This window comes from Janthinobacterium darwini (assembly GCF_051380905.1).
Taxonomy (GTDB): domain Bacteria; phylum Pseudomonadota; class Gammaproteobacteria; order Burkholderiales; family Burkholderiaceae_D; genus Janthinobacterium.
Genome location: NZ_JBNYXX010000001.1, coordinates 2700974 through 2754425, shown reverse-complemented (window position 1 = coordinate 2754425; position 53452 = coordinate 2700974). Strand labels below are relative to the sequence as shown.

Below are 53452 nucleotides of genomic sequence, written 5' to 3'. Positions count from 1 at the left end.
CGCAATTGCTGCTGGAGGCCAACGTTGACCTGGCGAAATTGCAAGGCCATGCCTCCGACACGGTGCGGGGCTGGGCCTGCTTTGCCATCGCCGCCCAGGCGCAATGGTCCTTGCCGCAACAACTGGCGGCCATGCGGCCGCTGGCCGACGATGGCCACTTCGGCGTGCGTGAATGGGCCTGGCTGGCGCTGCGGCCCCATCTGGCGGCGAGTCTTGATGACGCCATTGGCCAGCTGGCGCCCTGGACGGCGGACCCGTCGGAAAGAGTGCGCCGTTTTGCCTGCGAAGCGCTGCGCCCGCGCGGCGTGTGGTGTGCGCATATTGCACAGCTAAAAGAAGAGCCGCAGCTTGCCTTGCCCCTGTTGCTGCCCCTGCGCGCCGACCCGGCCGTCTACGTGCAGGATTCCGTGGCCAACTGGCTCAACGATGCGGCCAAGAGCCAGCCGGAATGGGTGCGCAGCCTGTGCGCGCAATGGTTGCAGGAAAGTCCCGACGCCGCCACGCAACGCATCTGCAAGCGGGCCCAGCGCTCGCTGGCTTGACAATTGATTACCCAAGGAGAAAGCATGCATTATTTGTTAGAGCTGTACAGCCCGAAACCCGCCTGGCTGGTCCTCGATGGCGCCGCGCGCCAGGCGTATTTCGACACGGTGGGCGCCGGCATGGCGGCCTTGTCCGGCACTGGCGCCGAAGCGCTCGCCATGGGCGCCATCGACGGCGGCAAGCTGCATGCCGCTGCCCAGCAATTTTATGCCGTCTGGCGCTTCCCGGACGAGGCGGCGCTGGACGCTTTGCTGGCCGGCATCGCCGCCACGGGCTGGCATGATTATTTCGACACCGTCAATGCGGCTGGCCCGGCCGTGGATTTTCCTGGCCACCTGGCGCAGCTGGCCGCCTAAGCGTCCGACGTTTTTCTTGCCGCTGCGGTAAAGTTGGCATTTCCATCCGACCATCGACGTTGATGCCAACCAAACTGCTCTCCCTTCTGCTTCTTGCGCTGGCGCCCATGCTGGCCTCGGCAGCCCCTGCTGCCACCCCGCAAGCCCTCGTCGCCGCTGCCCGCAGCCAGGTGGGCGTGACCCTGCAGTACGACCCGCGCTACGAACGTCTCGCCTACCCGGGCGGCGACGTGCCGCTCGAGCGGGGCGTATGCACGGATGTGATCGTGCGCGCCTACCGCAAGCTGGGCCAGGATTTGCAGGTGCTGGTGCATGAGGACATGCGCAAGGCCTGGCAGGTGTACCAGCAGCAGGGGCGCTGGCAGATGAAGGGGCCGGACCGCAATATTGACCACCGCCGCGTGCCGAACCTGGGCACGTTCCTTACGCGCCACGGCACCAGCCTGCGTCCAGCCAAGGAAGCGAACGCTTACCGCGCGGGCGACATCGTCACATGGCGCCTGCCGCGCAACCTCACGCATATCGGCATCGTCAGCGACAAGCAGTCATGGAGTGGCGTGCCGCTCATCATCCACAACATCGGCGAGGGCGCGCGCGAGGAAAATATCTTGTTCAGTTATCCCATCACGGGGCATTATCGTTGGCAACCCGGCTTGCAAGCCCGCTGAGGGGCAGCGGTGCCATCTCTTGCAGGATCGCCAGCACCTTGGCCAGCGCCGTGTCGATATCGAGCCTGTCGATGGCGCCATAGCCGAGGAACAGGCCTTCATGGCGGGCGGGGCCATCGTAAAAGCCGGATAGCGCATACAAGCTGATGTCGGCCAGGCGCGCGCGGCGCAGCAATTCGGCGATATCGAGCGGCGCCTGCGCCAGCGCCGCCACATGGAAGCCGGCGCTGGCCGGCACCAGGCGGAACCATGGCGACAACGGACCGTTGAACCAGTGCTGCAGCCGTTCGCGCCGCCCTGCATAAATGTCGTGGCAGCGGCGTATGTGGCGCAGCAAATGGCCGTCCAGGATGAACTTGGCCAGCGCATGCTGGCCCAGGCTGGCAGTATGGCAGTCGCTCAGGTACTTCACTGTCTGCATGGCAGCCACGATGGCTTGCGGCAGCACCACATAGCCCAGGCGCAATTCCGGCAGCATGATCTTGGAAAAGCTGCCTACATGCGCGACGACGCCGTAGCGGTCCATGCTTTGCAGGGAATCCTCGGGCCGGCCTTCATAGCGGAAGGCGCTGTCGTAATCGTCCTCGATGATGATGGCCCCCAACTGCCGGGCACGCTCGAGCAAGGCATGGCGGCGCGCCATGCTCATCGGCATGCCGAGTGGAAATTGATGCGCGGGTGTGACATAGATCAAGCGCGTGCCGTCCGGGATTTGCGCGACGATGAGGCCATCCTCGTCCACGTCGACGCCCACCACGCGCGCGCCCTGGCTGGCGAACACGGTGCGCGCCACGGGGTAGCCGGGTTCTTCCACGACAACCGTGTCGCCCGCCTCCAGCAGAGTTTGCGCCAGCAGCTGCAAAGCCTGCTGCGCGCCGCTGGTGACGAGTACCTGTTCCTCGGTGCAATGGATGCCGCGGCTGAAGGCGGCATGGCCGGCAATCGCCGTGCGCAAGGCGGGCAAGCCTTCCACTGGACCGTAGCGGCCGCGCGCCTGTCCATCCTGGCGCAGCGCGTGCAGCATGCAGGCGCGCCATTCATCTTGCGGGAAGTGCGCGGGCGTGGCGCGCCCGCCGATGAAGGCGTAGCGGGCGGGCGTTTCCTGGCTGGCGTGGCGCAAGGGTGTGGGCGTCGCTTCCCAGTGGGCGATGCGCTGCGCGCTGGCCAGCGGCGTGCTGGCGTGGCGGCGCTGCGGCGAGGCACGCGGCGTCTGCACGAAGCTGCCCACGCCCACTTTTCCTATGAGCAGCTTCTCATAGCCCAGCTTTTCATACACGTCGGACACCGTCTTGCGGGACAGTCCCAGCTGGCTTGCCAGCAGGCGCGAAGGCGGCAATTGCTGGCCGTCGGCCAGGCGGCCCGAGCGGATGGCTTCGCTGAGCTGGCGATACAGCTGGCCGCCCAGGTCGCGCGTGCCGTCGATCAGGATATGTAATTCCATGGGGTATCTGTGGGTGGTCTGCCGTTTTTCGGCAGGATTGGCCTGCCGCGCGCTGTTGGTGCGCTTCTACAATGGCGCATCTTTCATTATCAAGGAATGCATCATGACACAGCAACGACTCGATTTTACACAAGCTTCGCCAGACGCCGTCAAGGCCATGTACGCGCTGGAAGCGGCGATTGCCAAGCTGGGCGTGGAACACTCGCTGGTCGAGCTGATCCGCCTGCGCGCCTCGCAAATCAATGGCTGCGCCTTTTGTGTGGACATGCACACGAGCGACGCGCGCAAGGCGGGCGAAACGGAGCGCCGCCTGTATGCCGTGTCCGTCTGGCGCGAAACGCCGTTCTTCACGCCGCGCGAGCGTGCCGTGCTGGCCTGGACGGAAGCGCTGACCTTGCTGCCGCAGAATCATGCGTCGGACGAAGACTATGCGGCGCTGGCGGAGCAATTGACGCCGGCGGAAATGGTCAACGTCACCCTGGCCATCGGCGCCATCAATACCTGGAACCGCCTGGCCGTGGGTTTCCGCAAGATGCCCGAATAACTCTGTGTTCGTTCGCGAACAGACGCCTGGCATGTCTTTGCGTAGTCTGGCAAGATGATTGATCAGCCAGGGAGCAGCCATGCAGGTACATATCGGAGAAGGCGTCGAGAAGACGCCGGGGCAGCAGGAAGTAGCACTGGAAGAGGTGCGCCGTGAATTCATTACTGAACTATGGCGGCGCTTTGAAACTTTGCAGGAATGGGCCGTCAGCCACTGGCCGGACCAGCAACATCCTTTGAGTTCCGCCGATTTCGTCGAATCGCGCAAGGAAATCTTGAGTTTGCGTTCGCCGGCCGGGCCGTTGAACCAGCCGGCCGCGCGCGATGCGGCCGAGCCGGCCCCGGAGCAGGGCGGGGCGCAATATCTGGATGTGACGCCAGCACCGTGGCCGTAGGTTGGATTAGGACCGAAGGGCCGTAATCCGACAACGTGGTTGGCGGGTGATGTCGGATTACGCGCTTGCGCTAATCCGACCTACGCTTCAGCCTTACCCTGCGCAAAGACCCAGCACAGCAAACTCACCAGCAGTCCCGCCATCACGCCATACGCCAGATTGAGCGCGCTGTCGAACAGCAGCGGCGCCACCAGGCCCGAGACCAGCGCAAACAGCAGCATCTGGATGAACGACTGCATCGACGACGCCAGGCCGCTATTGTTGGGGAAGTGGTTCAGGGCCATCAGTGTCATCGGCGGCATGGCGATGGACAGGGCGAACGAGTAGAAGAACAGGGGCAGCACGGCCCATGGTACTTCGGCGGCAAAGAAGTAGTTGTAGCCGATGTTGGCCAGTGCGGCCACCAGCATCAATATGAAGCCGGCCCAGATCATCTGGCGCTGGCTGTAGCGGTGGGCGATTTTCGCCGACAGGGCCGAGCCGAACACCATGCCGCTGATCAGGGGAATGAACAGCCAGGCGAATGCCGTTTCCGGCAGGTGCAGGATGTTGATGATGAAGTAGGCGGCCGAGCCGATGTACAGGGCGAAGCCGCCAAAGGCGGCGCCGATGGCCGTGGACAGCAGCAGGAACTGGCGGTGGCACAGCACTTTCCAGTAATTGACGGCGATGTCGCCCAGATGGAAGGCGTGGCGCTGCTCCTTCGGCAGGCTTTCCGGCAGCGCGCGCCAGACGACGACGAACATCAGCACGCCGAAGGCCGTGAGGAACCAGAAGATCCAGCGCCAGCCCAGGCCCACCTGCAGCCAGCCGCCCAGCACGGGGGCGATGGCCGGTGCCAGCGCGAACACCATCATGATGTGCGAGAGGATTTTTTGCGCGGCGGCGCCCGAATAGCGGTCTTGCACGATGGCGCGGCCGATGACGGAACCGGCGCCTGCGGACAGGCCCTGCAGCACGCGCCAGGCCAGCAGCCAGCCCAGCGACGGCGCCAGCGCGGCGCCCACGGAGGCGATCACATACAGCACCAGCGACACGAGGATCACGGGACGGCGGCCGAACGAATCGGACAGCGTACCGTAAAACAGCATCATGAAGGCGAACGTGAACAGGAAAAAGCTCAGGGTTTGCTGCACCAGCAGGGGGCTGGCATTGAAATCGTGCACGATGGCGGGGAACGACGGCAGATAGGTGTCAATTGCAAGCGGTCCGACCATCGCCAGGCCCGCCAAAATCCATGTTAATAATTTAGTCATGTTAAAGAGTGTTTTTGTTAGCCCGACATTTTACGCTAGTGGCAACAATCGGGTTTGGCGCCGCCGCTGTTTGCCATCCTTATGCGTTTTTCGCATATGGAATCTTGAAATTCTTCGTTTGAATCGTGATGCCTGGCCGCTAAGCTTGGGCGACCCGGCTTGTTTGCCGTTTTCTGGAAGTGATACGCCATGCACAGTATTTATCCCGCAGCGCCCGCTGACGACACGGCCCAGTGGAATCTGGGGCCCGTGATCCAGGCGCTGCGCACCTCGCGCGAAGACAAGCACAAGATCCGCCATAACGGCAGGGTGCGCGAACTGCCGTCGCGTGAAGCTTTGACCACCATCGTCAACGGCCTGTCGGCGGCCCTGTTCCCCACGCATTACGGGCGGCCCAACCTGACGGATGAAAGCATCGACTATTTTGTCGGCGACACGCTCAACACCACCCTGAACCGCCTCAGCGAACAGGTGCGGCGCGGCCTGCTGTTCTCCGTCCCGGCTGGCGATGAAGAGGGTGGTGCCAGCGACGATGCGGCGCTGGCGCAGCAGGCGCGCGACATCACACGCGCCTTTGCCGCCAGCCTGCCCGATATCCGCGCCCTGCTGGTGTCGGACGTGCAGGCCGCTTACGCGGGCGACCCGGCCGCCACCTCGGTAGCTGAAATCATGCTGTGCTATCCGGGCACTATCGCCATCCTGTACCACCGCCTCGCGCACCGCCTGCACGCCCTGGGTGCGCCGTTCCTGGCACGCCTGATCGCCGACATCGCGCACACTTTGACGGGCATCGACATCCATCCGGGCGCGCACATCGGCGCGTCCTTCTTCATTGACCATGGCACGGGCGTGGTGATCGGCGAGACGGCCATCATCGGCCAGCGCGTGCGTCTGTACCAGGCCGTCACCCTGGGCGCCAAGCGTTTTCCTGCGGATGCCAGCGGTGCGCTGATCAAGGGTACGCCGCGCCACCCCATCGTCGAGGACGACGTGGTCATTTACGCGGGCGCGACCGTGCTGGGGCGCATCACCATCGGCGCGGGATCGACCATCGGGGGGAATGTGTGGCTGACGCAAAGCGTACCGCCTGAGAGTAACGTATCGCAGGCGCAGATGCGCAACGACTAGGTACTGCGGACCGGAAAAAGCCCATAGTCAAGGCTGGGGTCAGACCCGGCGGGTCTGACCCCACAGTTTTACTTCACCGTCAGCGCTTCATAGCGTGCCACGGCCGCGCCATCCTTCAGCAGCAGCAGTTCCTGGTCGGCGTAGCGGTAGCCATTGACTTCGCCCAGGGTGGTCAAGAGCAGGCGCTCGAGGTCCATGTCCTGCGGCTGGCACATCATCATGGTGCCGGCCAGCTGCGAGAAGGCCAGGGTGCTGACGCCATCGCTGGTGTAGCCGCCCATCATCTGGTTGCAGCCGCTGTGGCCACTGGCGCGGCCTTCGGCCAGCTGCAGGGTCACCTCGCGCTGCTCGGGCGCCTTGCGGACCACTTGCTTGCCCTTCAATTCCTTCAGCTTCCATTGCGTGCCCGTCAGCTTCGGTGCCGGCTTGGCAGGCGAGGTGGCGCCTGGCGCGGCGGCGGCAGCGTCGCTGCGCACGGGCGTTTGCGCGCAGCCGGCGGTGATGGCGACGATGGCGGCGAGGGGGATCAGTCTGGCGAGTTTGAACATGGCATTTCCTTCTTGATGTGAATGGCGCCAGCGTAGCAGATTGGCGGCACGCCAGCGTGCACGGTTGACAAGTTCAATGGCAAGCTTACTGCTGTTTTTCCTGGTCCAGACGAGAGTCGAGCAAGGTGCGCGCCGCCGCCACGTAGGCGCGGCAGGCCTGCGGATCGACGAAGGCATCACTGCCGCCCGTGGCGCTCGCTTCCAGTCGTTCCCACAATTGCGACGCCTCCGGATGCGCCGAAATGAGCACGTCGCAGGGCAGTTTTCCCAGGGTCTCGAAGCTGTGGCGCAAGTCCGCCAGGGCGTTCGGATACTCACTGCTGGCGCTGAACTTGAAACCGGGGCGCGAGACGGCGTTGATGCTGTCCGCGTAGACCATGTTCAGGCAGCGGGGGCCGTCGCACGATTGCCACGTCCAGCTCAGGCCACCGGGCGTGTGCCCTGGCGTGGCATGCGCCGTCAGGTAGACGGGGCCGACATTGAACTGGCTGCCGTCGCGCGCCAGGCGCATGTCCTTGACGGGCGGATATTTGGGCAGCGCATGGTATTGCGGGTCGTCCGGGCCCACTTCGCCCGACGCCAGGTCCAGCGCGGCCGACGGGCTGGCCGCCACCAGCGCATTGCTGCGCCGCTGCAGTTCGGCCAGGCCGCCCGCATGGTCGATATGGCCGTGCGAATTGAGGATCAGCTTGACGTCCTCTATGCGAAAGCCCAGCGCGCCGATATTGGCGATGATCTTGGGCGCCGATTCCGGCAAGCCGCCATCGATCAGCACATGGCCCTGCGGCGACGTCACCAGCACGGAACTGAGGCCTTTCACGCCCACGTAATAGGTATTGCCGAAGAGGCGGAACGGTGCCTGGTCGGCATTCCAGGTGGCGCAGACTTCGCAGCCCGGCGTTGGCGGCGTGGCTGGAGCCGGTGTTTGCGCCTGGGTGCCGGGGCTGGCCAGCAGCAGGGCCAGGACCAGCGCGCGTGGTGGTGTGAGGGACATTGCGATCCTTATCCGTATTGCCAAGGTGGCCTATGCTGACATGGAACGGGGCTGGACGCAAACGCTCACGGGGAGGCTGGCGGGGTGCCGGCGGCATCCTGCTGGTAGACCAGTTCGATCAGGGTATCGTCCGCATAGCGGGTGTCGCCGATGGGAGCGAGAAAGGAGCGCCCCTCTTTTTCCACCTTCAGGGCGATGCGTTGCTCGCCAGCGAGCAGGGTGGCGCTGGCGAGCGGCGCATCGCTGCGGGTGCCCATCTTGAGCTGTTCGGCGGAGCACCAGTCGGTGGTGCGCAGCAAGGTGCCGACCAGGGTGCGTACCCAGAACGGGATCTCTTTCTTGGCGATGGCGATCATCACCTGGCATTGCAGTCGCAGGTCGCCCAGGCGGCGCATGCCGGCCGGCACGCCGTCGCTCTGGATGGCTGGCTGCCAGCGATACTGTCCCTTTTTCTTGTTGGTGATCAGGTCCGCGTCCTCGCTGTCGGCCTGCGCGCTGCGCGGCAAGGTAAAGCTGCCGTCGGCTGACAGGGGCACTGCAATCGAGGTTTCGTTGCCGGCGATGCGCAAGGCCAGGTCCCGCATGGCGTCGGCCGGGGCGCGGCTGCCCGCGACCAGCTTGAAGCGCACTTCGCGCGCTGTCGGCGCCAGCGCATGGTGTTCGTCGAAGGCATCGAGGCCAGCCGCCATCACGCGGTACGATTTCAGCTCCGGATTGCGGATGCTGTTGATGTGGATGGACTGGCTGGTGTCGGCCGGCGCTTCGGCTGGGGTATCCGCCTGCGTGTCGGCGTGCGCCGCGATGTGACTGGCCGCCAGGATGGCGAGGATGGGAAGGAAAGGAAGGTGCACGTAGTCGCCTGTTTGTTTATAACATGGCAAGCTAACATGAATGACAAGGCTTGTCACTGGCGGCGGTGCGCAAGCTTCAGATCGCATGCGCGGCGTGCAGTTCGCCGAGGATGGCTTCCTTCAATGGGGCTTGCGCCGCCGGCGTGCGCAGGCGCGGCCGTGGCGCGGCCACGTCGTAACGGGCGCGTGGCGGTCCGGCGTGGGTGTCGAGCATGACGATGCGGTCGCTCAGGTACAGCGCTTCATCGATATCGTGCGTCACCAGCAGCACGCTCAAACCATGGCGCGCTGCGACGGTGGCCAGCAGGTCTTGCAGCTTCATGCGGGTAAATGCGTCGACGGCGGAAAACGGTTCGTCCAGCAGCAGGATGCGGGGTTGGCCAAACAGGCCGCGGGCAATCGCCGCCCGCTGCGCCTGGCCGCCCGACAGCTGCTTGGGCAGGCAGTGTGCGTGGCCTTGCAAGCCCACTTCCTCCAGCAATTGCGCGACCCTGGGATCGTGTTCGCCACCAGCACTGAGGCCGAAGGCGATGTTTTGCGCCACTGTCAGCCAGGGAAACAATCGCGGTTCCTGGAAGATCAGGCCGATGTCAGCTTGAACCCCCGCCAGCAGCTTGCCGTCGAGGCGCAGGGCGCCGTGATAGTCCGTATCGAGACCGGCTACGATCGATAGCAGGCTGCTCTTGCCGCAGCCGCTGGCGCCGATCAGGCTGACGATTTCGCCCTGGCGCAGCTGCAATTGCAGATTGTGCAGCACGCGCCGCGCGCCATAGGATTTGTCACGGATGGCAATGTCAAGCAGGGCAGTCATGCGTGGGTGCTTTCGTCAGGGAGTGGCATAGCTGTCGCGCCACGCGAGCAAGCGGGTTTCCAGGCGCTGCATCAGGCTGTCGCTGGACTTGCCCAGCACGGCCAGCAGCACGATGGCAGCAAGCACGATGTCGGCACGGCTCGTTTCGCGCCCGTCGCTGAGCAGGTAGCCGAGGCCCTGGCTGGCGGCGATCAGTTCGGCCGCCACCATGAACATCCAGGCCAGGCTCAAACCGTTGCGCAGCCCCGTGAAGATGGCTGGCAGCGCGGCCGGCAGCAGCACGCGCCACGCCAGCGCAGGGCGGCTCAAACGGTACATGCGGGCCGCGTCGATCAGCTTGCGGTCCACGTCGCGTATCCCCGACGCCACGCCCATGTAGACGGGGAAGAAGGCGCCGACGCCGATCAGCACCAGTTTCGGCGCTTCATCGATGCCTAGCCACAGCAGCAGCAAGGGCACCCAGGCCAGCGAAGGAATGGCACGCAGGGCCTGGAAAGTGGGGTCCAGCAGCGCCTCCATTGTGCGGTTCAGGCCCACGGCCGCACCAATGACAATGGCCAGCAGCGCGCCGCCGGCAAAGCCGATTGCCACGCGTACGGTACTGGCCAGCACGTGGCCGGCCAGGCCCTGGCGCACCAGCTCGGCGATGGTGGCGGCGATGTCGCTCGGCGCCGGCAGCAGGTTGGCAGGGATGGCGCCCGTGCGTACGCCCACTTCCGCCGCCAGCAGTGCCAGCGCGGGCAGCAGCAGGCCAAGCGCCGTGCGCGGCAAGGGCTGGCGAAAGAGCCTGCGCCGGACGCCGGTGTCGTGGGCCGATGCTGGAGCGGCGAGCGTGTTTCTGGCCATGATCGCTTACGCCTTGCGGATGAACGGCTGGGCAAAGCGCGTGTCGACCAGCTCTGCGATGGCGCGGTTCAAGTCGGCACCTGGCTTGATCAGCGCTTCGTCGACGAGGATGGGCGCGGCCACCAGCAGGGCCTTGACGTGTTCGTTCGATGGCTGCGGATTGCTGAAGTCACTGCGCAGTTTTACCTGCAGCAGCGCCACCGGAAGGCTGACCTTGGCTTCTTCCGACAGGATTTTCGCCGCTTCGGCCGGATTTTCGCGTATCCAGGCGCGGGCCCGTTCGTAGGCCTGTATCACCTTGCCGACTTCGGCGGGACGGCTGGCCAGGAAGTCCTCCCGCACGTTCAGGAAACCGTAGGTGTTGAAGGCCACGTTACGGTAGATCAGACGCGAGCCAGCTTCCAGTTCGCTGGCGGCCATGTGCGGATCGAGGCCGGCCCAGGCATCGACCTTGCCTTGCTCCAGCGCCGCGCGGCCATCGGCATGCTGCAGGCTGACCTGTTCTATATCGCTGCGTTTCAGGCCCGCAGTCTTCAATGACCGCAGCAGGAACAGATATGGGTCGGTGCCCTTGGTGGCGGCCACCTTCTTGCCCTTCAAGTCGGCGACGCTGCGGATGGGGCTATCCTTGCGCACCACCAGCGCCGTCCATTCTGGGCGCGAAAAAATGTACGGCGCGCGGATAGGGTTGCCATTGGCGCGCGCCAGCAGGGCGGCCAGGCCGGCGCTCGAGCCGATGTCGATGCTGTTGGCGTTCAGGTATTCGAGCGCGCGGTTGCTGCCCGCGCTGAGCACCCACTTGATGCTGGTGCCATCCGGCTTGAATGCTTCTTCCAGCCAGCCGAAGCGGCGCAGCACCAGGCTGGTGGGCGAATAATAGGCATAGTCGAGGCGCAACTCCTTCAGGGGCGCTTGCGTGGCTGCGCGGGTGAAGCTGGGCAAGGCGGCGAGGGCGGTGCCGCTGGCTGCCAGTTGCAAGATGGTTCTGCGTTTCATGGTGTCCTTGGATGTTGGGGAGAAGGGTCAGGCCGCCAGTGCAGAGGCGGGCGCGGACGCGGGGACGATGCTGACCTGGCGGCCCGCATGAGCAGCGGGCAGGCGCGGACCCTGGCCGAAGACCTTGTGGCGCAAGCTGCCTTCCTCATATTGCGTGCGGTAGCGGTCGCGCCGCTGCAGCTCCGGCACGATGTGGCGCACCACGTCGGCCATGCTGTCATGGGCCACGGCAAAGGCCAGATTGAAGCCGTCGATGCCCGTCTCGTCCAACCAGCTTTCCAGCTGGTCGGCCACCTGGCGCGCATCGCCCACCAGCACCGGACCGCGCCCGCCGAGGCCGATGTATTCGGCAGCCTCGCGCACCGTCCACGTGCGATCCGGGTCGGCCTGGCTGAACGAGGCCAGCGCCGAGCGGCCGGCCGGGGAATCGATGTAGTCGATAGTGGCGTCGAGCGGATAGCGGCTGAAATCGACGCCCGTCCAGCCGGACAGCAGTACCAGCGCCGCCTCGATATTGATATGGCGCAGATATTCGGCGTGCTTGGTGCGCGCTTCTTCTTCCGTGGCGCCCGTGATGATTAGCGCTTGCGCGTAGATCAGCAGCGCATCGCCATCGCGTCCCGCCAGTCGCACGGCGGCGCGCAAGTCGTCGGCGTAGCGCTTCACTACCGTCTTGCTGGGGCCACTGACAAAGGTGGCCTCCGCATGGCGCGCCGCGAAGCGCGTGCCGCGCGGCGAGGTGCCCGCCTGGTACAGCAGCGGCGTGCGTTGCGGCGACGGTTCGCACAGATGGATGCCGGGCACCTGGTAGTGGCGCCCGGCATGGTTGATCGGATGTACTCGGGCCGGATCGGCGTAGATGCCGCGCACCTTGTCGTTGACGACGGCATCGTCGTCCCAGCTTTTTTCCCACAGCTTGTAGACGACCTCGAGGTATTCATCGGCCAGGTCGTAGCGTTCGTCGTGGCCCAGTTGCTGGCTCAAGCCCAGGTTGCGCGCCGCGCTATCGAGATAGCCGGTGACGATATTCCAGCCGATGCGCCCGCCCGTCAGATGATCCAGGGTGGAGATGCGCCGCGCGAACGTGTACGGATGTTCGTAGGTGAGGGCGCAGGTGACGCCGAAACCCAGGTGCGTGGTGGCCTGCGCCATGATGGGTACGAGCGCCAGCGGATCGTTCAGCGGCACCTGCACGCCGTGTTCCAGGGCCGCATCGAGGCTGCCCCGGTACACGTCATACACGCCCAGCACGTCGGCCAGGAATACCGCGTCGAACAGGCCCGCTTCCAGCAGCCGCGCCAGTTCCGTCCAGTGCTGCGGGTCGGTATAGCGGTGGCTGCGGTCGCGCGCATGCGTCCACAGTCCCGGCGACTGGTGGCCCACCGTGTTCATCTGGAAGGCGTTGAAGCGTATCGACTTGGCCATGGCTTATTTCGCGGCCGTCTGCAAGGCTTGCTGGTAATCGGGTTTCGAGTAGCCGGCAAAGTGCTTGTTGGTGATGTCAAGGAATTCGCGCGAACGGTAGGCGGCCGCCAGGTCTTTCGCGAACTGCTTGTCCTTGTCCGCCGTGCGCACGGCCACCAGGTTGATGTAGTTGGGCGAGATTTTCTCGGCCACCAGCGCGTCCGTCAGCTTCAGTCCCGACGCCAGTGCGTAATTACCGTTGATGAAGGAGTAATCGGTGTCGCCCAGGGAGCGTGGCAGCTGCGCCGCTTCCAGCGGCAGCAGCTTGATTTTCTTCGTGTTGACGGCGATATCCTTTTCCGAGGCGCGCACGGGGTCGAAGCTGGCGCGTAACTTGATCCAGCCCAACTGGTCAAGCAGCACCAGCGCGCGCGCCTGGTTGGTCGGATCGTTCGGCAAGCCCACCGTCGTGCCTTCCTTCACCTCGTCCAGGCTCTTGTGCTTCTTGCTGTAGATGGCGATCGGCGCCGTGGGTATCGTGATCAGGTCGGTCAGGGCCAGCTTGTGTTCCAGCGCGAATTTCTTCAGGTAGACGATGTGCTGGAACACGTTGGCGTCCAGCGAACCTTCGGCCAGCGCGAAGTTCGGCTGGATGTAGTCATTGAATTCCACCAGCTTGACCTTGTAGCCCTGTTTTTCCAGGATAGGCTTGATGCCCAGCTTGATCTGGTCCGCGTACGGGCCGGCGCTGGTGCCGATGGTGATGTCTTTCGGCCCTTTCGCGTGGACGAAACCGCTGGCCAGAGCCAGGGTCAGGGCGGTGAGGAGGATGCTGCGGCGGGCGATGGTCATGTTAACTCCTGCTTAGTGAAGAACTGGGGTCAGACCCGCCGGGTCTGACCCCGGAAGTCCGCTAAATAGCCTGCGGCGCAAATGTATCGATGTGCCCAGGCCCGTTTTTACGAATACGCGGTCGGCTCGGGCACCGTGCCATTCAAGGCAAAGCGTCCCAGGTCGCGCAGCTTGTAGTCGATGGGGTCGTGCAGGGTATGCACGCGCACGTTGCGCCAGTAGCGGTCGAAGCCATACTGGGCCGAGGTGGATCGGGCGCCCGTCAGTTCGAACATCTGGCTGCTGATCTCCAGCCCCGCCTTGTGCGCCAGGCACTTGGCTTCGGCCACGGAGACGGCCAGCAAGCCCCGTTCGTGCGCCGTGACCAGCGGTCCCCTGCGGAACACGGTTTCCAGTGCCTGCGCCGCCGCGTCGGCCAGCACTTGCGCGGGGCGCAGCAGCAGCCACAGCTGGCCGTAGCGGTGCTGCACCAGCGGGTCGTCCGTCGCCTGCGCCACGCCCGAGGCAAACCAGGCTTTCGCCTGCTCGCCCGTGTAGCGGCGCGCCGCCTCGAACGCGCCTTCGGCGATGCCCAGGTATAAATTTGCCATGATCAGTTGTGCGATCTGCGAGCGCACGGTGGCTTGCGGCGTGGCGGCCTGCGCGGGCGCCTGCAGCACCAGTTCCTGCGGCAGGGCTACCGCCTTGAAATGCACATTGCCGCTGTCCGTCTGGCGCTGGCCGAAGGCATCCCAGTCCGCCTGCACGGTCACGCCATCCTGGCGCGTGGGCAGGGCGGCGATCAGCGCCGTTTGCGTGGGGGCGTGCCAGGCCGAGACGGTCAGCCAGTCGGAACCGACGGAGCCGGAAGAAAAGCTCTTGATGCCATCGAGGATGAATCCGTCGTCACTGTCGGTTGCCGTGACCCGTTTGTCGAGGGGATTCAGGGCATTGCCCCAGAACAGGCGCTCGTTGACGGTCAAGGCAAGCAGGCGGCGCTGCTGCTGCGCGCTGCCATACAGCTGCAGGCCCGCCAGCTGCAAATGGTGGAAGCCAAAGACATGCGCCAGGGCGCTGTCGGCGCGCGCCAGGATGCGGATCACCTGGTACACGAGGGGCCACGACGCGCCCTGGCCGCCGAATTCCACGGGAATCGACAAGGTCAGCAAGCCTGATTCGCGCAGCCATTCGCGCTCCTGCGCGGCATGTCCGCCGGCCTGGTCGCGGGCATTGGCCGTTTCGGCCAGGCGCGCGGCCAGCGCGGCGGCGACGCTGATGGCGTCCTGCAGCGGTTCCGCTGCGGGGGCGGCGGGACGGGTGGCATGGAGAAAAGCGCTAGGCATGGGGCAGATTCCAGAAAGACGATGACGCCGATATTGCACCGCCAGGCGCGCGCCGTACACGAAGAAAACCGCGCATGGATATGCGAAAAAAGCCGCGCGGGGAGCGGTGCCTTCGCTTGCGGGGCGTCAGGCCCGGATAGTCAAAAAACGCATATCGAAGCGCGAAAGCATTCGTTTTACCAGGCTGCTGATGGCGATAGGCTGCAAGCATCCGAGCAAATCCACTTCGATAACCTACAGGGACGGGCATCACATGAGCATCTTGTTATTGGGCGGTAGCCCGCAACTCCCATCGAGTTCCAGTCGCCTCCTGCTGCATATCGGAGAGCAACTGGCGCTGCAGGGCCACAGCTACGCCGAGCTGCATGTGCGCGACCTGCCGGCGCGTGCCCTGCTGCAGGCCGACTACGACGATGTGACGATTGCCCACGCCGTGCGCGCCGTGGCCGATGCCGACGCCATCGTGATCGCGACGCCCATCTACAAGGCGTCCTATACGGGGCTGCTGAAAGCCTTCCTCGACCTGTTACCGCAAGATGGCCTGGCCGGCAAGCTGGTGCTGCCGCTAGCCACGGGCGGCGGCCATGCCCATACCCTGGCGCTGGACTATGCGCTGCGGCCCGTGCTGCATGCGCTGGGCGCCAAGCAGGTCTTCACCAGCATCTATGCCAATGCACAGCAACTGGAGTGGCACGAAGGGCGGGGCCTGAGCCTGGATGCGCCGATTGCCGCACGCGTGCAGGCCGGCATCGAGGAACTCTCCACCGGCCTGTTCGTGCTGCAGGGGCAGCGCCCGCCAGCACCAGCGCCTGCCGCGGCGGCGGATGCTTCCGTGCCAGGGCGCTCGCTGCGAGACCAGCCTTACGCTGCCCACTATCAAGCCGCCTGATTATTCACCGACCAAGGAAGCTCCATGACACACCGCCACGTACAACGACTCTCGCGCCGTACCACTCTGGGCTTGCTGTTTGCAGCCGCCGCCGGCGTGATGGCGGCCGGCATGCCGGCCGCGGCGCTCGCGCAGGCCAAGGGGGAGGTCCGCATCGGTTATCAGAAATATGGCACCCTGACGCTGCTGAAAGGGCGCGGCACGCTGGAAAAACGCCTGGCCGAACAGGGCGTGGGCGTGAAATGGACGGAGTTCCCGGCCGGGCCCGTGCTGCTCGAAGGCTTGAATGTGGGCAGCATCGATTTCGGCACCGTGGGCGAAGCGCCGCCGATTTTTGCGCAGGCGGCCGGCGCCAACCTGGTGTATGTCGGCAATGAGCCGGCGTCGCCGGCCAGCGAAGCCATCGTCGTGCCCAAGGGCTCCGGCCTGCGCACCCTGGCCGACTTGAAGGGCAAGAAAATCGCCCTGAACAAGGGCTCCAACGTGCACTACCTGTTATTGAAAGCGCTGGAAAAGGCCGGTGTCGCGTACGCCGAGATCCAGCCCGTGTTCCTGCCGCCGGCCGATGCACGCGCCGCCTTTGAGCGGGGTAGCGTGGATGCCTGGGCTATCTGGGATCCGTTCCTGGCGGCCGCCGAAAAGCAGTTGGGCGCCCGCGTGCTGGCCGACGGCAAGGGCCTGGTGGCGAACTACCAGTTTTACCTGGCCTCGCGCACGTATGCGGAAAAAAATCCCGAGATCCTGCGCATCGTGCTCGATGAAGTGGCCAAGGTCGATGACTGGGGCCGAAAGCACCCGGACGAAGTGGCGACGATCCTCGCCGCGCAGACGGGCTTGAGCACGGAAGTGGTGGCGCTGGCCGCCTCGCGCTATGCCTACGGCGTCAAACCCGTCTCGGTCGATGTCATCGCGTCGCAGCAAAGGGTGGCGGATGCATTTTCCAGCCTGAAGTTGATTCCAAAGCCCATCGTTGTCAAGGATGCGCTGCTGCCGGCGCGCCAGCTGGCCACCAGTAGCAAATAATAAAGAGAGAACACCATGTCATTGAATATATTCTGGTTCATCCCCACCCACGGCGACAGCCGCTACCTGGGCACGTCGCAGGGCGCGCGGCCCGTCGATGCCGATTATTTGCGCCAGGTGGCCGTAGCCGCCGATACGCTGGGCTACGACGGCGTGCTGCTGCCCACGGGCCGCTCTTGCGAAGATGCGTGGGTGGTGGCGTCATCGCTAATCAGCGTGACGCAGAAACTCAAATTTTTAGTAGCCGTGCGGCCAGGCCTGTCCACGCCGGGCCTGGCCGTGCGCATGGCATCCACGTTTGACCGGCTGTCGAACGGGCGCCTCCTGATCAATGTCGTCACCGGGGGCGATCAGGGCGAACTGGAAGCGGATGGCCTGTTTGCTGACCATGCCAAGCGTTACGAGATCTCCGATGAATTCATCAAGGTCTGGCGTGCGACGCTGGCGGGCGAGGGCGGCGCGGCCGGCTATGATTTCGAGGGCAAGCATATCCAGGTCAAGGGCGCGAAAACCCTGTACCCGCCCGTGCAGAAACCATACCCACCGCTGTACTTCGGCGGCTCGTCGGAGCCGGCGCATGAACTGGCGGCCGAGCAGATGGACGTGTACCTGACCTGGGGCGAACCACCCGCCGCCGTGGCGGAAAAGATCGCCGACATCCGCTCGCGTGCGGCAAAAAAAGGCCGCACAGTCCGGTTTGGCATCCGATTGCACGTGATCGTGCGCGAGACCAACGAGGCGGCATGGCGCGCGGCCGATGAACTGATCAGCCACCTGGACGACGACATCATCGCCAAAGCGCAGGCGGCCTTCGGCAAGATGGATTCCGTGGGCCAGCAGCGCATGGCGGCCTTGCACGGCGGGCGGCGCGACAAGCTCGAAGTGTCGCCCAACCTGTGGGCCGGCGTGGGCCTGGTACGCGGCGGTGCGGGCACGGCCCTGGTGGGCGATGCGCCCACAGTGGTGGCGCGCATGCAGGAATACGCTGACCTGGGCATCGATACCTTCATTTTCTCGGGCTACCCGCACCTGGAAGAGTCGTACCGTTTCGCCGAACTGGTGTTCCCACTGCTGGGCAAGGGCAAGGCCTTGGGTGAGCAGTCCTTGAGCGGCCCTTTCGGCGAAGTCATGGCCAGCAATATCGTGCCGGCCGCGCCGCAGAAAAAGGCGGCCTGAGATGGGCGCCGGCCCCACTTTCTCCACCAAGCATCTGCGCGGCACTCTCTGGCGTCATGCGCTGGCGCCGTGGGCCTTACCCGTGGCGCTGCTGCTGGCCTGGCAACTGGCGGCGCAGTGGGGCTGGCTGTCGAGCCGCATCCTGCCCGAGCCGTGGGCCGTGGCAAAAGCTTTCTGGCAGCTGGCCGTGTCGGGCGAATTGTGGCTGCACCTGAAAACGAGCTTGTGGCGTGCCACTGTCGGCTTCGTCATCGGCGCGGGACTGGGTCTGCTGCTGGGACTCTTGACGGGCAGCTTCCGCCATGCGGAAACCCTGCTCGACACGACATTGCAAATGGTGCGCAACATCCCGGCCCTGGCCCTGATCCCGCTGGTGATACTGTGGTTCGGCATCGACGAGACGGCCAAGCTGTTTCTGCTGGCCGTCGGCGTCTTCTTTCCCGTCTACCTGAACACCTTCCACGGCATCCGCTCGGCCGACCAGGGTTTGATCGAAATGGCTAAAAGCTATGGCCTGTCCGGCTGGCCGCTATACCGCGACGTGATCCTGCCTGCCGCCATGCCTTCCATTCTGGTCGGCGTACGCTTTTCGCTGGGACTCGTGTGGGTGCTGCTGATCGTCGCCGAAACCATCTCGGCGCAGGCGGGCATCGGCTACATGACCATGAATGCGCGCGAATTCCTGCAAACGGACGTGGTGCTGGTGGGGATACTGCTGTACGCCTTGCTGGGCAAGCTGGCCGATTTGTTTTCGCGGGGGCTGGAGCGCCACTGCCTGCGCTGGAATCCCGCCTACCGATAGTGACGAAATGAGGAAAGATAAAACCATGCTGCTCGCCCCCATCCAGATTGAAACGGATTTTTTGTCGCACTTCGTCCAATACGACCCGGCCGGCGCGCCGCCGCAAGCGAAGGTCGCCCCGCAGGTCCCTTTGGCGCGCCGTGGTGTGCCGCTGGCATTGACGCAATTGAGCAAGGCCTATGGCGAACGCCCCGTCCTGAACAATGTCGACCTGCAGCTGGAAGCGGGCGAGTTCGTCGCCATCGTGGGGCGCAGCGGATGCGGCAAGAGTACTTTGCTGCGCTCGATCGCGGGGCTGGAAAGCATCGATGAAGGCAAGATTGCCATCGGCAGCGGCGTGGGCGCGCCCGATATCCGCATCATGTTCCAGGAATCGCGTTTGCTGCCGTGGAAGACGGTGCTAGCCAACGTTGCTCTGGGCTTGCCCCGCGCCGTCGGCGCGGCGGCCGCCTCGCTGTGGACGGTGGGTCTGGCCGAGCGGGCCGACGACTGGCCGGCTTCCCTGTCGGGTGGCCAGAAGCAGCGCGTGGCGCTGGCGCGCGCCCTCGTGCACGAGCCGCAATTGCTGCTGCTCGACGAGCCATTGGGTGCGCTCGACGCCCTCACGCGCATCGAGATGCAGCAACTGATCGAGTCGCTCTGGCTGGCGCGCGGTTTCACGGCCGTGCTGGTGACGCACGACGTGGCCGAAGCAGTTGCCCTGGCCGACCGGGTGCTGCTGATCGAGGATGGGCGGATCACCCTGGACATGCAGGTGGACTTGCCGCGCCCCCGCCAGCGCGGCCATGCGGCTTTCGCCGCACTGGAGCAGGCTATCTTGTCGCGGGTGCTGCAACCGCAGGGTCAGATAGCTGCGCCAGCACGATGAAACCGTCGCCATCGACCGTCGCCATGATGCCCTCGTAGCTGTCGATGGTGGGGTGGCGCGTGGCCAGTGGGTGTGCGTGCGTGGCGGTGACGACGATGATTTTCGCACCAGCGGCTTCGCCCGCCTCGATGCCGACGGACGCGTCTTCAAACACCAGGCAATCAACAGGCGCCACGCCCAGTTTTTCCGCCGCCAGCAGGTAGCAATCGGGTTTCGGCTTGCCCGCCTTGACGTCTTCCGCCGTCACCATGATGGCGGGAATGGGCATGCCGGCCGCCTTCAGGCGGGCCGTCGCCAGCGCGCGCGGCGCCGAGGTGACGATGGCCCATTGCGCCGGCGGCAGCGACTGCAGGAAGCGCAGCGCGCCCGCAATTTCAATAATTCCTTCCACATCGATGATTTCCGCATCCGTGATGCCCTGCGACTCGCGCTGCGCGTCGACGCCGGGCAAGGCCAGCTTGGCGATGGTGTCTACCGAGCGGGCGCCGTGGATGGTGGGCAAAAAGGCCGCCACGTCGAGGCCCTTGCGCTGCGCCCAGGTGCCCCAGATGCGTTCGGCGGCGGCGATGGAATTGATGACGGTGCCGTCCATGTCAAAGAGAAAAGCCCGGTAGCGGCCGGCGGCCGATGGTGTCGGGGATGAAGACGGCGAGGGCAGTGCGGACATGGCTTCCTTCCGGATGATGGGCTGGAAGCCATTGTAACGGCAGTCGATTTTTATTTCACAGGTAGACCGATTCAAAGCGGGCCACGGGTGCGCCATCCTTGAGCAGGATCAGGTATTCGCCATCGAAGCGGTAGCCCGTCACGCTGTTCAAATTGGCCAGCACGGCGCTTTCCAGCTGCATCAGTGGAGGCGGGCATGCCATGCGCGTGCCTGCTAGCTGCGTGAAGCGCAGGGCCGTGCCAGCCACCGTGTAGCCACCCATGACCTGGTTGCAGCCCGTAAAACCATGGACCTTGCCATCGTCGGTGAGGGTGATGCGCACTTCGCGCTCCTGCTCCGGCGCCATCGTGACTGGGGCACCATCGAGTTCTGTCAGCTTCCAGTAGGTATTTGTCAGGCTGTAACTGGGCGTCAGGCCGGCGTCCGGCTTGGCGCTGTCTGACGTGGTGGTGCAACCGCCGGCCATGGCGATGGCGGCGGCGAGTGGCAGGTATTTCAGGCTATGCAGCATGGGACGCTCCTGTGAGAGGGAAAATGCGTGCAGACTAGCAGATTTTTCGCGCCACCCAGCGTACGGCAGCAGCGATTGTTTTCATTTTGCCAGCCTTGGCATTACACTCATGCTTTCTGCTGTTTTCACTTTATCGGGGAGCCGGGCCGATGCTGCATGCACAAGCGCTGGATAATCGACTGGTCGCCACCACCGGCGACGACGTGCTGGTCGACCGCATCGTGCCCGGCGCCCCGCTGGTAATCGCTTTTGGCTTCGTCGCGTGGACCACGCGCCCCGCCTTTGATTTTTACGGGCGGTTGAGAAAACTGGAACAGGTCAGCGGCCAGCCGCTGAACAAAATCCTGGTGCGCGACTCCGGCAACGCCTGGTATCACCGCCAGATCGCGGGCCTGGGTAATCACGTGGATGAAACGGCGCAAGCCCTTCGGGAGCTGGTGCGCAGCATTGCGCCCGCTAGCATCACCACCATCGGCCAGTCCATGGGCGCGTATGCGGCCGTCATGTTTGGCTTGCTGATTGAGGCGCAGCAGATCGTCGCCTTTGGGCCATTGTCCTTCCTCGATGTGCAGCAGGCACGCCTGTACCACGAGCTGCGCTGGCTGCCCGTGATGGAGTCGCTGGCGCAAGACCCGCCACCCTCGGGCTATTACGACCTGGCGGCCCTGTGCCGCGCCAGGGCGTCGGAGCGAACGCATCTGCACCTGGTGTTCGGCACGCGGCCAGACGCGGTCCGGCCGGACGTGGCCAGCGCGGGAGGCAGTGCCAGCGCCAGCGAATCGGTGAACCTCGACGCCATGCATGCGCAGCGCCTGGCCGCCTTCGGCCGCTGCACCCTGCACCCGTTTCCCCATTCGGGGCACGCGGTGGTGCAGCACCTGATCGACACCAAGCGCCTCAACGGCTTGCTGGCAGCATGCATACTCGGTCTCACTTTGGCGCCCGAGCCCATGCCGGAGATCGGCGCCGCGTGGCAGGACTGGGTAGCGGAAAATCTGCGTTTGGGCTGCACCGGCGAACAGCTGGTGGCGGTACTGCAGCAGCATGGCTTTTCGCCGGCCAGCAGCACGGCCGCCGTGGATGCTGCCCGCGCCGCGCGGAAGGCGCCATGACGGCGCAGTTCGAACTCGACACCCTGAAGATCCGCATCGCCGCTCCTGAACTGGCGGCGCTCGACCTGCGCGTGCGCGTGCAGCGCGCGCTGCGCCAGCTGATACTCGATGGCGTGCTGGCGCCTGGCCTGCGCCTGCCGGCCACGCGCGCGCTGGCGCAATCGCTGGGCGTGTCGCGCGACACGGTGGAAATGGCGTACGCGCAGCTGCGACTGGACGGGTATATCCAGCGGCAGGCCGGATCGGGCAGTTTCGTGTCGCAGTCGATAGGCGCCAGCTTGCTGGGCACGTGCCAGAGCGCGCCGTTGCTTCACTTGCCGGCGCAGCCGGTGGCGCTCAGCGCCAGGGGCGCGCACATCCTCGCCAGCGGCGGCGTTGTCGACCAGCAGAGCGTGAAGGCGTTTGCCACGGGCTTGCCGGAAACGCGGGCCTTCCCCCACGACGTGTGGGAGCGCTTGCGGCGCCAGGCGGCCAGTAGCGAACACCATGTGCTGCTGCACGGCGACCCGCAAGGCGCCGCACCGCTGCGGCAAGCGATCGCCGACTATGTCAACCTGGAGCGGGGCGCGCGGGCCACGGCCAGCCAGGTGCTTGTGCTAAGCAGCACGCGCCAGGCCCTGTACCTGTGTGCGCAGGTGCTGGCCGATGCGCATGGCCCGATATTGATGGAAGATCCCGGCTATTTCGGCGCGCGCAAGGCGTTCGAGATGGCGCAGTTGCGGGTGCTGCCCGTGCCCGTCGATGCGCATGGACTGTCCATCGAACACCTGCGGGCGGACCGCAGCAGGGCCAATACGATCTACGTCACGCCGTCGCACCAGTACCCGACGGGCGTCACCCTGACGCTCGAGCGCCGCCTGGCGCTGAACGCCTGGGCTGCCGAGCGGCAGGGCTGGATCATCGAGGACGATTACGACAGCCAGTTTCACTACGCCGGCTTGCCGACGGCTTGCGTGCAGGGGCTAGATACGCAGCAGCGCACGATTTACCTGGGCACCTTCGCCAAGTCGCTGTATCCGGGCTTGCGCATCGGCTACATGGTGCTGCCGCCCGCCCTCGTCAAGCCGATGACGCATGCGCGCAGCATCCTCGACGGCCACACGCCGCAACTGGATCAACTGACACTGGCTCGTTTCATCGCCGACGGCCATTTCGCGGCCCATGTGCGCGCCATGCGGAAGGTCTATGCCGTGCGCCGCGACGCGATGGCGCAGGCCGTGCGCCGGCACTTGCCGCAGGTGGTCACGGCGCAGCTGCCGCCGGGCGGCTTGCAACTGCCGTGTCTGCTGCACGAGGGCAGGGATGAGCTGGAAACGATACGGCTGGCGGCGCAGGCGGGCATCGTGCTGCCGGGCTTGAGCCGGCTGTATGCGACGCCGCCGGAGCGGGGCGGCTGGCTGCTGGGCTTTGCCGCGTTGACCCCGCACGAGATCGATAGCGGCATCGTCCGTCTGGCGCGCGCTCTCGGATAAACACGCTAAAGTGGTCTGCTGTTGTCGGATGAATTGGCCTGCTTTGGCAGTCCATGCGGCCATTAAGATGCTCCCTTTTAATGGCGGGGCATATACATGACGACAAGCGCAACCACAACAAGCACAACAAGCACAACAACCGCCGCCATGGCCAGCCGGCTGCGATGGCGCGATCTTGCTTCTCCCACGTTGGCGGCCTGCATTTCCGTCCTCGTCAACTATGGCGGAACCTTCGTGCTGGTATTCCAGGCGGCCCAGTTGGCCCAGCTGAGCGCGGCACAGACGGCGTCCTGGGTCTGGTCGCTGAGCATCGGCGTGGGTGTGACGGGCATCTGGCTCAGCTACCGCTACCGCGCGCCTGTCATCACGGCCTGGTCCACGCCTGGCGTGGCCTTCCTGGCCACCGTCATGCCGCACACGCCGTACGCGGAAGTGATCGGCGCGTACATGGTGTCCGCGCTCGCCTTCATTGTGCTGGGCATGTCCGGCGCCTTCGAGCGCCTGGTGCGCCTGATTCCTGGCGGCATCGCTGCCGGCTTGCTGGCCGGAATCTTGCTGCAATTTGGCGTGAATGCCTTCGGTGGCGCCAGCGCCGACCCGCTGCTGGTCGTGGTGCTGCTGCTGCCGTATGCCGTGCTGCGCCGTTTCACGGCCCGCTTTGCCGTGGTGGGCATCATGCTGATCGGCCTGGGCCTGTTGCTGGCGCAGGGACGCATCGATGCGCAAGGCATCGAACTGGCCCTGGCGGCGCCCGTGTTCGAGATGCCGCGCTTTTCCGTGGCGTCGCTCTTGGGCGTGGCGCTGCCCCTGTTCCTGATCACCCTGACGGGGCAATACATGCCCGGCATGCTGGTGCTGCGCAATGACGGTTACGGCGTCAGCGCCAATCCAATTCTCACGGTGACGGGCCTCGGTTCGCTGCTGATGGCGCCGTTTGGCGCGCATGCCTTCAACGTGGCCGCCATCACGGCTGCCATTTGCACGGGCAAGGATGCGCATGCGGACCCGTCGAAGCGCTATGTCGCCGGGCTCGCTTGCGGCGTGCTGTACATCCTGGTGGGCGTCTTCGGCGTCACCCTGGCCAGCCTGTTCATGGTCTTGCCGCGCCCCTTCATCACGGCGCTGGCTGGCCTGGCCCTGCTGGGCGCCATCGGCAACAGCCTGGCGCAGGCGATGGCGGACGTGCGCATGCGCGAAACGGCGCTGATCACTTTCCTGGCGACGGCCGCGAACGTGACCCTGCTGGGCGTGGGCGGCGCCCTGTGGGGCCTGGCGGCCGGACTGGCGGCGCATGGGCTGATGCATGGCTGGCGCAAGCCCGTGGCGGCTTGATTGGGACGCATGGGCGATTTTTTGCCCGTTTTCCTTGCCGCCGCATACAATTGCTGCCGCCCGTGCCCGTTGGCACCATGTGACTGAACGATCTGAACGATGCCCGAGCTGACTTCCCTGGCGCAGTACCTGCTGGCGATCACGCCTGCCTTCCTCGTCTGCGCCGCCTTGCTGCTGGTGTTGCCACGGACTGTGCCAGGCTCGGTGCCACTGCTGCGCGTGCTCGTGCACATTGTCTTTTTCGTGCTGGCACGCGATGCGATGACCACGCACGGTTACTGGCAGGTGGCGGCCGGCGGCTTGCGCTTCACGGCGCCGCCGCTGGTCTTGCTGGCGCTGGGCGCCGTGTCACTGGGGCTGGTGGCAAGTACTTGCTGGCTGGAAAGCGAGGCGCGCCGCCAGATCCGCTGGTTCGGCCTGCGGCCGGCCCTGTCCCTGCTGCTGGGCGTGGCGGGCGCCGCCCTGATCATCGCGCTGGCGACGGGCTTGAAAGCCCTGTTCGGCCTGCCATCCCTGGCGCCCGTCGCGCCATCCATGCTGCCCTTGCTGCTGGGCTTTGCGCTGGCGGCCAACTGTTACGAGGAATTGCTGTTCCGCGGCTTGCTGCAGCAGCAATTGCTCGCCTGGCTGCCGGCCTGGCGCGCGGCGCTGGTGTCGGGCTTGCTGTTTGGCCTGTGCCACGCCTTCCTTGCCACCACCGTGACGCAGGTGGGGGCGCCCATCGTCGTATTTACCGTGATCGAAGGCGTGGTGGCTGGGCTGGTATATTGCCGTGCCGGCTTGCTGGGCGCGTCCCTGGCGCATGGCCTTGCCATTTTTGCACTGGCCGCCGGCTGGGTGTGATGCCTGTTGTTTAATTTGATGAAGAGAGAGAGCGATGCCTGTCAGTTCCTACCTGAATACCCGCCCCGTGCTGGGCGAAAGAATCTACCTGCATGACACGGCGCAAGTGATTGGCGATGTGCAGATCGGCGACGACTGTTCCATCTGGTGCAACAGCGTGCTGCGCGGCGACGTGAATCGCATCGTCATCGGCGAGGGCAGCAATATCCAGGACTTTTCCATGGGTCATGTGTCGCACAAGAATGCGGCCAAACCCGACGGTTCTCCCTTGACCATCGGCAAGTACGTGACCATCGGCCACTCCGTGATCTTGCATGGCTGCACCATCGGCGACGAATGCCTGATCGGCATGGGCAGCATCGTCATGGATGACGTGGTGGTGGAAAAACACGTCATGCTGGGCGCGGGTAGTCTGGTGTCGCCAGGCAAGGTCCTGGAAAGCGGGCATCTGTACGTGGGTCGCCCCGCCGCCAAGGTGCGCCCCTTAAGCGCAGCGGAGATTGCCTACCTGCGCTATTCGGCCGAGCACTATGTGCGCGTAAAGAACAATTACCTGGCCGGTGAGGGCGGGGCCTGATAGTCCGCGTGGCCAAGGCGGCGCAATTCCGGCCGCGGCGCCAGGTCTTGCGGTAGGCGCAGGGCGGACACGAGGCCCAGGCGCCGCAAGAGCAGCAACATCCACCAGCCCGGATCCCATTCGCCCGGCAGCAGGCCCAGCCTGGCCGAGCCCGGATAGGCGTGATGGTTGTTGTGCCAGCATTCTCCCATGGTCAGCAGCGAGACCAGGCGGATATTTCTTCCTTGCACGGCGGCGCCATCGACATGAAAATGCATTTGCCCATGGTTGTGGGCAAAGTAGCCGATCAGCCAGTGGCCCAGCACGCCGGCGCTGACTCGGGCGCAGACACCCCAGCAGACCAGGCCCCAGCCGCCCCAGGCGAAGAAGAGCAGGGCCCACGGCAGTTGCTGCAACATCCATGTTGCTTCCAGAAAACGATAAAAGCGGTCGTGCGCGATGCGCGGCTCGATAGCGATGTGCGGCGGATGGACAAGCTGCAAGCTGCAGTGGAGTTGCCACCAGGCATCGCGCCAGAAGCCGGCGCCGTGGCGCAGGTAAGGGTGGCAGTCGGGCAGGCGCTGGGCATAGTCGCGCAGCTCGTGCTGGCGCAGCAGGCCCAGCGGGCCGCTGAGTCCCACCAGCACGCCCAGGTACACGAGCAGGTATTCCAGCCAGCGGGGGCAGCGGTAGCTGTCGTGGATCAGTTTGCGATGGCTGCCCAGGGAATGGCCGAAGAGCAGGACGATGGCCGTGCTGCTCACAAACAGCAGCAGGCCCGTCCAGCTGAAGAAGAACAGGGCGCCATTCACGGCGCCGGCCAGCATGGCCGTCAGCCACAGCGATTGCACTGGTGCATGGCGCACCGTGCCGTCAAGCACGCTGTCGGCGTGGGTGGCGCGAGCGCGGTGGCTGTCCAGGCTGGCCGTAGGCATCAGCCTTTGGGGGCAGACGACGGTTGCGTGTACTTGTCGAAGTTGGTGATGTAGTCGTTGAAGTTGTCGGTCAGCATGCGTTTGTACTGTTCCGTGAAGAAGGCCACGGCGCCTTCCTTCTCTTCCTGCATCTTCGCCACGTCCTTGCTCTTGCTGGCGACGAGGAAGGCATTGAAGCGGGCGGCCGCGTACAGCAGCGAGGTGGCCACTTCATTGCCGCCGCTGTGCATGCATTGTTCGTTGGCCAGGGCGATGACCTGGTCGGCGCGTTCCCAGAATTCCGGGCCCGGTGCTGGTTTTGTCGTTGGTGTGGTCATAAACATCCTTCATGAAAGTGCGCGCCAGTCTACACAGGGGGCCGCAGGCTGTCCAGCCGCGCGTCTGTCAGGGCGCTTGCAGGATCTGTGCGACCAGCACGGCCAGAGGCTGGCGGATATCGAGCACGATGCCGGCTTCGTCCTGCTGTAGTGGCTGCAGGGTGGCCAGCTGGCTGGCGAGCAGGCTGGATGGCATGAAATGGCCAGGACGCTGCATGCGGCGCTCCAGTACCTCGCGCGGACCGTCCAGGTGGGCAAAGCGCAGGGCCGGGTCGCCCTCGCGCAGCACGTCGCGGTAGGCGCGTTTCAGGGCCGAGCAGGATACCACCAGGCCACTGCCTTGCGCGCGGGCCATGGCGATCCGCTCGCTCAGGGCGGCCAGCCAGCCGGCCCGGTCGGCATCATCGAGCGCGATGCCGGCCGCCATCTTGGCCACGTTTTCCGGGGAATGCACGTCGTCGCCCTCCACGTAGGGCAGGTGCAAGGCTTCGGCCAGCAGGCTGCCGACGGCGCTCTTGCCGCAGCCGGATACGCCCATCACGACCCAGCGCACGGCGGGCACGCCCACGTTCAAGGCGCCGAGACGATGACGGTGACGCGGCGGTTTTCCGCCTTGCCCGTCTTGCTGGCGTTGGAGGCCACAGGTTTGCTCATGCCCAGGCCCTTGACGGTGATGTTGTCGCGCGGAATGCCCGATGCGCTCATGGCGTCGGCCACCACGTTGGCGCGCGCCAGCGACAGCCTGTTGTTGTACGCTTCCGTGCCTTCGTTATCCGTATGGCCTTCCACGCGCATGTGGGTGATGCCCACTTTCAGCAGGGCGGCGCTGATTTTCTGGATGGCGTTGCGGCTCGGCGGCGTCAGCTTGGCGGCGTCGAATTCGAACAGCAGCTTGTCGGTAAAGCTCAGTTCCCAGCCTTCGTCCGTCTGGTTGAAGCCCTGTTCCTTCAAGGTGGCGACTTGCTCGCCACTGAACAGCGGTTTGGCCTCTGGCGTACTCTGGCAGGCGGCCAGCAGGCCCAGCATGAACAGGCCGAGGAAGCCGCGGCATAATTGCTTGTAGATAAAGTGCATGGTGTTGCTCCTTGGTTCAGGGGTGAGTGTGGGGTTGGGGCAGGCGCGCCACCTGGCGCGTGCCGCGCTGCGCCTGCTTGGCGCGGTACATGGCTTCGTCCGCTGCACCGACCAGCGAGGCGGCGTCGATGGCGTGATCGGGGAAGACGGCCACGCCGATGGTCAGCGAGCTGACGATGCTGTTGCCAGTGGGTAGTTCAATGGCTTGCGCCATGGCGGCGATGATGTTGTCGGCGATGTGCATGGCGTCGCTACTGTTGCGCAGCGGCTTGAGCAAAATGGCGAATTCGTCGCCGCCCAGGCGCGCCACCAGGTCGCCTTCGCGCAATTGCTGCTTGATGCGCGCAGCGATCGTCACCAGCACGCGGTCGCCCGAGGCATGGCCGAAGGTATCGTTGATGTACTTGAAACGGTCGCTGTCAAGGAACAGCACGGCCACCTTGCCGTTGCCGATGCGCGCTTCGAGGATGGCCCGTTCCAGTTCCGCTTCCATGAAGGCGCGGTTCGACAAGCCCGTCAGGCTGTCGTGGTTGGCGCGGTGCGACAGCGAGGCGTGTTCCTTTTGCAGATGGCTTTGCCACTCCTCCAGTTCGTCGAGCAGGGCGTTGAAGTCGTCATTGATCTGGTTCAGTTCGGCGATGTTGGCGGGCGGCACGCGCAATTCGAACGAGCGGTCGCGCCGCACGCGGTGGGCCGTTTCCGCCAGATGGCGCAGGGGCGACGTGATCTCGGCTTCCATGCGGCGCGACAGGCGCACGGCGACGACCAGGCTTAGCACGAGACAAGCGAGCAAACAGGATAGGCCGCTCAGCAGGAAGGGCAGCAGGCTGCGGCTGTGCGGCACCAGCTTGATGTTGCCGATGGCCTGGTCATTGCGCATGATGGGAAACGTCAGCGAATCGGGCAGTATCCAGCCCGTCAGCGCGCGTTCGATGTAGTAGCGCGTGCCATGCTGGCCCCGTTCCCAGCGGGCCAGCACCTTGCCCGTCTTGTCGCTCACTTGCGCCTGGTCGACATCTTCATTGATGCCGATCAAGGCCAGCGCTTCCTTGGCGGCCATGGAGTCGCCAAAGACGACGGCCCCTTCCACCGTGTAGCTCATCGAGCGGGCCACCAGGCGCAGGTTCTGGTCCGAATACACGCGCAGGGCCAGCAGCGCCACGGCCGTCAGGGTCAGGCCGGCCGCCAGCACGGCGATCAGCGACACGCTCAGGTGGGCGCGCCGCAGCACGCTGTCGAGCGTGGGGCGGGGCTTGCGCGCCAACCGGGAAGGCATGCTGGCGCTCATGGCGGCGGTGCCTTGCGACGTGCAATTTGCAAGGCGTTCGGATGCACGCGCAGGCCGCTGCGGGCGATGGCGTCGAGGTTGACGTCAAAACCGATCTGCGCCTCGTTTAGGCGCAGGCAGAACATGGTGCCCACGGTACAGGACGTGCCGGGTTCGGCGACCGATAAAATTGGCTTGCCGATGATCTGCGCCAGCAGATGCTCGCGTTCGCCCTCGGGCAGGCTGCCCAGGTAGACGACGTCGCATTCGTTGACAGCGGCTGCCGCCGCCGGGATTTTCACGCGGATGCGCTGGCCCAGGCTGGAGGCGGGCGTGTCGACAATGGCCGCGCCATAGCGGGGCGCGCCTAACATGCAGACGCGCACTTCCGGGCGCGCCACGGGCCAGCGCACATAACTGATGATGCCAAACAGGACCTGGGCCACCTCGGCCGGCCGCTTGGCTTCGGCAGTCGCGCCCGTTTGCGCCCGCGCCACGCACGGCGCCAGCACAATGCAGGCGAGCAGCGAAGCCAGCAGCACGGCGAGCAGGGCGGGCGGCGCGGAGCGCTGCCGATGGAGAGCGAAAGTGGGCACGGCGTCGGGTGTCTTTATGCAGGTCGGGTGGTTACTCAAATTGCTACTCAGCAACACACACTCTACGGAAGTCCATGCTGAAAGTAAATCACGGCACTAGGCCATAAACCTTGCATTATAAACACGAATGTTAAAACTTGCATTCCTTGCCATGAAAATTACTTATTAACACTGTCTTTGCGCGCCAGAGTGTTGCTATTCTTCCAGTGTTGCTTCCAGCAAGTCGATTTCGCGCAGCAGGCGCAAATGGATGGTATCGTCCAGTTCGCCCGAGATGCGGCGGCGGAACAGTTCGTCCCGCTCCGCATTCAGCGCTTCCAGGCGCAGCGCGCGTTCAGCCTTGGCCAGCTCTTGCAGCCGCATCGCCTCGTCGTTGCTGCTTTCGCCGTATGCCAGGCGGCGCCGGTAGGCTTCGATCAGGCGGTTGGCCGCCTCGGTGACGACTTGCTGCTTGTCATTCTTGTCGATGCCTTCGCACACTTTTTCCAGCCGCGCAATAGCCGCTTCGGCGGCAGCGGCGCGGGCATTGCGCTCTTCCGTCGAGCGGCGCGCGGGCGGCGCGAACACCAGGCCCTTGGTCAGCAGGGGCAAGGTGACGCTGGCCAGCAACAGCGACAGCAGAATCACCCCCATGGCCAGGAAGATGACGAGGTCGCGCGCGGGGAAACGATTTCCATCAGGCAAGAACAAAGGCAGGGTCAAAATGCCGGCCAGGGTCAGCGCGCCGCGCACGCCCGCAAACGAGGCAACCAGCAGCAGGCGCAGGCTGGGACGGGCCAGCAGCGCCGCTTCCTTCGATTCGCCCGGCATTTTCTTGTGGTGCTTGAACAAGGTCAGTTTCATGGAAATGAAGACCCAGATGAAGCGCATGAAGGTCAGCCCCACCGTGATGGCGATGACGAACAGGGGCAGTTTCCAGGCGCTGCCGGCGCCCACTTCCATGGACGCGGCGGGCAAGCCGGCCACGGTGGTGGGCAGCTGCGCGCCCAGCATGACGAAGATCACGCCATTCAAGACCAGTTGCACGGTATCCCACACGGCCTTGCGCTGGGTGCGCGTGGCGGCCAGCGGGCGGCCGATCAGGTCGGCGTAATGCATGGACACGCCCGCCGTGGCGGCCGCCAGGATGCCTGAGCCGTGGATTTGCTCGGCGCCCAGGTAGGCGGCGAACGGGATCAGGATGCTGATGAGGATTTGCAGGCCCGGCTCTTCGCCGACCTTGCTCACCAGCCATTTATTCGCCAGGCCCACGCCCCAGGAGATGGCCAGGCCGATGACGATGCCGCCGCCCGCTTCCTGCAGGAAACTCAGCGAGGCGGCGCCGATGGAAAAGCCGCCCGTCATCATGGCGCCCACGGCAAACGTGAAGCAGACCAGGCCCGAGGCGTCGTTCAGCAGGGATTCGCCTTCCAGGATGTGCATCAGGCGCGGCGGGATGGGATTGCCGGCCGCGATCGCCGACACGGCCACGGGGTCCGTCGGCGACAGGATGGCGCCCAGCGCGAAGGCGACGGCCAGCGGCACGCTGGGGATCAGCCAGTCGATGAAAAAGCCCATGCCCAGCACGGTAAACAGCACCAGGCCGATGGCCAGCATCAGGATCGAGCGCGCATCGGAAAAGAAGGCGCCCTTGGGAATGCGCCAGCCATCGAGAAACAGCAGCGGCGGAATGAAGAGCAGGAAGAAAATATCGGGATCGAGCGGCACTTGCACGCCAAACAGGGCCAATCCCGTGCCGCCGGCGATCTGGATCAGTGGCAACGGCAGTTTGACCCAGCGCGAGCGGGCGATGAAGCCGCACAGGACGACGCTCAGGACAAGGATGAGGATGATGGTAACGGTATGCATGAAGGAGCGGCGGCGTGCTGAAACGCTGATTATAAGGTGCAGCCCGCCCGCAGCGTTGCCTGCGTGTCATTGCGTACATACAACAAGTCACAATCGCGGTAAGATTGTCCCTATCATTGTCAACATTTGCCCTGTTGCTGCCGTCCGTGCGCGGCAGGCGCGTGCTCAGCCTTTTATCGGACTCCTGTTTTGCTCAAAAAGATTTTCACCGGCCTGCTGCTATTGCTGGCGCTGCTCATCGTGGCCGCCCTGGCTGCCTACTTGTATTACTGGCGCCCCGCGCTGGCGCCCGTCAATCCGCCTGCCGCCACGGCATTTTCCCCGCAAGTGGTGGAAAAGGGCCGCGTCCTGGCTGGCATGGGCAATTGCGCGGCCTGCCATACGGCCAAGGGCGGTGCCGATTATGCGGGTGGCCACGGCCTGGCCACGCCGTTCGGCACGATCTACGCGACGAATATCACGCCGGACACGCAAACGGGCATCGGCCGCTGGTCGCTGGCCGCCTTCCAGCGGGCCATGCGCGAAGGCGTGGGCCGCGATGGCGCCCATTTGTTTCCCGTCTTTCCGTACACCCACTTCAACCTCGTCTCGGACGCCGACCTGACGGCCTTGTACGCGTATTTCATGACGCGCCCGCCCGTGTATGCGGTGGCGCCCCCGAACAGCGTGCCTTTTCCTTTGAACCTGCGCCCCTTGCAGGCGGGCTGGAAGTTGCTGTTCTTTAAGCCGGCCAGCTATCAGCTTGATGCCGCGCAAGGACTGGACTGGAACCGGGGCCGCTATCTGGCCGAAGGCCTGGCCCATTGCGCGGCCTGCCACACGCCGCGCAATGCGCTGGGCGCCGAGCTTGCCGGGTCGTCGTATCTGGGTGCGTCCATCGATCACTGGTATGCACCGGCCCTGACCAGCGCCAATACGGCACCATTGCCGTGGACGCAGGATGAGCTGTATGCCTTCCTGCGCACGGGAGCGACGGCTCTGCACGGCGTGGCGGCCGGGCCCATGTCGGACGTCGTGCACGAAGGCATGGGCGCCTCGCCCGATAGCGATATCCGCGCGCTGTCCATGTATTTTGCCGGTGTTTCCGGTGCTGCCGGGCGCAAGGTGGATGTGGATGCAGTGATAAAGACCGGCATCGCCCGTTCGCAGCGCGTCAGCCTGGTCGACAACGACCGTGGCGCCAGCCTGTACGTGGCCGCCTGCGCCTCGTGCCACTCGAACAGCGACGGCCAGCCTGTGGCATTGCGTCCGGAACTAAGCCTGAACAGCGCCGTCAGCGCGCCTGATCCCGCCAACCTGATCCAGGTCATCCTGCACGGTTTGTCCAGGGATGAGGCCATGCCCGGCGTGCTGATGCCCGGCTTTGCCGCCTCGCTGACGGACAACGACGTGGCCCAGCTGGCCGCCTATCTGCGCCGCAGTCGCAGCCACCAGCCGGCCTGGACCAATCTGGAAGCGGTGGTGGCACGCACGCGCGCCGGCAAGTAATTCTTGAAAGTTTCTTATCTACAACACTTATGTATAACATTACCGTGAATGGCCAGCCCTTCGGCACCGAGGCCGACGCCGAGACGCCCCTGCTGTGGGTGCTGCGCGACGAAGCCCATTTGAAAGGCACCAAGTTTGGCTGCGGCATTGGCATGTGCGGCGCCTGCACCGTGCATGTGGACGGCCGCGCCATGCGTTCCTGTATCACGCCCATCGCCGCCGTGACGGGCTGCGCCATCACCACCATCGAAGGCTTGTCGGCGGACGGCACGCATCCTCTGCAGCGGGCTTGGGTCGCCACGCAGGCACCTCAGTGCGGTTATTGCCAGTCGGGCCAGATCATGCAGGCGGCGACCTTGCTGCGCGACTATCCGCAGCCGACGGATGCGAATATTGATGCCGTCATGAGCGGTAACCTGTGCCGTTGCATGGCGTACGTGCGCATCCGCAAGGCCATCAAGCTGGCGGCCGGCATGCAGGAGGCGCCCGGTGTTTAAGTTACCGAAAGAAAATTCAGCTGCCCGTCCCCCTGCACTGGGACGGCGCGGTTTCCTGATCGCCGCCGCCGGTACGGGTTTTTCCCTGGCCTTCTTGCGTGCCGACAGCTCATTGGCCGCCGGAAAGGTGGCGACCGCGCCGCCAAGACAAGACGCTGCGCCTGTGTTCGATCCCAGCATCTGGTTCCAGATCGGCCGCGACGGCATCGTCACCGTGAATATCGCCAAGGCGGAAATGGGCCAGCATATCGGTACGGCACTGGCGCGCATCGTGGTCGAGGAACTGGAGGCGGACTGGGACAAGGTGCGCCTGCATTACGTGGACACGGACCCGAAATGGGGCTTGATGGTGACGGGCGGTAGCTGGTCCGTCTGGCTGAATTTCGATCCGCTCAGCCGCGCTGGCGCGGCCGGCCGCCTCGCGTTGGTCGAAGAGGGCGCGCGCCTGCTGCGCTTGCCCGTGTCGGCCTGCCACGCCAAGCTGGGCGTCGTGCATGGCCGGGGGCGGTCCATCAGCTATGGCGACATCGTGCGTCGTGGCAAGCTGGCGCGCCAGTATACGCCCGAGCAACTGAAAGCCATCGTGCTCAAGTCGCCGCAGCAGCGCAGCCTGATCGGCCAGCATGTGCAGGCGCTCGATATTCCGGCAAAAACGGATGGCACGGCCGTGTATGGCATCGATGCGCAGGTGGAGGGCATGCTGTATGCGCGCCCGAAGATCCCGCCCACGCGCTACGGTGCCAAGGTGGTCTCTATCGACGACTCGGCCGCAAAAAAGGTCAAGGGCTACTTGCGCTCGGTTGCCTTGCAGGACCAAAGCGGCACGGTGCCCGGTTGGGTCATGGTGGTGGCCGACACGTATGCGGCCGCCATGCGCGCGGCCGACCTGGTGCAAGTGAAATGGCGGGCCGGCGCGGCAGCCCACGTGGCGGAGCAGGATATCCTCAACTACGCCACCAAGCAACTGGCCGATGCCAGCCTGGGCGCCCGCGTGGTCGATGATGATGGTGTGGAGCAGGCGTTCAAGGATGCCAGCCTGCAACTGGAACGCCACTACACGACCAGTACCGTGCTGCATTTCCAGCTCGAACCGGTGAATGCGCTGGCGCAGGAAATCGACGGCGTCTGGCATATCCATGCGGGCAACCAGTGGCAATCGTTGATCCTGCCCGTGCTGGCGCAGGCGTTGAAGGTGCCGGAAAGCAAGGTGATGCTGCATACCTATCTGCTGGGCGGCGGCTTCGGTCGACGCCTGAATGGCGATTATTGCGTGCCGGCCGCGCTGGCGGCACAAGCCGTGGGACGCCCCGTCAAGATGATTTGCACGCGGGCCGACGATGCCCGTTTCGATTCGCCCCGCTCGCCATCCGTGCAGCATGTGCGCATGGCGTTCGACGACGCCGGCGAGGTGTCGGCAATGGTGCACGAAGCGAGCGCGGGCTGGCCCACGCAAGCGATGATACCCGCCTTCCTGGCCAAGGATACGCAGGGTCATCCATATGACCCGTTCGCCATCGCCGGCGCCGACCACTGGTACGCGGTGGGCGCGCAGCGCGTGCGGGCCGTGTCGAACGACCTGGCCAACAGCAGTTTCCGCCCCGGCTGGCTGCGTTCCGTGGGACCAGGCTGGACGAATTGGGCAGTGGAAAGTTTTATGGACGAGGCGGCGCAGGCGGCCAAGGTCGATCCGCTGGCCTTCCGTTTGTCGTTGCTGCAGGCGACGGGGCGCAATGCGGGCAGCGCACCGAACGCCGTCGGCGGCGCTGCGCGCCTGGCCCATGTGCTGCAGCGGGTGGCGGACAAGGCGGGCTGGGGCACGGCCATGCCGCCCGACACGGGCCTGGGCATCGCCGCCACGTTCGGCCAGGAACGCGACATGCCCACCTGGACGGCCTGCGTTGCCCGGGTGAAAGTAGACCGCAGCACTTGCATGGTGAAAGTCGAAAAGTTGTTCATGGTCATTGATGCGGGCAGCATCGTCGATCCTGATGGCGCGCTGGCGCAGGCGGAAGGGGGCGCCCTGTGGGGCGTGAGCATGGCCTTGCATGAAGGCACGGCTTTCCTGAATGGCGAAGTGAAGGATACCAACCTGAATACCTACACGCCCCTGCGCATGGCCGATGTGCCCGAGCTCGACATCGAATTCGTGGCCAGCACGGCAACTTCGACGGGCATGGGCGAGCCGCCCACGACGGCCGTGGCGCCCGCCATCGGCAACGCCATCTTCGCCGCCGTGGCGTCGCGCGTGCGGCATTTGCCGATCCGCCCGGAAGCCGTGCTGAAGGGGCTGGACCGGCACGGCGCCGTTTGATGCGGACGCGCGGCAAAATGACGTGCGCCGCGCGTGAACGGACGCAGGCTGGTACACTGAGGATTGCAGCGCAGGGCGCGCAGGCGGCGCCCGGTTCGGCAAAATCAGCGCAGCAGTGTGATTTCAGCTTGATGTCAGCTCGATTCCAGCTCGATAGCGGAGGCAGCCATGCAAGAACAATTTGTCAGCATCACGGCCGATGAACTTCAAATGGACGGCGTGCTTGAAATGCCCGAGCGACCGGTCGGCATCGTCCTGTTTGCCCACGGTGCAGGCGCCGATAGCGACTATCTGGGCGCCTCAAGCCACGCCACTTCCCAGGATTTTCTGCGGGCGGGCATCGCCACCCTGCGTTTCGACCAGGGCGGCGTCGGGCCCGGCGGCGGCAGCAATGGCCACTCTTATTTTGTGCGCAGCGACATCGTGCTGCTGGCGCGTCAACTGGAAAAAGCCCTGGGCTGGCTGCAAGTCGATCCAGCCACGCGGCGCTTGCCTTGCGGCCTGTATGGCTATGGCACCAGCGCCGCCGTGGTGATGCAGCTGGCGGCCTGGCGCAGCGCGGAAATCGCCGCGCTGGCTGTCTGTGATGGCCAGGTGGAAATGGCGGGCAAGGCGGCGCTGGAAAATGTGCGTGTGCCTTCGCTGCTGATCGTGGGCGGGCGCGACCCCGATGTGGCTGGCCTGAACCGCATGGCCTTCGCCACCTTGCGCTGCGACAAACAACTGGAACAGATCGCCGCACCCGGTGCTCCCGACACGCGGCATCAGGCGGCCTTGCTGGCCACTGACTGGTACATGCGCCATTTCAACGGGCATACCAGCACGGCGCAATAGGCGCCAGTCAGTCTGTGGCGCGCAGGTTTTGTGCATGGAAGCGCAGATGCTCTTCCATGAAGCTGGCGATGAAATAATAGCCGTGGTCATAGCCGGCATGGCGGCGCAGCTGCAGGGGCTGGCCGGCGTCGCGGCACGCCGCTTCGAACACCTCGGGATACAGTTGCTCGGTCAAGAACTTGTCGGCCAGGCCCTGGTCGATCAAGATGCCGCCAGGAAATAGTGCCGGCTTGCCTTGCAAGCCGTGCATCAGGGCGCTGGCGTCGTATTGCTGCCAGCTGGCTGCATCGCTGCCCAGGTAGCCTGTAAAAGCCTTTTTGCCCCACGGACACTGGCTCGGTGCGGCGATGGGCGCGAAGGCGGACACTGAGCGGAACAGTTCCGGGTTGCGCAAGGCCAGCACCAGCGCGCCGTGGCCGCCCATCGAGTGGCCGAAAATACCCGTGCGTTGCGCATCGATCGCCAGTTCCTGTTCCAGCAGCGCGCGCAGTTCCAGGAGGTAGCTGTACATGCGGTAGTGGCTGCTCCACGGCGCTTCGGTGGCATCGACGTAAAAGCCGGCGCCCGCGCCGAAATCCCAGGCATCCGTCTCGCCCGCGATGTTGGCGCCACGGGGGCTGGTGTCGGGCGCGATCAGGATCAGGCCTTCTTCGGCCGCCACGCGCTGCGCGCCACTCTTGATCATGAACGTTTCTTCCGTGCACGTCAGGCCAGCCAGGTAAAACAGGGCGGGGCGCTTGATGCTGACGGTGTCGCCTGGCGCCGTGTCGGGAATGAAGGCCGAAAAACGCATGGGCAAGCCGATGGCTTGCGCGTCGTGGCGATAAAAGCGTTGTACACCGCCAAAACAGGCGTGTTCACTCAACAGTTCCAGCATGAATTCTCCTCGTCAATGCCATAGTATAGCGAGAGCGGCGCACCGCTGAGCCCGGATCAGTCCAGCATGGCCGCTAATGCTGGCAAGATGTCCTGTGCCGGCGCATCGGTCTTGAATGCCAGCAAATGGTCGGCGCGCGTCTTGCCCATGTTGATGGCGGCCACGGGCTTGCCCGTCTCGGCCGCCATGCGGCACAGGCGAAAGCTGGAATACACCATCACGGACGAGCCGACTACCAGCAGGGCGCTGGCCTCCATCAGCTTGCGCTCGGCCTCGGCCGCGCAGGCGGAGGGTACGCCATCGCCAAAGAACACCACGTCGGGCTGCAGGGTGCCGCCGCAGCGGGGACAGACGGGAAGGTGGAAGGTAGCCAGTTGCGACGGCTCCAGCAAGGCGTCGCCATCGGGCGCCGGCGTGGCCGTGGCGCCCAGCAACTGCGGATTGTCGCGTTCCAGCATGTCCTGGATCAGGCGGCGCGTGTGGCGGGCCTGGCAATCGAGGCATACCACGCCATGTATGCTGCCGTGCAACTCCGTGACGGTGGCGCTGCCTGCCTGCTGATGCAGGCCATCCACGTTTTGCGTGACCAGGCCGCCGATGTGCTGGCGCTGCGCCAAATGCGCGATGGCCAGATGGCCGGGATTCGGTGTGGCGCGCGCCAGGGTGGGCCAGCCTACCATGCTGCGGGCCCAGTAGCGGCGGCGCACGGCTTCCTCGCGGCGAAAGTCGGGACCTTGCACTGGGGCATTGCCGCGCCGCACGCCTTCCGTATCGCGGTAAGCGGGAATGCCGGACGCCGTGCTGATGCCGGCGCCCGTCAGCAGCAGCACCTCGGGATGGCGCTGCAGGAACTGCGCCAGCTGCTCCAGGGCGGGATCGTCGCTGGCGCTCTGCTGGCTGGCGGAGGGAAAGTTTTGCATGATGCGCCATGCTAACCGAAAAGCACGACGCCGTTGCAAGGGGAAGGTTTATTCCAGCTTCATGCCGAAACGCTGCAGCCGCGGCTGCCAATGCTCTTCGATATTGGCCGAGACGAGGATGCGCTCGGCCTTGCCAATCAGCAATGCCCGTGGCACGAAGCCGAAATAGCGCGAGTCGGCGCTGTTGTCGCGGTTATCGCCCAGCATGAGGAAATGGTCGGCCGGCACCGTCACGGGGGCAAAGCTGCGCGCCGCGCCCGCGATTTGCGGCAAGACCTGGATGCGGTGCTGCTCGGTCTGGTTGCGCTCGCTGATGCGCTGCGCTGTCAGCTGGCCCAGGTGGGCGATGGTTTCAGGCGCCGTGTCGAGCGCCGTGTACCGGGCGGGCTGGCCATTGATGATCAGCTGTTCATTGCGCATTTCCACCGTGTCGCCGGGCAGGGCGATGATGCGCTTGATCAAGCGCGTGCCATCTTTCGGCGAGGAAAAGGTGACGATATCGCCCCGCTGCGGGTCGCCCAGGCGTTGCAGCACGATATCGGTGAGCGGCACTTTCAGGTTGAAGGCCAGGCGGTTGACGAAGACGACGTCGCCTTCGAGCAGGTTGGGGCGCATGGATGCCGACGGTATCGGATTCCAGTCCGCCACGGCCGTGCGGAAGACGCCGAACAGCAGCAGGAACATCAAAAAACCTTTGTTGGCGCGCATCCATGTTTTCATATTGGCTCTTTCGCTGGGCCGTGCCCGTGATGGTGAGGAGAGGCGCCATGTCTGCTGGCGCCCTATCCACGATGCACGGCGAGGCTGAAGCCAGTCTTAAATCAGGTGCATGCACGGCCGGCAGTGCGGCCTTTGTTGCGTGCAAGCGTCAGCAACGCGGCTATTTGAAGGCCTTGATGACGGCATCGAGCTTGACCTTCAGCGATTTGTCGTGCGCGTGGATGGCCGGCACTTCGCGCTGTACGCCGAGCAGCTGGTAGACGGCCGTCTGCGCTGCGCGTACCGAGTATTCCACGGTGAAGACGACATCGTCGGCGATTTCCACGAACTGGCTGACGAAGGCCAGGTTGACGGAGTTGGCCGGCACGGGCAGGGGACGGTCGCTCTTTGCGCGGGGCATGAACATGCTGGTGATGTAGGGCATGCGGCAGGGAATGCAGTTGGCCGTGGCCATGATGTCGAGGTCGAAGTTCAGGTGGCCGCACAACTCGCGCAGGATATCCGCGCCGCTGCATTCGGACATGGGCTTGGCGACGAAGTTGCCGATGCGGTCAGGGTGCAGCGCATAGCCCCAGAATACTTGCACGCCCTCGGGCTGGCCGGCGAAATGGGGTTGGTGCGCCAGCACGATGGACATGAACCAGTTGCTGTCCTTGAAGGTGACGAGGCCGCCCGTGCCCGCGCTGTTGCCGGTGAATTGCTCCATCCTGTCAAAGAAGGCGCTGTCTTTCAGGGTGACCGTGTACGAGGCCCAGTACGATTCGGGGATGCTGCTGTTGAAGGCGGCGGGGCGTCCCAGTTCCGGGCGGCCCTCGGCCAGCTTTTCCCACAGGCGCCAGCCCTGGCTGTCGTTTTTCGTGCGCTGGGCCGGCGCGCTGTGCATGCTGCCATAGCTGGAGGCATCCGTCATCGAGGCGTTCTGGAAAAAGACCAGGTCGCCGGCGGCCACGGGGATCACGTCGGCCAGGCCGTGCCGCTGGCAGGCGATGGCGGTGGCGCTCAGGCGGCCGTCGCTCTCCTGCACCTCGATATCGCTCACCGTGCAATCCATGATGATGTTCACGCCTTGCTCCTGCAGCCAGGCGACCAGGGGGCGTACCAGCGAATCGTACTGGTTGTAGACGGTGCGCTTGACGCCGGCCAGGGTTTCGATGCGCGAAAACTCCATCATGAAGCGGTGCAGGTAGCGCTTGAACTCGACGGCGCTATGCCAGGGCTGGAAGGCAAACGTGGTGGCCCACATGGTCCAGAACTTGGTGTCGAAGAATTCGGGTGAGAGCCAGTCCGTGATGGCGCTGCTGCCCAAGGTGTCTTCGTCGGCTTCCGTCAGCTTCAGCAGTTCCAGCCTGTCCTGCATGGAAAAGCCCATGCTGCTGACATCGACCTTGAAGCGGTTGCGGTCGACCAAGCGCGCGCGCGAGTGGGGAAGGTGCTGTTCGTTGAAGGCGATGGTTTCATCGTAGACGCTCTGGCCCGCATGTTCGAGCGAGGGTATGCTCTTGAACAGGTCCCAGGTGCACTCGTAATTATCGGTGGTCAGCATGCGCCCGCCGCGCAAGGTGTAGCCATCCTCTGCATTGCCGCCGCCATCGAGGCTGCCCCCGGTCACGGGCGACGCTTCGAAGACGGTAATGTTGCAACCTTGCATGCCGCCGTCGCGTATCATGAATGCGGCTGCGGCCAGCGAGCCGATGCCGCCGCCGACGAGGTAGGCTTTTTTGTCTGTATTAGGCATGGTTTTCCCCTGAGTGTGAGTGCATCTGCATGCGCGAAAGGCTGGCAAGCGGCACGGCTGATGCCGCGCCATATTTGCCTATTTTACAACATCAGGGGAGAATCGGCAGATAAATAGAGCGTTCGTTCGGTTTTTTCAGGCGCTGGCGTGTTCCTTGCGCCGTTCAAAGTACAGCAAATCCGACCAGGCATCCTGGAAGCGCATGGCTTTTTCCGAACGGCCATATTGGCGAAAACCGTTGCGTTGCATGACGGCGATCGAACCCAGGTTTTGCGGCCGCGCCGTCGCTTCCAGGCGCCACAGTTCCAGTGCACCGAACGCTTCTTCCAGCAACAGGGCGACCACGCGCGTGGCGTAGCCGCGTCCGCCAAACCGTTCGCCGATGCGATAGCCGAGCGTCGCCTTGTTGAAATACGGGCGCGTGACGGCAGTCAGGTTGACTCTGCCGATGATCTGCCCGTCCAGCTTGGCCAGGTACTGGTATGCGCTGTCTTTCTCACGTTCGCGCTGCGCCTGCTCGATGGCGGCGGCGATGGCTTCATGGTGGTAATAGGACGGTGCGCGCGCCGTGACCCAGGATTCAAAATAGGCGCGGTTTTCCAGTTCAAAGGCCAGCAAGGCGGGAAGGTCGGCGCTGGAGGGGGGGAGCAATTGAAGGCGGTCGAGGTCTGGCATGGGATCGTGTCGGAAAGCGATGCGCCATTATAATCAGCTGGCGCATTTCGCCGCACATGCTTGAATTCATGAAGGAGCAGCATGCTGTCCCATATTTGCCTCGGCACCAACGACTTTCCCCGCGCCTACGCCTTTTACACGGCACTGATGGGAGAACTCGACTTGATCGAGAAATTTCACGATCCGGCCCAGCCCTGGGCGGGCTGGATGGCGCGGGGGGCGCCGCGCCCCCTGTTCGTGCTGACGGCGCCGCATGACGGCTTGCCGGCCACTCCCGGCAATGGCCAGATGACGGCCTTGCTGGCGGCCAGCCGCTTGCAGGTGGACCGTTGCCACCAGGCCGTGCTGGCGCTGGGCGCCGTGTGCGAAGGGCTACCCGGCTTGCGGCCCCATTACCATCCCAATTACTATGGCGCTTATTTCCGCGACCTCGATGGCAACAAGTTGTGCGTCTGCTGCCACGGCGAAGAATGATTCAGCGCTCTCCCCACACGTCGTCTTCCGTCCAGCCCAGTTCCAGGAAATCCTGCGCCCGCTCGTCCGCTTCACCTGCGCAATAGAACTCGTCGAGCTGGGGCGCTTCGATGCGCGTGCCGGCCAGCATGGCGTGCACTTGCCCACGGTGGTGGATCTGGTGCTGGAACAAATGCGCCAGCATGCGCTGGCGCGTGTCGACTTGCGGGGTGTCGCGCAGGATCGTCACGGGCCGCGCCAGGTCCGCATCGCACAGGCTGCGGCAATGGGCGATCAGGCGCAGGTCCGATGCGCGCTGCGCCGCGTGCAGGGCCGCGCCATCGGTGTACGGTTCGTCCTGTGCAAAAAAGACATAGCAGTCGGAATGAGGCTTTTCGCCGCGCAGCTCGCGTTCGAGTGCGTCGAGATAGAACCAGTCGCACGTCAGTATGTGGTTCAGGGTGAACTGGATGGTGGGGAAAAAGCTGACGCGCGTGGCCTGGAACTCGGCCTGGGTCAGCTGCCCGCAAGCCTTCAGCAAGCGGTGGTTGGCCCAGGCGTTGTTATACGCCTGGCCGGTGACGTAACGGGCCAGTGGATTGTTCATGATGTACCTTGCAAGGCAGGGGAGGCTGCGAGAGCGCCACTGTAGCACTTTGCGCCAGGTGGACCCAGCCGGTCACGCCGGCCGCCCCAGTACTGCTGTCATCAAGTAAAATCGCGCAGCGGATTTCGCGATAGTGATGCATATAAGGTTTGGATAGCAAAATGGGTTGGATAGGAAAATTACTGAACGGCGGCGATGAAAAAAACAAGGCTGCGCCGGTCACGGCAGCGGCGGCGCCCGAGATGACGCGGCAGCCAGCCACCATCACCGAAATCGATGCCATCTACTACCGCTGGCTGGCCGCCGCCGGTTCGGCGCAGGCTCCCGAGCAGGCCGAACAACAGATTCTGGACGAATTGATGCGCCTGGCCCGTGAACCGATCGCTGGCGCCGCGCTGGTGCCGCGCATTCCGGCCATCATCCCGCAGTTGATGCGTACCTTGCAAAATGAAAACATGAGCGCAGCCGAGCTGTCGCGCCAGCTGGCCCAGGACGTATTGCTGGTCGCCGAGGTCTACCGCGAAGCGAACCGGCCGCGCTACCATTCTCGCTACAACGCCAGCCCGTCGATCAACAACATGGAAGGCGCCATCATGCTGCTCGGGCAAAACGGCATGCGCATGCTGCTCGCCCGCGTTGCCTTCCGCCCCATCGTCAGCATGCAAAGCGGCGGGTTGACCATACGCACGGCGCCCCTGATCTGGCGCCAGTCCGAGAAATGCGCGCTGGCGGCCAACCTGCTCGCGCCGGCCATGCAGGCAAACGCCTTCGACGCCTATCTGGCGGGACTGATGGCCAATGTCGGCCTGGTGGTGGCGTTCCGGCTGATCGACCAGATGCATGCGCCCGATGCCTTCCCGCAATCGGACGCCTTCATTGCCCAGGTGTTTGCGCAAGCGCGTATCTTGTCGGTACGGATCGCCGAATTATGGGAGTTTCCCGAGTCCGTGACCAATGCGATCGAGCATGCCGGCGTCGATGCCCACGCCGATGCCGATCCGCAGGCGCAAGCGCTGGCGCTGGGCGATCGCTTGAGCAAGCTGCGCATGCTGGTCGATACGGGCCGCTTTCCTGCCGACGATCCCTTCGTGATGGCCGGACTCGGAAAGAGTCAGCTGCTGGTGTTCGACAAGCTGGCCGACGAGGACGAGGACGACGAGGAGTGATGCCAGCTGCATGCAGCGGATATCACTCAGCGCGCAAAATAGAGTTCGTGCAGATGCTCGAGATCGACCTCGGAAGCGGCCTGCGACAGCGCCACTTTGCCGCTCTGCATCAGGTAGACGTGATCGGCCACGCCCACGGCGCGCGCCGTGTTTTGCTCGACGAGGATGATGGTGCGCCGGCCATCGTTCAGGCGCGCGAGGATCTCGAACAGCTCGTTGACCACCAGCGGCGCCAGGCCCAGCGAAGGTTCGTCGATGATCAGCAGCGACGGGTCGGACATCAAGCCCCGCGCCATCGCCAGCATCTGCGCCTCGCCACCCGATAATGACCCGGCCAGCTGCTTGCGGCGCTCGTGCAGGCGCGGGAACATGGCGTAGGCTTCGGCCAGGCGCGCCGGCATGTGGCTGCGGTGCTCTTTCGGGAAGGCGCCCATGATCAGGTTTTCTTCCACACTCATGTCACGGAAGGTCATGCGCCCCTCGGGTATCATGGTGACCCTCGCGTCGCTCATCTTCCAAGTCGGTGTGCCATTGATGCCCACGCCATCGAGTGCGATGCTGCCCGCGCCCACGGGCAGCAAACCCATGATGGCGCGCAGCAGGGTGGTTTTGCCGGCCCCGTTCGGGCCGATGATGGTGGTCAGCCTGCCTTTCTGGATGGACAGCGACACATCCCACAGCACATTGATGGCGCCATAGCCGGCGCGCAGTTGACTAATTTCAAGCATCGTTTCAGGCATGAACTGCTCCCGTATAGCTTTGGATGACGGCTGGATTGCGGAACACGGCGTCCGTCGTGCCGTCGGCGATCAGCTGGCCAAAATTGAGCACGGCCACGCGCTGGCACAGATTGCTGATGGTTTCGATATCGTGCTCGATCATGACGATGCCCACGCCAAAGGCGGCATGCAAGTCCTTGAGCATGCCCATGAAGCGGCGCTTGCCGTTCGTTTCCAGGCCGGCCAGCACTTCATCGAGCAGCAGCAGTTTCGGATTGGTGGCCAGCGCCTTGGCCACTTCCAGCGCTTTCAGTTCCGTCAGCGCCAGTTCGCTGGCAGCGTCGCGCCCGGCCTTGTCCGCCAGGCTGGTGAAATCGAGGATTTCATCGATCTTGCGCTGGTCCACCTTGCCGGTGCCGAAGCGCTGCGCCACGATGAGGTTTTCGCGCACCGTCAGTTCATGCATGGGCTGCGGAATCTGGAAGGTGCGGCCCAGCCCAAGCCGGGCGCGCTGGTACATGGGCGTGGCCATGATGTCGCGCCCGTCGAAGCGGATGTGGCCACTGGTGGGGCGCACCAGGCCGGAAATCGCATTGAACAGGGTGGTCTTGCCGGCACCGTTGGCGCCGACGAGGCCGATCACGTCGTGGCTGCCCACGTTCAGGGTGACGGCATCGACGGCCGTCAGGCCGCCGAAGCGCACGGAGACATTATCGAGTTCAAGCATGGGATTTCTCCTTGATCATCGCTTTTTTCAGCCATTTTCGCAGCAGCGGCAGCAGGCCGTTCGGACTGAAGACAATCATCGCCACCAGCAGCACGCCCAGCACCAGCTGGTGCCCGGTGGGTATCAGCGACTTGAAAATGAGCTGGTCTACCAGGTAGACCACCACGGCGCCCAGCACGGGGCCGAGTATCGTGCGGTAGCCGCCGAAGATGGCCGCCACGATGGGCAAGGTGACCCACAGGCTGTTGAAGGCGTAGTCCGGTTCCAGGAAGTTGATGTAGTGGGCGTTGAAGGCGCCGAACAGGCCGGCCATGAAGGCCGACACGAGCAGCATCATGCCTTTCAACAGGGTGCTGTTGACGCCGACGACGCGCGTAGCGTCTTCGCTGTCGTGCATGGCGCGCAGGGCGATGCCGTAATGGCTGGAACGGATGCGACTGTACGCCAGCGCGCAGGCCACGACGAGGGTCAGCACCACCAGGTAGGCGCCCGTCTTGCTGGCCAAATCAAAGCCGAAGACGGTGGGCAGGGTGGGAATATTGTTGACGCCGCCGGCGCCGCCCGTCAGCGCACTCCATTCCGTGGCCAGGATGCGGAAGATGTGGGCGTAGGAGAGGATGGCCAGCGCAAAATACGGCCCGCGCAGGCGCAGTACGGGCAGCATGATGACGGCTGCCGCCGCAGCACCGACGCCGCCCAGCAGCATGGCGGCAAACACGGGCAAGCCCAGTTTCACGGTGGTCAGCGCGGAGACATAAGCGCCCACGCCGAAGAACGCCGCATGGCCGAAGCTGACCATGCCGCCCAGGTTGCCCAGCAGGGCCCAGGACATGGCCACGCCGCCGATGATCAGGGCCGCCACCACCATGCTCATCACATACTGGTTGCCGCCAAGGGCCAGCGGCACGGCGACATACGCGGCCAGCAGAAGGCCCGTCGTGGATATCAGTGTCGAGCGCTTCATCCGCGCCTCCGTTGTGCGCCAAACAGGCCGTTTGGCATGATGAACAGCACCAGCAGGAACAGCACCATGCCGGACAATTCCTGCAGTGCGGAGCTGGCCAGGGTGACGGTCAGCGCCTCGGCGACGCCCAGCAGTACGGCAGCGAGCAGCACGCCAGGGATCGAACCAATGCCAGCCAATACGGTGATGATGAAGGCTTTCACCGTCAGCGCGCCGCCGTAGGCGGGCTGGATCACGCCATAGCTGAACAGGGCCACGCCGGCGAAGGCGGCCAGGATGCCGGCGACTAAAAACGAGACCAGCTCCGTGCGGCCCGGGTCGATGCCCATCAGCTTGGCCGCGTCGCGGTTGCTGGAGACGGCGCGCACGGCGCGGCCATACCAGCTGGTGGCCAGCCAGCGCCACAGGGCCGCCATCAGCACCAGGCTGACGCCGAAGAAAATCACTTCGCTGCGCATGCTGAAGAAGGGGCCAATCTCGATGCCTTCCTGCAGCCAGCTCGATGAGGTCGAGCGAATGTCCGCCTTCCACACCAGCAGGATGAAATTGGTGAGAATGACGCCGATGCCGTAGGTGAGGATCAGCGAATTGATTTCGCGGTCTTTCTTGATGCGGCTGACGATCAGGTACACGCCCACGGATGTGAGGCTGACGATCACCAGTGCGATGGGAATGGCGAACATGGGACCGAGTCCCAGGCCTGACTCCACGCTGTAGGCGATATAGGCGGCCAGCAGCACCAGTTCGCCGTGCGCCAGGTTGATCACTTTCATGGTGCCGAAGACCAGCGCCAGTCCCAGTGCGATCAGGGCGTAGGAGCCGCCCTGCAGCAAGCCTGAATACAGGGCTTGCAAGATTAATTCTGTCATGTCGTCATCCCGTCAGGCAGCCCTGGCGAGGGCCAGAACTGCCGTTCATCGGTGCGCGCCCTGGCGGGCGCGCGCGTGTGCGCAGGGGAGGCTGCTGTTACCAGGGCAGGGCAGGATAGGCCAGCTTGCCCGTAGCGTGTTCCTTCGGCCAGACGATTACCACCTTCTTGTCCTGGTGCTGCGCCATGCGGTGCACGAAGTTCTGGTTGTCACCATTGGCGGAGAATTGCACCCGGCCGATCAGGGTTTCCCGGTCCGTCTTGCGCATTTCCTCTGCCACGCCGCCTTTCTTGATCGTGCCCTTGTCGGCCGCGCGCGCAATCGCCTCGAACAGCAGCATCGATTGCACGTAGCCGAACTGGCCCAGGTAATCCGGCTCCTTCTTGTACAGCTGCTTGTAGGCATCGCTGAAGGCTTTGCCGTCGGCCGTCTTGAATTCGGTGGGGAAGGGCAGCAGGGCCGTGCCAAAGACATTCGGCATCAGGTCGGGGAAGTCGGCCGCCATTTTCGGCGTGGCCAGCGACCACACGCCCACCATGGCCTTGATCTTCGGCTTCAGTACGCGGGCGGCGCGGATGATGCCAACATAGTCGTTTTCATAGCCGACCATGGCCACCACTTCCGATTTATCCTGCAGCTTGATCTTGTTGATGATGGGCTTGAAGTCGGTAATGGCCGGATCGAAAGAGTGCGTCGTCACCTTGACACCCTTGGCGGCCAGGGCCTTTTCCACGTCCTTCGCCAGACCGGTGGTGGCATCCTTGGTCGAATACACGATGGAGACGGACTTGGCGCCCACGTCCTGCAGCAGCCCCAGCATGGCTTTTTCGTAGCCGGCCGTGTTATTGATGCGGAAAAAATTCTTGCGTCCGCTGGCCACCAGGCTGTCGTCCACGCCGCCCGAGGTGATGTAGACCAGGCCCAGTTTGTTCGCCGTGTCCGAGGCGGGCGAGATATTGTTCGAGCCATAGCCGCCCGTGATGGCCACCACGCCCTGGCTGGCCAGTTTTTCCACGGCGGCGATGGCCTTGGCGGGTGCCGATTCGTCGTCGACGGTGACGATCTTGACGGTGTGCTTGCCGTTGGTCTTGTTGAATACCTCGGCTGCCACCATGATCCCTTCCTGCATGCCGGCGCCGACCCTGGCCAGGTTGCCCGTCAAGGGGATTTCGGCCCCGACCAGGAATTCGTCGGCGCTGGCCTGCGCCATCCAGGCGCTGGCAACCAGCGCTGCCATGGCGATGCGTGTGTATGTGCGTTTCATCGTGTCTCCTCCGGTGATGTGACTCGGTTTGCCGGCGCCAGGATCGGCACCGGCAAAACCACCCGCCTGGGTTTTATTGTCGGGTGTATTGAAAGCAACTGCAATGGTGAATTTACTGCCTGTTTTTACTGCCTGTTTTGCGCCATCTGCCGCAGCTGCCCCTTTAAAATCTTGCCTGTGGCGGCCGCCGGCAGCGCTTCCATGACGATGATGGCTGATGGACATTTGTAAGGCGACAGGGTCTGCGCCAGGTAGTCCAGCAAGGCCTGCACCGTCACGGGGTGCTGCGGGTCCAGCTCTACATAGGCGATGACGTCCTCGTTGCCATCGTCCAGGGTGCGTCCCACCACGGCCGATTGCACCACGGAAGCGTGGGCGTTCAGCGCCGTTTCCACCTCCAGCGGATACACATTGAAGCCGGAGCGGATGATCAGTTCCTTGGTGCGGCCCACGATGAACAGCGCGCCATCTGGCTCCTGGCGCGCCATGTCGCCTGTATTGAGCCAGCCGCCGTCGCGCATGGTGGCTGCCGTCATGTCCGGTTCGCGGTAGTAGCCGGCCATGACATTCGGCCCGCGTATCCACAGTTCGCCCGCATCGCCCGGCGCCACGTCCGCGCCGGCCAGGTCCACCACGCGCACCTCCACGCCGGGGATCGGCGTGCCGACGGAACTGTCATGGCGCGGCGCATCGAGCCGCGTCTGGCTAATGGTGGGCGCGCTTTCCGTCATGCCGTAGCCGTTGTGCAGCGCGGTGCCCAGCAGCTTTTCCACGTCGCGCTTGAGCGATGGCGCCAGCGGCGAGCCGCCCGCATACGCAAAGCGCAGCCGCGTGGGCAGCAGCGTATCGGTGCCGCCCAGGGTTTGCAGCAGCTTGGCGTACATGGCGGGCACGCCCTGCACGATGGTCAATTCATCGTCTTTCAGCGCGGCCAGCAGGCCATCGACGGAAAAGCGCGGCACCAGATACAGAGCGGCGCCCGCATACAGGGTGCCAAGGGCAACCGAGGCCAGGCCGTACACGTGAGAAATCGGCAGCACGCCGTAGGCGCGGTCGCTGCGCGTCAATCCCCTCAAGGTGCTGGAGACGGCGGCAATGAACAGCAGATTGCGGTGCGTCAGCATGACGCCCTTCGATTGTCCCGTCGTGCCCGTGGTGTAGATCAGCGCGGCCACCTGTTCGTTGCCGGGTACGCAGGCTTCCGCGATAGCTGCGCTGTTCAATTCGCCCGCCAGCAGCTCGCCCATGCCGTCGACCGTGGCGCTGGCCGCGCCCAGACGTGCCGCATGCGCTGCCGCTTCCGGCGAGGCGCCGGCCAGGAACAGCACCCGCCGTGCGGAACTGTGCGCCGCGATGGTGTCGATCTCGCGCGCCGACAGGCGGGCGTTGACATTGACGATCCACGCATCGATGCTGGCGGCCGCGAAGATCAGCGCCACCTGCAGCGCGCTGTTCTCGCCCACCACCATCAGGCGGTCGCCGGCGCGCACGTCCAGCTGGCGCAGCAGTTGCGCGGCGCTTGCCACGCTGTGCTGCAGCTGCGCGTAGGTCCAGTGCCGTCCGCCTTCATGCAATGCCGGCGCGCCGGGCGCGCGTGCTGCCCAGTGGGCGGGGATGGCCGAGAGGCGGGCCGGAAGAGCGGCCAGCAAGGCTGGAATATCCATCGCTGCCTCCTTCACTTTTGCGCTGCCTTGATCATGTTGCGGGCGATGACGATCTGCTGGATCTGTGTCGTGCCTTCGTAGATGCGGAACAGGCGCACGTCGCGGTAGAAGCGTTCGGCCGCGTATTCGCTGATGTAGCCGGCGCCGCCGTGGATTTGCACGGAGCGGTCGGCCACGCGGCCGCACATTTCGGAGGCGAACAGCTTGCAGCACGACGCTTCCGTCGAAATGTCTTCCTTGTTGTCGCGCCGGCGCGCGGCGTCGAGCACCATGCTGCGTGCCGCGTAAATCTCGGCCTTGCTGTCGGCCAGCATGGCCTGGATCAGCTGGAATTCCGCAATGGGCTGGCCGAACTGCTGGCGCTCCATCGCATACGCCAGCGCGTCAGCCAGCATGCGTTCGGCCGCGCCCACGCAGACGGCGGCGATGTGCAGGCGGCCCTTGTCGAGCACCTTCATGGCTGTCTTGAAACCCACGCCTTCCTTGCCACCGATGATGTTCGCGGCTGGCACGCGGCAGTTTTCAAAGATCACGTCACAGGTGTGCGCGCCTTGCTGGCCCATCTTTTTATCGATTTTTCCCAGCGAGAGGCCCGGCGTGTCCCTTTCCACGATGAAGGCGGAGATGGCAGAGGCGCCCCGCTTGACGGGGTCCGTGCGCGCCATGACGGTAAAAATGCTCGCTTCGGGTGCGTTGGTGATATAGCGTTTGCTGCCATTGAGGATATAGAAGTCGCCGTCGCGCACGGCGCTCGTGCGCAGCGATGCCGCATCGGAGCCGGAACCGGCTTCCGTCAGGGCGAACGAGCCGATGATCTCGCCGGCCGCCAGTTTCGGCAAGTAATGCTGTTTCTGCGCTTCCGTGCCGTCGATGACAATGCCTTGCGAGCCGATGCCGTTGTTCGTGCCGATCAGCGAGCGGAAGGCGGGCGAAGTGCGGGCGATTTCAAACGCGACCCTGACTTCCTCTTCCATGCTCAGTTCCAGGCCGCCGTAGGCTTCCGGGATGGACAGGCCGAACAGGCCCAGTTCGCGCATCTGTGCCACGATGGCGGGCGGTATCGTATCCGTGTCGGCCACCAGCGCCTCGTTCGGCACCAGCACTTCGCGCACGAAACGGGCGATGCTATCGAGCAGGATGTTCAGGGTTTCTTCGTCGCGTATCATCGGGGTCCTCGGAGGCGATGTTGAGAGGGGGCGCGCAGTCTAACCGCGGCCCAGGTTTTTTTCCACTGTCTTGACCAGGGCGACCAGGCGTGGTCCCAAGTCCGATTCGAGTTTTTCACGCGATAGCAGGAAGGCGGGGCCACCGCAATTGAAGGCCATCACCTGTTCGCCGTCAAAGCCCTGCATGGGCACGCCCACTGCATGCACGTCGTTCTGCCACTCGCCGGCCGAGATGCAAAAGCCCCGGTCCTGGTAATCCTTGAAGCCTTGCTCGATGCCGGCCTTGATGCGCGGCCAGCGTTCCGTCTCGTGCACGCGCGCATGGTCCATCAGGTAGTCGCGTTCTGCCTGCGGCAGGATGCACAGCAGGGCCTTGCCCATGGCCGTCGTCATCAAGGGAATGCGCGAGCCGACGTCGAGGCGCAGGGTGACATTGGCGCTGCTGCGGCAGGTTTCCACGTAGACCATGCTGAGACGGTCGCGCGTGCCCAGAGAAACGGAGGCCTGTGCATGTTCGGCCAGTTCTTCCATCAGCGGGCGCGCCATCTTGCGCACGTCGAGGTTCGACAGCATGCGGTAGCCGAGGGCCAGTACGCCGGCGCCCAGCTGGTACTTGCCCAGACTGTCCGAGTAATTCAGGTAGCCCAGTTTGGTGAGTGTGTAGGTGAGGCGCGAAATCGTGGGTTTCGGGATGGCCGTGCGCTTGGCCATGTCCGCGTTCGACAGGAATACTTCGCCGGGTCGGAAGCAGCGCAGCACTTCCAGGCCCCGCGCCAGCGCGTTGACGAACTGGCGGTCCTTGCCTTCCTCGTCATCGCTGAAAACGATGAGTTCCGGATCGGCTGCGGCCTGAGTATTTGTCATATTTGCTTTCATTTTCTGACTCCCTGCAAATCAGTTTGCCTAGCCGAATCTCGCATGTCAATCGTTTTGTGAAACATTCGTTCGCACAGCGAAATGCTGCGCTGCATGAAAAAGGCGTGAAATTTGACCTGCGCAAGTGTTTCCAGTCCTGTCGCTTGAGCAACGCTATATACCTCTGTATATTGCGCTGTTGGGTGACGGCCGCTGTATGTGTGGCCGCTTTTTTTGTATTTTTTTGTATATCGCTATATAAGACGGTATATAACGCATGTAACGAGAATGGAAAGAGTAAGACGATGTTGAAACAGCTAATGACAGGCGCCGTGATGCTTGCGCTGGCACAGATGGCGCAGGCGCAGCAAACAGCAAGCAAGGATGAGGCGGCGCCGTTCGTGCTGGGCACGGTGACGGTGATCGGCCAGCGCGACCAACCGGGGCAGGTGGCGCAGCCGGGTGAGCAGCAAGTGGGTTCGCGAGTGAGCCGCGCCGAAATGCGCCGCTTTAACCGCGACAACGTGGGCGACGCCCTCAATTTGCTGTCGGGCGTGTCGCTGTCGACCAATTCACGCAACGAAAAAACCGTCGCCATCCGTGGCTTCGATGCGCGCCAGGTGCCGCTGTACATCGATGGCATCCCCGTCTACGTGCCCTATGACGGCTATGTCGATTTCAACCGCTTCACGACGGCCG

General features: G+C 64.4%; 57 protein-coding genes (2 of these 57 cut by a window edge). 23 read left to right on the top strand and 34 right to left on the bottom strand.

Going from position 1 to position 53452, the window contains the following annotated elements; all coding sequences use genetic code 11:
* From ACQ4WZ_RS12675 to ACQ4WZ_RS12665, 3 genes are all read left to right on the top strand, one after another.
* On the top strand, positions 1-542 hold the 3' portion of the coding sequence (locus ACQ4WZ_RS12675; protein WP_436573572.1) for a HEAT repeat domain-containing protein. Its footprint begins 205 nt before the window's first position; the window shows 542 of its 747 coding nt (coding positions 206-747); its start codon lies off the left edge, out of view; its stop codon occupies positions 540-542.
* 24 nt (positions 543-566) lie between these two features.
* Complete coding sequence (locus tag ACQ4WZ_RS12670) at positions 567-899, top strand: DUF6616 family protein (RefSeq protein WP_101480641.1); 333 nt, start codon at positions 567-569, stop codon at positions 897-899.
* Between the two features lie 62 nt (positions 900-961).
* Positions 962-1567: a DUF1287 domain-containing protein gene (locus ACQ4WZ_RS12665; RefSeq protein WP_436573571.1), complete on the top strand. Its 606-nt coding sequence runs from the start codon at positions 962-964 to the stop codon at positions 1565-1567.
* On the opposite strand, the gene pdxR (ACQ4WZ_RS12660) is transcribed toward ACQ4WZ_RS12665, so the two are convergent.
* Complete coding sequence (gene pdxR, locus ACQ4WZ_RS12660) at positions 1524-3008, bottom strand: MocR-like pyridoxine biosynthesis transcription factor PdxR (protein WP_436573570.1); 1485 nt, start codon at positions 3006-3008, stop codon at positions 1524-1526. The two genes, ACQ4WZ_RS12665 and pdxR (ACQ4WZ_RS12660), sit on opposite strands and share 44 nt — an antisense overlap.
* Before the next feature lie 103 nt (positions 3009-3111).
* Between pdxR (ACQ4WZ_RS12660) and ACQ4WZ_RS12655 the strand changes: the two genes are divergently transcribed.
* Both ACQ4WZ_RS12655 and ACQ4WZ_RS12650 read left to right on the top strand, forming a co-directional pair.
* A complete protein-coding gene (locus ACQ4WZ_RS12655) occupies positions 3112-3552 on the top strand; it encodes a carboxymuconolactone decarboxylase family protein (RefSeq protein ID WP_101484462.1) in 441 nt (146 codons plus the stop codon).
* A 79-nt stretch (positions 3553-3631) separates the two neighbouring features.
* On the top strand, positions 3632-3946 hold the full coding sequence (locus tag ACQ4WZ_RS12650) for a hypothetical protein (RefSeq protein WP_436573569.1): 315 nt from the start codon (positions 3632-3634) through the stop codon (positions 3944-3946).
* 80 nt (positions 3947-4026) lie between these two features.
* Here the strand turns inward: ACQ4WZ_RS12650 and ACQ4WZ_RS12645 are convergent, their stop codons facing one another.
* On the bottom strand, positions 4027-5202 hold the full coding sequence (locus ACQ4WZ_RS12645) for a multidrug effflux MFS transporter (protein WP_101480644.1): 1176 nt from the start codon (positions 5200-5202) through the stop codon (positions 4027-4029).
* A 189-nt stretch (positions 5203-5391) separates the two neighbouring features.
* Between ACQ4WZ_RS12645 and epsC the strand changes: the two genes are divergently transcribed.
* The gene (gene epsC / locus ACQ4WZ_RS12640) at positions 5392-6330 is read left to right on the top strand and encodes a serine O-acetyltransferase EpsC (RefSeq protein ID WP_101480645.1); all 939 of its coding nucleotides are present in this window, start codon (positions 5392-5394) and stop codon (positions 6328-6330) included.
* A gap of 68 nt (positions 6331-6398) precedes the next feature.
* On the opposite strand, the gene ACQ4WZ_RS12635 is transcribed toward epsC, so the two are convergent.
* The 9 genes from ACQ4WZ_RS12635 to ACQ4WZ_RS12595 all read right to left on the bottom strand — a co-directional run bounded on the left by ACQ4WZ_RS12635 (position 6399) and on the right by ACQ4WZ_RS12595 (position 14954).
* Positions 6399-6878, bottom strand: coding sequence for an META domain-containing protein (locus tag ACQ4WZ_RS12635; RefSeq protein WP_166674818.1), 480 nt, complete (start codon positions 6876-6878; stop codon positions 6399-6401).
* A gap of 85 nt (positions 6879-6963) precedes the next feature.
* Positions 6964-7872 (bottom strand): subclass B3 metallo-beta-lactamase, encoded by a 909-nt coding sequence (bla, locus tag ACQ4WZ_RS12630; RefSeq protein WP_436573568.1) that lies wholly within the window; start codon positions 7870-7872, stop codon positions 6964-6966.
* A 65-nt stretch (positions 7873-7937) separates the two neighbouring features.
* Entirely contained in the window at positions 7938-8723 is a 786-nt protein-coding gene (locus tag ACQ4WZ_RS12625) for a hypothetical protein (protein WP_436573567.1), read from the bottom strand.
* Positions 8724-8799: 76 nt separating this feature from the next.
* Positions 8800-9534, bottom strand: coding sequence for an ABC transporter ATP-binding protein (locus ACQ4WZ_RS12620; RefSeq protein WP_436573566.1), 735 nt, complete (start codon positions 9532-9534; stop codon positions 8800-8802).
* A gap of 15 nt (positions 9535-9549) precedes the next feature.
* Entirely contained in the window at positions 9550-10380 is an 831-nt protein-coding gene (locus ACQ4WZ_RS12615) for an ABC transporter permease (RefSeq protein WP_101480650.1), read from the bottom strand.
* A gap of 6 nt (positions 10381-10386) precedes the next feature.
* Entirely contained in the window at positions 10387-11376 is a 990-nt protein-coding gene (locus ACQ4WZ_RS12610) for an aliphatic sulfonate ABC transporter substrate-binding protein (protein ID WP_436573565.1), read from the bottom strand.
* A 27-nt stretch (positions 11377-11403) separates the two neighbouring features.
* Positions 11404-12801, bottom strand: coding sequence for an LLM class flavin-dependent oxidoreductase (locus ACQ4WZ_RS12605; RefSeq protein WP_436573564.1), 1398 nt, complete (start codon positions 12799-12801; stop codon positions 11404-11406).
* 3 nt (positions 12802-12804) lie between these two features.
* Positions 12805-13632, bottom strand: coding sequence for a MetQ/NlpA family ABC transporter substrate-binding protein (locus ACQ4WZ_RS12600; protein WP_101480653.1), 828 nt, complete (start codon positions 13630-13632; stop codon positions 12805-12807).
* 107 nt (positions 13633-13739) lie between these two features.
* Positions 13740-14954, bottom strand: a complete 1215-nt coding sequence (locus tag ACQ4WZ_RS12595; protein WP_436573563.1) for an acyl-CoA dehydrogenase family protein — start codon at positions 14952-14954, stop codon at positions 13740-13742.
* 253 nt (positions 14955-15207) lie between these two features.
* Here ACQ4WZ_RS12595 and ssuE point away from each other — a divergent pair, with 253 nt between their 5' ends.
* From ssuE to ACQ4WZ_RS12570, 5 genes are read left to right on the top strand one after another with little or no spacing between them, the layout of a single operon-like run.
* Entirely contained in the window at positions 15208-15843 is a 636-nt protein-coding gene (ssuE, locus tag ACQ4WZ_RS12590; RefSeq protein ID WP_436573562.1) for an NADPH-dependent FMN reductase, read from the top strand.
* Between the two features lie 24 nt (positions 15844-15867).
* Positions 15868-16866, top strand: coding sequence for a sulfonate ABC transporter substrate-binding protein (locus tag ACQ4WZ_RS12585; protein WP_436573561.1), 999 nt, complete (start codon positions 15868-15870; stop codon positions 16864-16866).
* A 15-nt stretch (positions 16867-16881) separates the two neighbouring features.
* A complete protein-coding gene (gene ssuD, locus ACQ4WZ_RS12580) occupies positions 16882-18042 on the top strand; it encodes an FMNH2-dependent alkanesulfonate monooxygenase (protein WP_101480656.1) in 1161 nt (386 codons plus the stop codon).
* A gap of 1 nt (position 18043) precedes the next feature.
* The gene (ssuC, locus tag ACQ4WZ_RS12575) at positions 18044-18844 is read left to right on the top strand and encodes an aliphatic sulfonate ABC transporter permease SsuC (protein ID WP_101480657.1); all 801 of its coding nucleotides are present in this window, start codon (positions 18044-18046) and stop codon (positions 18842-18844) included.
* A 25-nt stretch (positions 18845-18869) separates the two neighbouring features.
* On the top strand, positions 18870-19712 hold the full coding sequence (locus tag ACQ4WZ_RS12570; protein ID WP_436573560.1) for an ATP-binding cassette domain-containing protein: 843 nt from the start codon (positions 18870-18872) through the stop codon (positions 19710-19712).
* On the opposite strand, the gene ACQ4WZ_RS12565 is transcribed toward ACQ4WZ_RS12570, so the two are convergent.
* Positions 19657-20379, bottom strand: coding sequence for an HAD-IA family hydrolase (locus ACQ4WZ_RS12565; RefSeq protein WP_436573559.1), 723 nt, complete (start codon positions 20377-20379; stop codon positions 19657-19659). The genes ACQ4WZ_RS12570 and ACQ4WZ_RS12565 overlap by 56 nt on opposite strands.
* Positions 20380-20434: 55 nt before the next feature.
* Positions 20435-20890, bottom strand: a complete 456-nt coding sequence (locus ACQ4WZ_RS12560; protein WP_436573558.1) for an META domain-containing protein — start codon at positions 20888-20890, stop codon at positions 20435-20437.
* A 149-nt stretch (positions 20891-21039) separates the two neighbouring features.
* Here ACQ4WZ_RS12560 and ACQ4WZ_RS12555 point away from each other — a divergent pair, with 149 nt between their 5' ends.
* The 5 genes from ACQ4WZ_RS12555 to ACQ4WZ_RS12535 all read left to right on the top strand — a co-directional run bounded on the left by ACQ4WZ_RS12555 (position 21040) and on the right by ACQ4WZ_RS12535 (position 26226).
* Positions 21040-22002 carry a hypothetical protein gene (locus ACQ4WZ_RS12555; protein ID WP_436573557.1) on the top strand — a complete coding sequence of 321 codons (963 nt, stop codon included), beginning with the start codon at positions 21040-21042 and terminating at the stop codon, positions 22000-22002.
* The gene (gene pdxR / locus ACQ4WZ_RS12550) at positions 21999-23474 is read left to right on the top strand and encodes a MocR-like pyridoxine biosynthesis transcription factor PdxR (protein ID WP_436573556.1); all 1476 of its coding nucleotides are present in this window, start codon (positions 21999-22001) and stop codon (positions 23472-23474) included. The genes ACQ4WZ_RS12555 and pdxR (ACQ4WZ_RS12550) overlap by 4 nt, the downstream gene beginning before the upstream one ends.
* A gap of 147 nt (positions 23475-23621) precedes the next feature.
* A complete protein-coding gene (locus ACQ4WZ_RS12545; RefSeq protein WP_436573555.1) occupies positions 23622-24806 on the top strand; it encodes a benzoate/H(+) symporter BenE family transporter in 1185 nt (394 codons plus the stop codon).
* A 99-nt stretch (positions 24807-24905) separates the two neighbouring features.
* Positions 24906-25649, top strand: coding sequence for a CPBP family glutamic-type intramembrane protease (locus ACQ4WZ_RS12540; protein ID WP_133992396.1), 744 nt, complete (start codon positions 24906-24908; stop codon positions 25647-25649).
* Between the two features lie 34 nt (positions 25650-25683).
* A complete protein-coding gene (locus tag ACQ4WZ_RS12535; protein ID WP_436573554.1) occupies positions 25684-26226 on the top strand; it encodes a gamma carbonic anhydrase family protein in 543 nt (180 codons plus the stop codon).
* Here the strand turns inward: ACQ4WZ_RS12535 and ACQ4WZ_RS12530 are convergent.
* The 7 genes from ACQ4WZ_RS12530 to ACQ4WZ_RS12500 all read right to left on the bottom strand — a co-directional run bounded on the left by ACQ4WZ_RS12530 (position 26199) and on the right by ACQ4WZ_RS12500 (position 32242).
* Positions 26199-27140 carry an acyl-CoA desaturase gene (locus ACQ4WZ_RS12530; RefSeq protein WP_436573553.1) on the bottom strand — a complete coding sequence of 314 codons (942 nt, stop codon included), beginning with the start codon at positions 27138-27140 and terminating at the stop codon, positions 26199-26201. The two genes, ACQ4WZ_RS12535 and ACQ4WZ_RS12530, sit on opposite strands and share 28 nt — an antisense overlap.
* Entirely contained in the window at positions 27140-27457 is a 318-nt protein-coding gene (locus ACQ4WZ_RS12525) for a DUF3144 domain-containing protein (RefSeq protein WP_101480667.1), read from the bottom strand. Before ACQ4WZ_RS12525 ends, ACQ4WZ_RS12530 begins: the two co-directional genes overlap by 1 nt.
* Before the next feature lie 67 nt (positions 27458-27524).
* Complete coding sequence (locus ACQ4WZ_RS12520; protein ID WP_436573888.1) at positions 27525-28019, bottom strand: gluconokinase; 495 nt, start codon at positions 28017-28019, stop codon at positions 27525-27527.
* 8 nt (positions 28020-28027) lie between these two features.
* A complete protein-coding gene (gene yfiB, locus ACQ4WZ_RS12515; protein ID WP_101480668.1) occupies positions 28028-28531 on the bottom strand; it encodes an outer membrane lipoprotein YfiB in 504 nt (167 codons plus the stop codon).
* Between the two features lie 16 nt (positions 28532-28547).
* On the bottom strand, positions 28548-29819 hold the full coding sequence (dgcN, locus tag ACQ4WZ_RS12510; protein WP_436573552.1) for a diguanylate cyclase DgcN/YfiN: 1272 nt from the start codon (positions 29817-29819) through the stop codon (positions 28548-28550).
* Positions 29816-30394: a regulatory sequestration protein YfiR gene (yfiR, locus tag ACQ4WZ_RS12505; protein WP_436573551.1), complete on the bottom strand. Its 579-nt coding sequence runs from the start codon at positions 30392-30394 to the stop codon at positions 29816-29818. Before yfiR ends, dgcN begins: the two co-directional genes overlap by 4 nt.
* 195 nt (positions 30395-30589) lie before the next feature.
* On the bottom strand, positions 30590-32242 hold the full coding sequence (locus ACQ4WZ_RS12500) for a Na+/H+ antiporter (protein ID WP_101480670.1): 1653 nt from the start codon (positions 32240-32242) through the stop codon (positions 30590-30592).
* A gap of 189 nt (positions 32243-32431) precedes the next feature.
* Between ACQ4WZ_RS12500 and ACQ4WZ_RS12495 the strand changes: the two genes are divergently transcribed.
* The 4 genes from ACQ4WZ_RS12495 to ACQ4WZ_RS12480 all read left to right on the top strand — a co-directional run bounded on the left by ACQ4WZ_RS12495 (position 32432) and on the right by ACQ4WZ_RS12480 (position 37372).
* Entirely contained in the window at positions 32432-33730 is a 1299-nt protein-coding gene (locus tag ACQ4WZ_RS12495; RefSeq protein ID WP_436573550.1) for a cytochrome c, read from the top strand.
* A 29-nt stretch (positions 33731-33759) separates the two neighbouring features.
* Entirely contained in the window at positions 33760-34227 is a 468-nt protein-coding gene (locus ACQ4WZ_RS12490; protein ID WP_436573549.1) for a (2Fe-2S)-binding protein, read from the top strand.
* Positions 34220-36538, top strand: a complete 2319-nt coding sequence (locus ACQ4WZ_RS12485) for a xanthine dehydrogenase family protein molybdopterin-binding subunit (protein ID WP_436573548.1) — start codon at positions 34220-34222, stop codon at positions 36536-36538. The genes ACQ4WZ_RS12490 and ACQ4WZ_RS12485 overlap by 8 nt, the downstream gene beginning before the upstream one ends.
* Before the next feature lie 168 nt (positions 36539-36706).
* On the top strand, positions 36707-37372 hold the full coding sequence (locus tag ACQ4WZ_RS12480) for a dienelactone hydrolase family protein (RefSeq protein ID WP_101480674.1): 666 nt from the start codon (positions 36707-36709) through the stop codon (positions 37370-37372).
* A 7-nt stretch (positions 37373-37379) separates the two neighbouring features.
* Here ACQ4WZ_RS12480 and fghA read toward each other — a convergent pair whose 3' ends face one another.
* The 5 genes from fghA to ACQ4WZ_RS12455 all read right to left on the bottom strand — a co-directional run bounded on the left by fghA (position 37380) and on the right by ACQ4WZ_RS12455 (position 42299).
* Complete coding sequence (gene fghA, locus ACQ4WZ_RS12475) at positions 37380-38249, bottom strand: S-formylglutathione hydrolase (RefSeq protein ID WP_436573547.1); 870 nt, start codon at positions 38247-38249, stop codon at positions 37380-37382.
* 56 nt (positions 38250-38305) lie between these two features.
* Positions 38306-39169, bottom strand: a complete 864-nt coding sequence (locus ACQ4WZ_RS12470) for an NAD-dependent protein deacetylase (protein WP_436573546.1) — start codon at positions 39167-39169, stop codon at positions 38306-38308.
* Between the two features lie 48 nt (positions 39170-39217).
* Entirely contained in the window at positions 39218-39889 is a 672-nt protein-coding gene (gene lepB, locus ACQ4WZ_RS12465; protein WP_101480677.1) for a signal peptidase I, read from the bottom strand.
* A gap of 160 nt (positions 39890-40049) precedes the next feature.
* On the bottom strand, positions 40050-41624 hold the full coding sequence (locus tag ACQ4WZ_RS12460; RefSeq protein WP_101480678.1) for an oleate hydratase: 1575 nt from the start codon (positions 41622-41624) through the stop codon (positions 40050-40052).
* Between the two features lie 135 nt (positions 41625-41759).
* Positions 41760-42299, bottom strand: coding sequence for a GNAT family N-acetyltransferase (locus ACQ4WZ_RS12455; protein ID WP_133992368.1), 540 nt, complete (start codon positions 42297-42299; stop codon positions 41760-41762).
* Between the two features lie 81 nt (positions 42300-42380).
* On the opposite strand from ACQ4WZ_RS12455, the gene ACQ4WZ_RS12450 reads away from it, so the two are divergent.
* Positions 42381-42773: a VOC family protein gene (locus ACQ4WZ_RS12450; protein ID WP_436573545.1), complete on the top strand. Its 393-nt coding sequence runs from the start codon at positions 42381-42383 to the stop codon at positions 42771-42773.
* A gap of 1 nt (position 42774) precedes the next feature.
* Here the strand turns inward: ACQ4WZ_RS12450 and ACQ4WZ_RS12445 are convergent, their stop codons facing one another.
* The gene (locus ACQ4WZ_RS12445) at positions 42775-43359 is read right to left on the bottom strand and encodes a DinB family protein (RefSeq protein WP_436573544.1); all 585 of its coding nucleotides are present in this window, start codon (positions 43357-43359) and stop codon (positions 42775-42777) included.
* Positions 43360-43520: 161 nt separating this feature from the next.
* On the opposite strand from ACQ4WZ_RS12445, the gene ACQ4WZ_RS12440 reads away from it, so the two are divergent.
* Positions 43521-44525, top strand: a complete 1005-nt coding sequence (locus ACQ4WZ_RS12440; protein ID WP_436573543.1) for an HDOD domain-containing protein — start codon at positions 43521-43523, stop codon at positions 44523-44525.
* Positions 44526-44551: 26 nt separating this feature from the next.
* On the opposite strand, the gene ACQ4WZ_RS12435 is transcribed toward ACQ4WZ_RS12440, so the two are convergent.
* The 8 genes from ACQ4WZ_RS12435 to ACQ4WZ_RS12400 form a co-directional block, all read right to left on the bottom strand.
* Positions 44552-45253 carry an ABC transporter ATP-binding protein gene (locus tag ACQ4WZ_RS12435; protein WP_436573887.1) on the bottom strand — a complete coding sequence of 234 codons (702 nt, stop codon included), beginning with the start codon at positions 45251-45253 and terminating at the stop codon, positions 44552-44554.
* A gap of 4 nt (positions 45254-45257) precedes the next feature.
* On the bottom strand, positions 45258-45971 hold the full coding sequence (locus ACQ4WZ_RS12430) for an ABC transporter ATP-binding protein (protein WP_436573542.1): 714 nt from the start codon (positions 45969-45971) through the stop codon (positions 45258-45260).
* Positions 45964-46935 carry a branched-chain amino acid ABC transporter permease gene (locus ACQ4WZ_RS12425; RefSeq protein ID WP_436573541.1) on the bottom strand — a complete coding sequence of 324 codons (972 nt, stop codon included), beginning with the start codon at positions 46933-46935 and terminating at the stop codon, positions 45964-45966. The genes ACQ4WZ_RS12430 and ACQ4WZ_RS12425 overlap by 8 nt, the downstream gene beginning before the upstream one ends.
* Positions 46932-47804 carry a branched-chain amino acid ABC transporter permease gene (locus tag ACQ4WZ_RS12420; protein WP_099379617.1) on the bottom strand — a complete coding sequence of 291 codons (873 nt, stop codon included), beginning with the start codon at positions 47802-47804 and terminating at the stop codon, positions 46932-46934. The genes ACQ4WZ_RS12425 and ACQ4WZ_RS12420 overlap by 4 nt, the downstream gene beginning before the upstream one ends.
* Before the next feature lie 97 nt (positions 47805-47901).
* A complete protein-coding gene (locus tag ACQ4WZ_RS12415; protein ID WP_436573540.1) occupies positions 47902-49068 on the bottom strand; it encodes an ABC transporter substrate-binding protein in 1167 nt (388 codons plus the stop codon).
* 125 nt (positions 49069-49193) lie between these two features.
* Positions 49194-50732: a class I adenylate-forming enzyme family protein gene (locus tag ACQ4WZ_RS12410; RefSeq protein WP_436573539.1), complete on the bottom strand. Its 1539-nt coding sequence runs from the start codon at positions 50730-50732 to the stop codon at positions 49194-49196.
* 11 nt (positions 50733-50743) lie between these two features.
* On the bottom strand, positions 50744-51898 hold the full coding sequence (locus tag ACQ4WZ_RS12405) for an acyl-CoA dehydrogenase family protein (protein ID WP_101480688.1): 1155 nt from the start codon (positions 51896-51898) through the stop codon (positions 50744-50746).
* 39 nt (positions 51899-51937) lie between these two features.
* Positions 51938-52762, bottom strand: coding sequence for an IclR family transcriptional regulator (locus ACQ4WZ_RS12400; protein WP_101480689.1), 825 nt, complete (start codon positions 52760-52762; stop codon positions 51938-51940).
* Positions 52763-53058: 296 nt separating this feature from the next.
* Between ACQ4WZ_RS12400 and ACQ4WZ_RS12395 the strand changes: the two genes are divergently transcribed.
* Positions 53059-53452, top strand: partial view of a TonB-dependent receptor plug domain-containing protein gene (locus ACQ4WZ_RS12395; protein WP_133992352.1) — the 5' portion only. The gene runs 1598 nt beyond the window's last position; the window shows 394 of its 1992 coding nt (coding positions 1-394); the start codon lies at positions 53059-53061; its stop codon lies off the right edge, out of view.

Excerpts from the sequence above, each read along its gene's own strand:
- ACQ4WZ_RS12670 (WP_101480641.1), top strand. The coding sequence starts at position 567 with ATGCATTATTTGTTAGAGCTGTACAGCCCGAAACCCGCCTGGCTGGTC.
- ACQ4WZ_RS12665 (WP_436573571.1), top strand. The coding sequence starts at position 962 with ATGCCAACCAAACTGCTCTCCCTTCTGCTTCTTGCGCTGGCGCCCATG.
- pdxR (WP_436573570.1), bottom strand. The coding sequence starts at position 3,008 with ATGGAATTACATATCCTGATCGACGGCACGCGCGACCTGGGCGGCCAG.
- ACQ4WZ_RS12655 (WP_101484462.1), top strand. The coding sequence starts at position 3,112 with ATGACACAGCAACGACTCGATTTTACACAAGCTTCGCCAGACGCCGTC.
- ACQ4WZ_RS12650 (WP_436573569.1), top strand. The coding sequence starts at position 3,632 with ATGCAGGTACATATCGGAGAAGGCGTCGAGAAGACGCCGGGGCAGCAG.
- ACQ4WZ_RS12645 (WP_101480644.1), bottom strand. The coding sequence starts at position 5,202 with ATGACTAAATTATTAACATGGATTTTGGCGGGCCTGGCGATGGTCGGA.
- epsC (WP_101480645.1), top strand. The coding sequence starts at position 5,392 with ATGCACAGTATTTATCCCGCAGCGCCCGCTGACGACACGGCCCAGTGG.
- ACQ4WZ_RS12635 (WP_166674818.1), bottom strand. The coding sequence starts at position 6,878 with ATGTTCAAACTCGCCAGACTGATCCCCCTCGCCGCCATCGTCGCCATC.
- bla (WP_436573568.1), bottom strand. The coding sequence starts at position 7,872 with ATGTCCCTCACACCACCACGCGCGCTGGTCCTGGCCCTGCTGCTGGCC.
- ACQ4WZ_RS12620 (WP_436573566.1), bottom strand. The coding sequence starts at position 9,534 with ATGACTGCCCTGCTTGACATTGCCATCCGTGACAAATCCTATGGCGCG.
- ACQ4WZ_RS12615 (WP_101480650.1), bottom strand. The coding sequence starts at position 10,380 with ATGGCCAGAAACACGCTCGCCGCTCCAGCATCGGCCCACGACACCGGC.
- ACQ4WZ_RS12610 (WP_436573565.1), bottom strand. The coding sequence starts at position 11,376 with ATGAAACGCAGAACCATCTTGCAACTGGCAGCCAGCGGCACCGCCCTC.
- ACQ4WZ_RS12605 (WP_436573564.1), bottom strand. The coding sequence starts at position 12,801 with ATGGCCAAGTCGATACGCTTCAACGCCTTCCAGATGAACACGGTGGGC.
- ACQ4WZ_RS12600 (WP_101480653.1), bottom strand. The coding sequence starts at position 13,632 with ATGACCATCGCCCGCCGCAGCATCCTCCTCACCGCCCTGACCCTGGCT.
- ACQ4WZ_RS12595 (WP_436573563.1), bottom strand. The coding sequence starts at position 14,954 with ATGCCTAGCGCTTTTCTCCATGCCACCCGTCCCGCCGCCCCCGCAGCG.
- ssuE (WP_436573562.1), top strand. The coding sequence starts at position 15,208 with ATGAGCATCTTGTTATTGGGCGGTAGCCCGCAACTCCCATCGAGTTCC.
- ACQ4WZ_RS12585 (WP_436573561.1), top strand. The coding sequence starts at position 15,868 with ATGACACACCGCCACGTACAACGACTCTCGCGCCGTACCACTCTGGGC.
- ssuD (WP_101480656.1), top strand. The coding sequence starts at position 16,882 with ATGTCATTGAATATATTCTGGTTCATCCCCACCCACGGCGACAGCCGC.
- ssuC (WP_101480657.1), top strand. The coding sequence starts at position 18,044 with ATGGGCGCCGGCCCCACTTTCTCCACCAAGCATCTGCGCGGCACTCTC.
- ACQ4WZ_RS12570 (WP_436573560.1), top strand. The coding sequence starts at position 18,870 with ATGCTGCTCGCCCCCATCCAGATTGAAACGGATTTTTTGTCGCACTTC.
- ACQ4WZ_RS12565 (WP_436573559.1), bottom strand. The coding sequence starts at position 20,379 with ATGTCCGCACTGCCCTCGCCGTCTTCATCCCCGACACCATCGGCCGCC.
- ACQ4WZ_RS12560 (WP_436573558.1), bottom strand. The coding sequence starts at position 20,890 with ATGCTGCATAGCCTGAAATACCTGCCACTCGCCGCCGCCATCGCCATG.
- ACQ4WZ_RS12555 (WP_436573557.1), top strand. The coding sequence starts at position 21,040 with ATGCTGCATGCACAAGCGCTGGATAATCGACTGGTCGCCACCACCGGC.
- pdxR (WP_436573556.1), top strand. The coding sequence starts at position 21,999 with ATGACGGCGCAGTTCGAACTCGACACCCTGAAGATCCGCATCGCCGCT.
- ACQ4WZ_RS12545 (WP_436573555.1), top strand. The coding sequence starts at position 23,622 with ATGGCCAGCCGGCTGCGATGGCGCGATCTTGCTTCTCCCACGTTGGCG.
- ACQ4WZ_RS12540 (WP_133992396.1), top strand. The coding sequence starts at position 24,906 with ATGCCCGAGCTGACTTCCCTGGCGCAGTACCTGCTGGCGATCACGCCT.
- ACQ4WZ_RS12535 (WP_436573554.1), top strand. The coding sequence starts at position 25,684 with ATGCCTGTCAGTTCCTACCTGAATACCCGCCCCGTGCTGGGCGAAAGA.
- ACQ4WZ_RS12530 (WP_436573553.1), bottom strand. The coding sequence starts at position 27,140 with ATGCCTACGGCCAGCCTGGACAGCCACCGCGCTCGCGCCACCCACGCC.
- ACQ4WZ_RS12525 (WP_101480667.1), bottom strand. The coding sequence starts at position 27,457 with ATGACCACACCAACGACAAAACCAGCACCGGGCCCGGAATTCTGGGAA.
- yfiB (WP_101480668.1), bottom strand. The coding sequence starts at position 28,531 with ATGCACTTTATCTACAAGCAATTATGCCGCGGCTTCCTCGGCCTGTTC.
- dgcN (WP_436573552.1), bottom strand. The coding sequence starts at position 29,819 with ATGAGCGCCAGCATGCCTTCCCGGTTGGCGCGCAAGCCCCGCCCCACG.
- ACQ4WZ_RS12500 (WP_101480670.1), bottom strand. The coding sequence starts at position 32,242 with ATGCATACCGTTACCATCATCCTCATCCTTGTCCTGAGCGTCGTCCTG.
- ACQ4WZ_RS12490 (WP_436573549.1), top strand. The coding sequence starts at position 33,760 with ATGTATAACATTACCGTGAATGGCCAGCCCTTCGGCACCGAGGCCGAC.
- ACQ4WZ_RS12480 (WP_101480674.1), top strand. The coding sequence starts at position 36,707 with ATGCAAGAACAATTTGTCAGCATCACGGCCGATGAACTTCAAATGGAC.
- fghA (WP_436573547.1), bottom strand. The coding sequence starts at position 38,249 with ATGCTGGAACTGTTGAGTGAACACGCCTGTTTTGGCGGTGTACAACGC.
- ACQ4WZ_RS12470 (WP_436573546.1), bottom strand. The coding sequence starts at position 39,169 with ATGCAAAACTTTCCCTCCGCCAGCCAGCAGAGCGCCAGCGACGATCCC.
- lepB (WP_101480677.1), bottom strand. The coding sequence starts at position 39,889 with ATGAAAACATGGATGCGCGCCAACAAAGGTTTTTTGATGTTCCTGCTG.
- ACQ4WZ_RS12460 (WP_101480678.1), bottom strand. The coding sequence starts at position 41,624 with ATGCCTAATACAGACAAAAAAGCCTACCTCGTCGGCGGCGGCATCGGC.
- ACQ4WZ_RS12455 (WP_133992368.1), bottom strand. The coding sequence starts at position 42,299 with ATGCCAGACCTCGACCGCCTTCAATTGCTCCCCCCCTCCAGCGCCGAC.
- ACQ4WZ_RS12450 (WP_436573545.1), top strand. The coding sequence starts at position 42,381 with ATGCTGTCCCATATTTGCCTCGGCACCAACGACTTTCCCCGCGCCTAC.
- ACQ4WZ_RS12445 (WP_436573544.1), bottom strand. The coding sequence starts at position 43,359 with ATGAACAATCCACTGGCCCGTTACGTCACCGGCCAGGCGTATAACAAC.
- ACQ4WZ_RS12440 (WP_436573543.1), top strand. The coding sequence starts at position 43,521 with ATGGGTTGGATAGGAAAATTACTGAACGGCGGCGATGAAAAAAACAAG.
- ACQ4WZ_RS12435 (WP_436573887.1), bottom strand. The coding sequence starts at position 45,253 with ATGCTTGAAATTAGTCAACTGCGCGCCGGCTATGGCGCCATCAATGTG.
- ACQ4WZ_RS12430 (WP_436573542.1), bottom strand. The coding sequence starts at position 45,971 with ATGCTTGAACTCGATAATGTCTCCGTGCGCTTCGGCGGCCTGACGGCC.
- ACQ4WZ_RS12425 (WP_436573541.1), bottom strand. The coding sequence starts at position 46,935 with ATGAAGCGCTCGACACTGATATCCACGACGGGCCTTCTGCTGGCCGCG.
- ACQ4WZ_RS12420 (WP_099379617.1), bottom strand. The coding sequence starts at position 47,804 with ATGACAGAATTAATCTTGCAAGCCCTGTATTCAGGCTTGCTGCAGGGC.
- ACQ4WZ_RS12415 (WP_436573540.1), bottom strand. The coding sequence starts at position 49,068 with ATGAAACGCACATACACACGCATCGCCATGGCAGCGCTGGTTGCCAGC.
- ACQ4WZ_RS12410 (WP_436573539.1), bottom strand. The coding sequence starts at position 50,732 with ATGGATATTCCAGCCTTGCTGGCCGCTCTTCCGGCCCGCCTCTCGGCC.
- ACQ4WZ_RS12405 (WP_101480688.1), bottom strand. The coding sequence starts at position 51,898 with ATGATACGCGACGAAGAAACCCTGAACATCCTGCTCGATAGCATCGCC.
- ACQ4WZ_RS12400 (WP_101480689.1), bottom strand. The coding sequence starts at position 52,762 with ATGACAAATACTCAGGCCGCAGCCGATCCGGAACTCATCGTTTTCAGC.